The organism is Hyalangium ruber (assembly GCF_034259325.1).
Lineage (GTDB): Bacteria > Myxococcota > Myxococcia > Myxococcales > Myxococcaceae > Hyalangium_A > Hyalangium_A rubrum.
This window is the reverse complement of record NZ_JAXIVS010000009.1, coordinates 170,517-228,187: the sequence shown is the minus strand read 5'-3', so window position 1 is coordinate 228,187 and position 57,671 is coordinate 170,517. Positions and strand designations below refer to the sequence as shown.

41 protein-coding genes and 1 tRNA gene (2 of these 42 cut by a window edge) are annotated in these 57,671 nt (G+C 68.1%); 23 read left to right on the top strand and 19 right to left on the bottom strand.

Going from position 1 to position 57,671, the window contains the following annotated elements:
• The 3 genes in view from SYV04_RS25785 to SYV04_RS25775 are tightly spaced (at most 3 nt apart) and all read left to right on the top strand, a layout consistent with a single transcriptional unit that may run on beyond the window.
• Positions 1 to 1,547, top strand: the 3' portion of a protein-coding gene (locus tag SYV04_RS25785) for an AAA family ATPase (RefSeq protein WP_321548549.1). The gene continues 553 nt to the left of window position 1, outside the view; only the last 1,547 of its 2,100 coding nucleotides appear in the window; its start codon lies beyond the left edge, outside the window; it ends in the stop codon at positions 1,545 to 1,547.
• Between the two features lie 3 nt (positions 1,548 to 1,550).
• The gene (locus SYV04_RS25780) at positions 1,551 to 1,769 is read left to right on the top strand and encodes a helix-turn-helix domain-containing protein (protein WP_321548548.1); all 219 of its coding nucleotides are present in this window, start codon (positions 1,551 to 1,553) and stop codon (positions 1,767 to 1,769) included.
• Between the two features lie 2 nt (positions 1,770 to 1,771).
• The gene (locus SYV04_RS25775) at positions 1,772 to 2,881 is read left to right on the top strand and encodes a tyrosine-type recombinase/integrase (protein ID WP_321548547.1); all 1,110 of its coding nucleotides are present in this window, start codon (positions 1,772 to 1,774) and stop codon (positions 2,879 to 2,881) included.
• A 17-nt stretch (positions 2,882 to 2,898) separates the two neighbouring features.
• Here the strand turns inward: SYV04_RS25775 and SYV04_RS25770 are convergent.
• Positions 2,899 to 2,984, bottom strand: a tRNA-Leu gene (locus SYV04_RS25770).
• An 89-nt stretch (positions 2,985 to 3,073) separates the two neighbouring features.
• Here SYV04_RS25770 and ffh point away from each other — a divergent pair.
• Both ffh and SYV04_RS25760 read left to right on the top strand, forming a co-directional pair.
• Positions 3,074 to 4,708 carry a signal recognition particle protein gene (gene ffh, locus SYV04_RS25765; RefSeq protein WP_321548546.1) on the top strand — a complete coding sequence of 545 codons (1,635 nt, stop codon included), beginning with the start codon at positions 3,074 to 3,076 and terminating at the stop codon, positions 4,706 to 4,708.
• A gap of 172 nt (positions 4,709 to 4,880) precedes the next feature.
• Entirely contained in the window at positions 4,881 to 6,254 is a 1,374-nt protein-coding gene (locus tag SYV04_RS25760; protein ID WP_321548545.1) for an Ig-like domain-containing domain, read from the top strand.
• 15 nt (positions 6,255 to 6,269) lie between these two features.
• Here SYV04_RS25760 and SYV04_RS25755 read toward each other — a convergent pair whose 3' ends face one another.
• From SYV04_RS25755 to SYV04_RS25705, 11 genes are all read right to left on the bottom strand, one after another.
• Positions 6,270 to 7,367 (bottom strand): TIGR04552 family protein, encoded by a 1,098-nt coding sequence (locus tag SYV04_RS25755; RefSeq protein ID WP_321548544.1) that lies wholly within the window; start codon positions 7,365 to 7,367, stop codon positions 6,270 to 6,272.
• Between the two features lie 107 nt (positions 7,368 to 7,474).
• Positions 7,475 to 7,873 (bottom strand): toxin-antitoxin system YwqK family antitoxin, encoded by a 399-nt coding sequence (locus SYV04_RS25750; RefSeq protein WP_321548543.1) that lies wholly within the window; start codon positions 7,871 to 7,873, stop codon positions 7,475 to 7,477.
• A 316-nt stretch (positions 7,874 to 8,189) separates the two neighbouring features.
• Positions 8,190 to 9,152, bottom strand: coding sequence for a hypothetical protein (locus SYV04_RS25745; protein ID WP_321548542.1), 963 nt, complete (start codon positions 9,150 to 9,152; stop codon positions 8,190 to 8,192).
• 221 nt (positions 9,153 to 9,373) lie between these two features.
• Positions 9,374 to 11,443: an adventurous gliding motility protein GltJ gene (gene gltJ / locus SYV04_RS25740; RefSeq protein WP_321548541.1), complete on the bottom strand. Its 2,070-nt coding sequence runs from the start codon at positions 11,441 to 11,443 to the stop codon at positions 9,374 to 9,376.
• Between the two features lie 137 nt (positions 11,444 to 11,580).
• Positions 11,581 to 23,877, bottom strand: a complete 12,297-nt coding sequence (locus SYV04_RS25735) for a tetratricopeptide repeat protein (RefSeq protein WP_321548540.1) — start codon at positions 23,875 to 23,877, stop codon at positions 11,581 to 11,583.
• A gap of 116 nt (positions 23,878 to 23,993) precedes the next feature.
• Entirely contained in the window at positions 23,994 to 25,907 is a 1,914-nt protein-coding gene (locus tag SYV04_RS25730) for a DEAD/DEAH box helicase (RefSeq protein ID WP_321548539.1), read from the bottom strand.
• Positions 25,908 to 25,919: 12 nt separating this feature from the next.
• Complete coding sequence (gene cglE / locus SYV04_RS25725; RefSeq protein ID WP_321548538.1) at positions 25,920 to 26,555, bottom strand: adventurous gliding motility protein CglE; 636 nt, start codon at positions 26,553 to 26,555, stop codon at positions 25,920 to 25,922.
• A 111-nt stretch (positions 26,556 to 26,666) separates the two neighbouring features.
• A complete protein-coding gene (gene gltG, locus SYV04_RS25720; RefSeq protein WP_321548537.1) occupies positions 26,667 to 28,616 on the bottom strand; it encodes an adventurous gliding motility protein GltG in 1,950 nt (649 codons plus the stop codon).
• Between the two features lie 71 nt (positions 28,617 to 28,687).
• Positions 28,688 to 28,951, bottom strand: coding sequence for an adventurous gliding motility protein CglF (gene cglF, locus SYV04_RS25715; protein ID WP_321548536.1), 264 nt, complete (start codon positions 28,949 to 28,951; stop codon positions 28,688 to 28,690).
• A gap of 99 nt (positions 28,952 to 29,050) precedes the next feature.
• The gene (gltE, locus tag SYV04_RS25710; protein WP_321548535.1) at positions 29,051 to 30,490 is read right to left on the bottom strand and encodes an adventurous gliding motility TPR repeat lipoprotein GltE; all 1,440 of its coding nucleotides are present in this window, start codon (positions 30,488 to 30,490) and stop codon (positions 29,051 to 29,053) included.
• A 2-nt stretch (positions 30,491 to 30,492) separates the two neighbouring features.
• Positions 30,493 to 34,068 carry a tetratricopeptide repeat protein gene (locus SYV04_RS25705; protein WP_321548534.1) on the bottom strand — a complete coding sequence of 1,192 codons (3,576 nt, stop codon included), beginning with the start codon at positions 34,066 to 34,068 and terminating at the stop codon, positions 30,493 to 30,495.
• Positions 34,069 to 34,348: 280 nt separating this feature from the next.
• Between SYV04_RS25705 and SYV04_RS25700 the strand changes: the two genes are divergently transcribed.
• The 6 genes from SYV04_RS25700 to SYV04_RS25675 all read left to right on the top strand — a co-directional run bounded on the left by SYV04_RS25700 (position 34,349) and on the right by SYV04_RS25675 (position 39,930).
• On the top strand, positions 34,349 to 34,996 hold the full coding sequence (locus SYV04_RS25700; protein ID WP_321548533.1) for a hypothetical protein: 648 nt from the start codon (positions 34,349 to 34,351) through the stop codon (positions 34,994 to 34,996).
• A 55-nt stretch (positions 34,997 to 35,051) separates the two neighbouring features.
• The gene (locus SYV04_RS25695) at positions 35,052 to 36,005 is read left to right on the top strand and encodes an ATP-binding protein (protein WP_321548532.1); all 954 of its coding nucleotides are present in this window, start codon (positions 35,052 to 35,054) and stop codon (positions 36,003 to 36,005) included.
• 147 nt (positions 36,006 to 36,152) lie between these two features.
• Entirely contained in the window at positions 36,153 to 37,217 is a 1,065-nt protein-coding gene (locus tag SYV04_RS25690; RefSeq protein ID WP_321548531.1) for a protein-glutamate methylesterase/protein-glutamine glutaminase, read from the top strand.
• Positions 37,218 to 37,338: 121 nt separating this feature from the next.
• Positions 37,339 to 38,301: a TerC/Alx family metal homeostasis membrane protein gene (locus SYV04_RS25685; protein ID WP_321548530.1), complete on the top strand. Its 963-nt coding sequence runs from the start codon at positions 37,339 to 37,341 to the stop codon at positions 38,299 to 38,301.
• Positions 38,302 to 38,395: 94 nt separating this feature from the next.
• On the top strand, positions 38,396 to 38,767 hold the full coding sequence (locus SYV04_RS25680) for a hypothetical protein (protein ID WP_321548529.1): 372 nt from the start codon (positions 38,396 to 38,398) through the stop codon (positions 38,765 to 38,767).
• Positions 38,768 to 38,835: 68 nt separating this feature from the next.
• A complete protein-coding gene (locus tag SYV04_RS25675) occupies positions 38,836 to 39,930 on the top strand; it encodes a DUF3616 domain-containing protein (protein WP_321548528.1) in 1,095 nt (364 codons plus the stop codon).
• Here the strand turns inward: SYV04_RS25675 and SYV04_RS25670 are convergent.
• On the bottom strand, positions 39,893 to 41,089 hold the full coding sequence (locus SYV04_RS25670) for an aspartate kinase (protein WP_321548527.1): 1,197 nt from the start codon (positions 41,087 to 41,089) through the stop codon (positions 39,893 to 39,895). The two genes, SYV04_RS25675 and SYV04_RS25670, sit on opposite strands and share 38 nt — an antisense overlap.
• A gap of 167 nt (positions 41,090 to 41,256) precedes the next feature.
• Between SYV04_RS25670 and SYV04_RS25665 the strand changes: the two genes are divergently transcribed.
• Genes SYV04_RS25665 through SYV04_RS25650 form a run of 4 tightly spaced genes read left to right on the top strand, consistent with a single transcriptional unit; the run spans position 41,257 to position 45,915 of the window.
• A complete protein-coding gene (locus SYV04_RS25665; protein WP_321548715.1) occupies positions 41,257 to 41,979 on the top strand; it encodes an ABC transporter ATP-binding protein in 723 nt (240 codons plus the stop codon).
• A gap of 34 nt (positions 41,980 to 42,013) precedes the next feature.
• Positions 42,014 to 42,817, top strand: a complete 804-nt coding sequence (locus SYV04_RS25660) for an ABC transporter permease (protein WP_321548526.1) — start codon at positions 42,014 to 42,016, stop codon at positions 42,815 to 42,817.
• Positions 42,818 to 42,820: 3 nt separating this feature from the next.
• The gene (locus tag SYV04_RS25655; RefSeq protein WP_321548525.1) at positions 42,821 to 44,392 is read left to right on the top strand and encodes a GldG family protein; all 1,572 of its coding nucleotides are present in this window, start codon (positions 42,821 to 42,823) and stop codon (positions 44,390 to 44,392) included.
• A complete protein-coding gene (locus SYV04_RS25650) occupies positions 44,389 to 45,915 on the top strand; it encodes a DUF4340 domain-containing protein (protein ID WP_321548524.1) in 1,527 nt (508 codons plus the stop codon). The genes SYV04_RS25655 and SYV04_RS25650 overlap by 4 nt, the downstream gene beginning before the upstream one ends.
• 22 nt (positions 45,916 to 45,937) lie before the next feature.
• Here SYV04_RS25650 and SYV04_RS25645 read toward each other — a convergent pair whose 3' ends face one another.
• A complete protein-coding gene (locus SYV04_RS25645) occupies positions 45,938 to 46,705 on the bottom strand; it encodes an SDR family NAD(P)-dependent oxidoreductase (protein ID WP_321548714.1) in 768 nt (255 codons plus the stop codon).
• 131 nt (positions 46,706 to 46,836) lie between these two features.
• Here SYV04_RS25645 and SYV04_RS25640 point away from each other — a divergent pair, with 131 nt between their 5' ends.
• Complete coding sequence (locus SYV04_RS25640; RefSeq protein ID WP_321548523.1) at positions 46,837 to 48,666, top strand: hypothetical protein; 1,830 nt, start codon at positions 46,837 to 46,839, stop codon at positions 48,664 to 48,666.
• 64 nt (positions 48,667 to 48,730) lie between these two features.
• Here SYV04_RS25640 and SYV04_RS25635 read toward each other — a convergent pair whose 3' ends face one another.
• On the bottom strand, positions 48,731 to 49,480 hold the full coding sequence (locus SYV04_RS25635) for a metallophosphoesterase family protein (RefSeq protein ID WP_321548522.1): 750 nt from the start codon (positions 49,478 to 49,480) through the stop codon (positions 48,731 to 48,733).
• Positions 49,419 to 50,279, bottom strand: coding sequence for a nucleotidyltransferase (locus tag SYV04_RS25630; RefSeq protein ID WP_321548521.1), 861 nt, complete (start codon positions 50,277 to 50,279; stop codon positions 49,419 to 49,421). The genes SYV04_RS25635 and SYV04_RS25630 overlap by 62 nt, the downstream gene beginning before the upstream one ends.
• Positions 50,280 to 50,486: 207 nt before the next feature.
• Between SYV04_RS25630 and SYV04_RS25625 the strand changes: the two genes are divergently transcribed.
• From SYV04_RS25625 to rpoZ, 7 genes are all read left to right on the top strand, one after another.
• The gene (locus tag SYV04_RS25625) at positions 50,487 to 51,476 is read left to right on the top strand and encodes a hypothetical protein (protein ID WP_321548520.1); all 990 of its coding nucleotides are present in this window, start codon (positions 50,487 to 50,489) and stop codon (positions 51,474 to 51,476) included.
• Between the two features lie 27 nt (positions 51,477 to 51,503).
• Entirely contained in the window at positions 51,504 to 52,043 is a 540-nt protein-coding gene (locus tag SYV04_RS25620; RefSeq protein ID WP_321548519.1) for an RNA polymerase sigma factor, read from the top strand.
• On the top strand, positions 52,040 to 52,825 hold the full coding sequence (locus SYV04_RS25615) for a DUF4384 domain-containing protein (protein ID WP_321548518.1): 786 nt from the start codon (positions 52,040 to 52,042) through the stop codon (positions 52,823 to 52,825). Before SYV04_RS25620 ends, SYV04_RS25615 begins: the two co-directional genes overlap by 4 nt.
• Positions 52,822 to 54,408, top strand: coding sequence for a caspase family protein (locus tag SYV04_RS25610; RefSeq protein ID WP_321548517.1), 1,587 nt, complete (start codon positions 52,822 to 52,824; stop codon positions 54,406 to 54,408). The genes SYV04_RS25615 and SYV04_RS25610 overlap by 4 nt, the downstream gene beginning before the upstream one ends.
• A 10-nt stretch (positions 54,409 to 54,418) precedes the next feature.
• Positions 54,419 to 55,363 (top strand): hypothetical protein, encoded by a 945-nt coding sequence (locus SYV04_RS25605; RefSeq protein WP_321548516.1) that lies wholly within the window; start codon positions 54,419 to 54,421, stop codon positions 55,361 to 55,363.
• Between the two features lie 159 nt (positions 55,364 to 55,522).
• Entirely contained in the window at positions 55,523 to 55,981 is a 459-nt protein-coding gene (locus SYV04_RS25600; protein ID WP_321548515.1) for a CHRD domain-containing protein, read from the top strand.
• Between the two features lie 137 nt (positions 55,982 to 56,118).
• Positions 56,119 to 56,403 carry a DNA-directed RNA polymerase subunit omega gene (rpoZ, locus tag SYV04_RS25595; protein WP_321548514.1) on the top strand — a complete coding sequence of 95 codons (285 nt, stop codon included), beginning with the start codon at positions 56,119 to 56,121 and terminating at the stop codon, positions 56,401 to 56,403.
• Here the strand turns inward: rpoZ and SYV04_RS25590 are convergent.
• The 3 genes in view from SYV04_RS25590 to SYV04_RS25580 are tightly spaced (at most 39 nt apart) and all read right to left on the bottom strand, a layout consistent with a single transcriptional unit that may run on beyond the window.
• The gene (locus SYV04_RS25590; RefSeq protein WP_321548513.1) at positions 56,400 to 56,870 is read right to left on the bottom strand and encodes an NUDIX hydrolase; all 471 of its coding nucleotides are present in this window, start codon (positions 56,868 to 56,870) and stop codon (positions 56,400 to 56,402) included. The genes rpoZ and SYV04_RS25590 overlap by 4 nt on opposite strands.
• 39 nt (positions 56,871 to 56,909) lie before the next feature.
• The gene (locus tag SYV04_RS25585) at positions 56,910 to 57,554 is read right to left on the bottom strand and encodes a hypothetical protein (protein ID WP_321548512.1); all 645 of its coding nucleotides are present in this window, start codon (positions 57,552 to 57,554) and stop codon (positions 56,910 to 56,912) included.
• Positions 57,555 to 57,566: 12 nt separating this feature from the next.
• Positions 57,567 to 57,671: the end of a hypothetical protein gene (locus tag SYV04_RS25580; RefSeq protein ID WP_321548511.1), read on the bottom strand. It continues 492 nt past the right edge of the window; 105 of the gene's 597 nt are visible here — the last part of the coding sequence; the start codon falls outside the window, past its right edge — the gene reads right to left on this strand; it ends in the stop codon at positions 57,567 to 57,569.

The window sequence follows — 57,671 nt, the reverse complement described above, 5'->3', positions numbered from 1 at the left end:
GTCTCTACTCTGCGGAAGCAGAGGCCGAGGCCCGAGCCACCACCGGACGCCGTCCTGACCTGGCCGTGTGCCTGCGGAGCTTCGACGGGACGGTGCAGGACGTGCAGTTCCGCGTCATTGGGGAAGTTGCACATGACCGACGTTTCTATCGGTGCGGCTGCCTCCCCAGAGATGTGGGTCCCCTCATCTTCGGACAAGTCAGGCCCCAGGAGGAACTCGTCGCCACCGAGGGAATGACTGATTTCCTTGCTGCGCTGTCGGCTTTCGCCATTCCACCCGGGTCAGTTATTGGAATTCCCGGCGCTCAATGTGCGCGGGAGGCGGTCGAGGCCCTGGTGGCGCACGCGCCTAAGAACTTGCGCTCGGTGGTTCTCGCCTTTGACGGGGACCCAGCTGGCGAAGCTGCGGTAGCAGAAGTGACACCACTCCTCACCGAAGCAGGTTACACCGTGAAGAGGCTGCGCCCTCCCTCCCCTTATAAGGATCTGGCGGAGTGGGCGGCAGCTCTGCTGCAGGCAGGCGAAGACGCGCCCGCAGCTTGGCGGTCTGCTCTTTCCTCAGCACCGCGGCGGCGTCCCTGGCTGGTGTCTGCTCCGGACTTTGTTGCTGAGGCACCACGAACGGTACGCTTTCTCATTGATCGCGTGCTGCCCGTTGGAGCACTGGCCGTTGTCCAAGGCTCCCCGGGCGTAGGCAAGACATGGCTGACGTTGAACTTCGCGTTCCAAGTCATCTCCCAAAACAAGCGCGTCCTCCTCATCGAACAAGAAGGTAGCCCCTCTGCTCTCGCCAACCGACTCGAACTCGTCGGAGCCGTCAGCCCTCTATTGAGCGTCGCGCACGCGCAACCTATCCGGTTGGACGAGCCGGTTTGGGTCGAGCGCATCGCCCAAAAATGTCAGCAGGACGAGGTGGCGCTTCTCATCCTTGACCCTCTAGCAGATCTCCATTCAGGGGATGAGAACAGCTCGCAGGACATGGCGCGGCTCACAGGCGCACTCAAGGACATCCGCCGCGTGGCTCCAAGTTGCAGCGTCCTGCTCCTGCACCACACGGTCAAAGGCTCCTGGGGTGCAGGTGAGGGCCGGCGAGAGCATAGCCGCGGCAGCAGCGTACTTGTCGGCGCAGCAGACGTGCAGATGTCCCTCACTCAGCGAGGTACCTGCAGCGGCACAGATCGACCAGTGCGCTTCCGGTTTGAACTCGTGAAGGCGAGAGACTTCCAGGCGCCTCCACCCTTGGATTTCATACTCACGGTGCGCGGAGGTCGCTGTGAGATTGAGTGGCGGCCAGTCGACCCTGATGGCGAGGAAGGTAACCAAGCAGAGACTGAGGAGGAACTCGACGAACGCACGCTGGCTAAGATCCCCCTGGACACCAGCGAGACCACTATCACCGTGGAGGAGTTGCGTGGCCGGCTCGGCACCGGCAAAGCAAGGACACAGGAGGCAGTGGCCCGACTGGTGGCCGCAGGCAAGGTGGTGCGCGTGCCAAATAGGGGCCTGCGGCGTGCCAGCCCGCCTCACCCCGTAGAGGAGGGCAGCTAGGCCATGCCACCGCCTTCTACCTCTTCCCCTGAGTCGCTGCCTGCCTGCCTTACCGTGGAGGAAGCAGCGGGCTTGCTCAGAGTGAACCGCAAGACCTTCTATGAGGCCGTCCGCCTGGGGAAGGTGCCAGGTGTCATCCGTGTAGGTCGGACCATCCGCATCAGCCGCGAAGCCCTGCTAGGTTGGATCCGGGGTAACGGCGGTCCTGCGCTCGGAGAGTAGAGATGAGCGTCAGGCTGCGGAAGTGGAAGACGAAGGAGGCAAGAGTGCAGGAGGCGTGGTGGGTGGACGTGAAGTTCCAGCACCCTGACGGGCGCGTGGAGCGCGTGCGCAAGGCGTCTCCGGTGAACACCCGCCGAGGAGCCGAGCAGTACGAGCGGGAGCTCCGCCAAGCCCTCCTCGCAGGCACGTACAACCGAGGAACGACTGAACCCGAAATGCCCACCGTGGGGGGCTTCATTGAGCGCTTCCTCACGTACAGCTCCAACAACAACAAGGCCAGCACCCTGGCCGCCAAGCAGCAGTTGCTCGATAGCCACCTGTTGCCGACCTTCGGGAACCTGAAGCTCGACCGCGTGGGAAAAGCGGACATCGAGACGTTCAAGGCCCAGAAGCGCAAGGAGGGCCTCGCGCCCAAGACGATCAACAACGCCCTCACTGTGCTGCGCACCCTGTTCACGGTCGCTGTCGAGCAGGAGGTCCTGTCCCACGCGCTGCGGGTGAAACTTCTGAAGGTGGAGAAGCCGGACTTCGACTTCCTCACCTTCGAGGAAGCGGAGCGCATAGTCTCCGCCACGGATCCCGAGTGGCGCACCATGGTCCTGGTGGGCCTCCACACGGGCCTGCGACGAGGAGAGCTCATCGCCCTTCAGTGGGATGCGCTGGATCTCGTGGCCGGGAGGCTCCTAGTGAAGCGGAACGTCTGGCGGGGCCACTTCGGCACCCCTAAAGGAGGCCGCTCGCGCGAGGTGCCACTCAACGCGGTGGCCCTCGAGGCCCTCAAGGCGCACCGCCACCTCCGGGGAGCGTTCGTCTTCTGCGATGTCCAGGGGACGTACCTTAAAAACGATGCCTGCCGGAACGCCCTCCTCCGGGCCAGCAAGCGGGCAGGGCTTCGGCCCATCGGCTGGCACACCCTGCGGCACACGTTCGCCAGTCACCTGGTGATGCGCGGGGTGCCTCTGAAGGCCGTCCAGGAGCTGCTGGGGCATGCCTCCATCGAGATGACGATGCGGTACGCCCACCTCAGCCCGGACGTGAAGAAGGACGCTGTCCGAGCGCTCGAGGGTCACACTGGGGGCACACGGTACGGGACGGGGAGAATTTCTCAGTAAAGTCCAGCGGTTAAGAATGCACGAGCCGGGGATCGAACCCGGACGGCCCTTGCGGGCCAGCGGATTTTAAGTCCGCTGCGTCTGCCAGTTCCGCCACTCGTGCCCGAGCGCCACGCACCTTCTCTCAACTGCCGGACGGCCGCAATGCGCTCAACGGTCGATTCCGCTCCGCCCCTGTTATAAAGCGCCGCCATGCTTGAGACCGTCACCAAGGGCTTCCGTGCCGCCAAGAACCGCCTCACCGGCAAGAGCGAGCTCTCGCCAGAGCTGGTGGACGAATCGCTGAGAGACATCCGCGTCTCCCTGCTGGAGGCGGACGTCGCCTTCGATGTCGTGAAGAAGTTCGTCGCCCGCGTGCGTGAGAAGACGGTGGGCGAGGTGGTGCAGACGACCATCACGGACAAGGCGGGGCAGAAGCGCAAGGTGAGCCCTGCCGACTACTTCGTGAAGATCTGCCACGACGAGCTCGAGGCCCTGATGGGCCCGGTGGACACGAGCATCAAGCTCAAGCCCAAGGGGCAGCTGAGCGGCATCATGATGGTGGGTCTGCAGGGCTCGGGTAAGACGACGACCACGGGCAAGCTGGCCCACAAGCTGCTGGCCGAGGGGCGCAAGCCGCTGCTGGTGGCCGCGGACATCTACCGCCCTGCGGCCGTGGACCAGCTCAAGGTGCTGGGCGAGCGGCTGAAGGTACCGGTGTATTTCGAGCCGAACGTGGCGCCGCCGGAGCTGGCGGTGCGTGGGTACGCGGCGGCACGCGAGCAGAAGTGCGACGTGGTGCTCATCGACACGGCGGGCCGGCTCGCCATCGACGAGGCGCTGATGGGCGAGCTGGAGTCCATCAAGGGCAACGTACACCCGGACAACATCCTGCTGGTGTGCGACGCGATGATTGGCCAGGACGCGGTGCGCACGGCGGCGGAGTTCGACCGGCGGCTGACGCTGGACGGCTTCATCCTCACGAAGCTGGACGGTGACGCGCGTGGTGGCGCGGCGCTGTCGATCAAGGAAGTGACGGGCAAGCCCATCAAGTTCCTGGGCATGGGCGAGTCGCTGGACAAGCTCGAGGAGTTCCGTCCGGAGGGCCTTGCGGGTCGCATCCTGGGGTTCGGCGACATCGTCGGCCTGATGAAGGACTTCGAGAAGGTCGTCGACGAGAAGAAGGCCGAGGAGGACGCGCTCAAGCTGCTGTCGGGCAACTTCTCGATGAAGGACTTCGTCGAGCAGATCCGAATGGTGCGGCGGATGGGTCCGCTGAAGGACCTGTTGGAGAAGTTCCCGCTGTTTGGCGACCTGACGGAGCAGCTGAACCCGGACGAGAAGGAGCTGACGAAGATCGAGTCGATGTACGACTCGATGACGGAGAAGGAGCGCCTGCGTCCGGATCAGATCAACGCCAGCCGCATCAACCGCATCGCGAAGGGCAGCGGGCGCAAGGCGGAGGACGTGCGCGACTTGCTGCAGAAATTCGGGATGATGCAGCAGGTGATGGGCACGATCGGCCAGAACCCAGGGTTGCTGGGGCGGATCCCGGGGTTCAAGCAGCTGGGTCAGCTGTCGCAGATGAAGAACATGGACCTGTCGAGCATCATGGGGAAGGACAAGATGATGCAGCAGGCCATGGCGGGCATGGGAGGCATGCCCATGCAGATGCCGCAGATTGCCCCGGGCTACACGCCTCCGATGGGCCAGGCGGCGATGGCGAAGGCGCGACTGATGGGCTACGCGCCGCCGTCGGCCTCCGGCAAGCCTGACGACCGCGACGCCATCAAGGAGCGCCGCAAGCGCGAGAAGGCGAACAAGAAGAAGAACCGGAAGAAGAAGTAGGCTTTGCCCTCCCCAAGTGCCCAGTCCAGCCGCGTGGACTACCGTCCACGTGCGCGGACGGTGCCGCCGCGTGCCTCTAGCGTTTAAGGCGGAAGCGGTCTTTCCTGCCCCTCCGAAAAGCAAGTTGGCATCCCGGACAACCGTGGAATGCATCTTGCTCTAGAGGAGCAGCATGACCCCACTCAAACGCATCCTTCCCTTGCTCCTGACGGCCCTGCTGTCAGCCTGCATCGAACTGCCGGAAGTCGCGGAGCCCGAAGCCCCCGCAGACGCGGGCACACAGCCCGACGGAGGCGGATCGCCCGATGGCGGAAACAAGCCTGACTCTGGCGTCCCTGCCGACACGACGCCACCCACCATCACCGAGACGTCCCCCTCCCATAATTCCAGTCAGGTTCTCACGAGCACCCCGCTCCTCATCACCTTCTCCGAGCCAATGGACGTGAGCACCGTGCAAGTCAGTACGGCTCCGACTGCGGCATTCACCCCTGCGACGTGGGCACTCGGAGACACTCAGGTCACGCTCCAACCATCAACTCTGCTGATTCAAAACACGACCTACACCCTCTTCGTTGAGGGCAAAGACAAGGCCGGCAATCTGCTCTCGGGTCGTAAGGCTTTCTCCTTCAGCACCACAGGCCCAGCCCCCGACACCACGCTTCCCACGGTCCTCAGCACGACTCCAGGCAACTCAGCAATCGGCATTGCTCGGGATGCACTTATCACCGTGGTGTTCTCTGAGCCTATGAACAAGGCGTCTGCTCAGACGGCCTTTGCCATTACGTCACCAACAGGCTTCAACGCGGGAGTGTTCGACTGGAATGCAACTGCGACAGAAATGACCTTCAATCCCGACGCTGAGTTCCCACATGGAACCGAGCTCGCATGGCATGTCTCTACGGCCGCAACAGACACCTCCGGTAATCCCCTCGAAACAACCGCGACAGGTACCTTTCGCGTCATCCGCGCGAACACCGTGACAATCGATTTTGATTTGACCACGAGTGGCTCTGCGGTGAGTCCAGACTACGTGCGTTACAACCACCTATTCAATCTCGAGAGCGTGGGGGATGCCGACAACAACACCGAGCGCCGGCTTTTCTTAGGGTTCAAACTCGATACACTTCCAGACAGCTTGGACCGCATCACCGACAGCAAGCTCAAATGGTTTATCACTGGGCAGCGTGGAGACGCCTTTGGAGGCCTTGGCCATCTCGTCTTGGAACGAGTCTACATTGGCAGTCAGATCGCAACCTCGGATATGAGCTGGACGAACCCTGAATCGAGAGCCCAATACGACTCTCCAGCCCTCAATCCTGCAATCCTTATCCCAAGCAGTGCGGTGACAACGACTGGAGTCTTCGACGTCACTTCCTTCGTGGCACTTGACTGGGCGGACAGAGCCACCCGAAGCGGCAAGCGTTCACAATTCAGGCTTCGGTTCGAAGCCCCGACCGACCAGGACGCCCAACGGGATGATCTCTATTCAGACTCGGAACAAACCCCAAAGCTGGCAGAACTTGAGGTGACGTACGAGTTTCCCTGAAGTTACGCAAGTCAACTACTTGCGTTTAGGGACAACAAGTCCTCGCGCGAGGCGGCGCAGCACGCGCCGCTTCTGCCGCCGCTTATAGAGTTTATGCGCATTCTCCCCGTCCTCGTTGAGGCGGGCAGTCTCCTCATCTACGATTTGAAACTCTACCAACGCGAAGACAATTCGCCCCTTGCGTGGACGCGAATCCTCCTCAGGAGGCGGCAGGTACTCATCCATCCTGATGGGGATATCCGCCACGAAGTTGAGCGCTCGGTATGTCCCCCCCGAGAACTGATTCCCGATGCGGTCTTCTCTGTCCTCGTAGTCACGATCCAGATGAAGCTGCGCTGCGTATTGCTCGAAATGCGGGTACTCCTCCAAGACTGACTTGAACGGTACGAGCGAGTTCTCCGTCTGTCCAGGCACTACGAAGTTGAACGGGAACAGCCGCTGAATGAGAAAGTGGAGAATTGGGAGGATGTCCGCTCGAACTTTCGTGATGATGCGAAATCGCGTGCGGTCATAGACTTGGGCGGCCACCGTCTCCTTTTTCGCGATCAACTTGGTAATGAGCGAGTCGCGCGTCTTGATGGAGTGCGCAAACTCCACCACGGGCAGCCCTCGGTCCTGAATCTCTTTGGCCACCCCCAATACCTTGGCCGTCACCAGCTCCGACAGGTCAGCCTCCGAGGCGGCAAGCCGGAAGAGCAGGTCCCGCCCCTCGATGTGCTGGAGAACGTGCATCACCTTCAGCACGATGCAGGCGATGCGCCGGTACTTAGGGGGACCTTTGACGCCGGATGCGAACAGGAAGAGGTCATGGACCTCCTCTGGGTGAGCCACAGCGTCAGCAACCCGGTAGTTGAAGGTCTTCCGGAGGTACTCCACGGCATCCGCAAGGATCGTACGCGCCCAAGCTTCATCGTAAGGCCGCGAGGTATCGAGCTGGCAAAGCCGCAGGAAGTGGTCCACCTCATCTCGAGACTGGAAGTGCATCCGCCTCCAGTCAATGACCGAGCCCCCCCTGAGAATGAGCCGGAGGCGCTCCAGCTCACGGAGACCCATCTCCGCCACTGTGCGGAGCGGCAGTTCGGGTAACTTGGGAACGAGGGTTTCTACCTTCACAGGGGGCTTCTAGCCGAGCCTGCACAAGTAGGGCAATGCGCCAGAAAAGCAAAAGGCCCTCCCCTGCTTGGGGAAGGGCCCTCCATGCTCAGAGCACGTATGAGGAGCTACTTGTTGGCCACGGGCTTGCCGTTCTCGAACCTCTGCTCCTTCACAAGGTGCCCGCCCCGGTACTCGGACTCGGCCTGCTTCTGGCCATCCTCCGTGTAGGCCGTGGTCATCCCTTCGCGCTGGCCGTTGGCCCACCGCTCCTCGAGCTTGACCTTCCCGGTCGAGAAGAACTGCACGCGGCGCCCGTGGTAGTGGTGCGCCGAGTACTCGATCTCTTCGGTCTTCCGCCCGTTCTCATCAAAGAACGTCCAGAGGCCGGTCTGCATGCCATCGACATGCTGCCCCGTTGCCTTCTTCTGTCCGTTCGGATGGAAGCTCACGTACGGGCCGTGGGCGTTCCGGTCCGGATCCTTGGCGTTCGTCTTCACGCAGTACCAAGCGGTCTTCTCGGGCATGCGGCGCTGCTTCGTCCCGGCAGGGCACGACAGATTGACCTCATCACTCGCTCCAGCTGCGAGCACGACCGGAGCACTGAGTGCAAGCGTGAGGGCAACGATGCGAGAAGAAGTCTTCTTGAACATGGCTCTTCCTTTTCTGAAACCGTGAGGCGTTTCGTACGCCGCCATGAAGGACGGCGGCCGCGAAAGCAAATTCACCGCACATCCAGCGGCTGGCCCCGCAAGCCAGGTCGCTCTCGTTTCATCTGTAAAAAAGCCCTGCTCCCCAACAAGGGAGCAGGGCCTTTGATGGCATCTCAGCTTTGACTACATCCTACCGGTTGAAGGTAGTGCAGTAACCGTTGCCATTCGTGAAGTAGAAACCCAGAACCAGGGAGTTCTGGTCCGGGATGCACAAGAACGCGCTGATGGAACCGCTCTTGCCATCCGCGGAGCGCGTGTAGTTGAACAGGTTGCCCGCATTCAGGGCCACATCCTGCTTGTCGGTCCGCACGTAGAAGAAGCCGCTGAGGCCCTCCTCGGTCGCCGGCACGGTGCCCTCCTTCGCATAGAAGGAGATGCGCGGAACCACCTTCACAGGGTTCGTGGAGCCGGGGCAGCCCGTCGGGTCGGCAGCGAAGGACACCTTCGCCACATTGTAGATGATGTTGCCCGTGCCCGAGGACGGGGTGAAGTTCACCGCAGCCTTGCCCTCGAGGTTGCCGCACGTAGGCTTCGCCACATCCGCGCAACGGCCCGTGCTGCAGAACTGGCCGTAGGTGCAGGTGCTCTGGGCCTCGCCCGTGCAGGTCGCAGCCTGCTCACACTTGCCCGAGGTGATGCCGCAAACCTCACCAGAAGCGCAGGAGCCGTAGGTGCAGGTAGGACCGGTGCTGCCAGCCTTGCACTGGCCCGTCGCGGTGTCGCAGGTACGGCCGGCGCCGCAGGCGGCGTCCGAGGTGCACTTCTCGGTGCACACCTTGTCCAGCGTCGAGCAGACCAGGTCCGCCGTCTCACGGCCCGTGTTGCACAGCGTGTCAGTCGCGCACTGGCACACCTTCGTGCTGTCCGTCGTGCTCACCTCTTTACAGGTCTTCGCCGTGTCCGGACAGTCCGAACCGGAATCGCACGTCTGCACACAGACCTTCGCGGTCGGGTGGCAGATCTCGGACTCAAGGCAGTCCGCCGCACTCGTGCATGTCAGGCTGTCCCCGCCACCATCCTCGGGGCAACCAGTCATCACCAGGCTCATCGCGCTCAGCGCAGTGAGCATCCACAACGTCTTCCGAAGCTGCATGCTGGACTTCCTCCTGTGGGTGCCTCGCACACGGGGCTTCCGGCCTCACAAGCCCCCTCCGTCCTGCGAGCGGGGTCGCTTTAGTCCCCCCCTCCGGACGTGTCAACGAATGTTGACCGCACCCCGACGGACTCGTCCCCACGGGTATTCAATGCATGCAGCAGCAGACAGTGACACGGTTCAACTCGCGCTCGTGTCACCGTCTGCCTTCAGTCTCACACTCAGAAGGTAAACGGGAAATCGATGGGATCTCCCTGCTTCCGGTGCTTCGGGAAAGACCAACCCTTGATGAGCCCCGTGATGCAGGTCGCCATATAGGTCTTCTTGAACTCGTCCGTGCGGACCGACACCGCTGTCGTCTTGCCGCTCGGCTGGATGGTCCACCGCATCACCAGCTTGCCGCTGATGCCCGGATCACGCTTCTTCTGCTCGTTCACGCACTTCACGATGGCCGGCTTGTTGGCCAGCACCACCGACATGATGTCCGACTGAGCGAGCTGCTCCTGCACCTTGCCGCCGCCACCACCACCCGGCTCGGGCGGGATGTACGGAGTCGGCGTGTTGGACTGCGTGTCCGGCTTCGTCTTCGCAGGCTTCTTCCCGAACAGCTCATCGAAGTCGTCATCCAAGCCATCGTTGGCCGGCTTCGACGGAGACTTCGAGGAGGCGATGGTCGTGCCTTCATCCCTGTTCGTGCGCGGCTTGCTGGAGGAGCTGGAGCGCACCGGCTCCCGCTCCGCCACGCGCGTGGGCGGGTCCTGACGCGCGGGCTCCGGCGGCTTCGTCTCCGCCGCGGGAGGCGGAGGCGTGTTGGCAGGAGGCGTCACCACGGCCACGGCGGGCTGCGTGCCCGGCGTCGCCGCGGGAGGCGTTCCCGGCACCGTGCCCGCCACGGGCTGCGTCGTCGGGGTCGCGACCGCTCCCTGCGGGTTGGCCGCGGCCTGGGTCGGCGGCGTGCTCGGAGGCGGGGCCACGGGCGTCTCAGGCGGCTTCGCGGCCGGCACCACGGGCGGCGTCGTTGCCGCCACCTGCGGCGGGGACTCCACGGGCTGCTGAGGCGTGGACGAGCCCCTGGTCAGGAAGAACACCACGGCCCCCACCACCAACAGCCCCACCACGCCAAGGCCCGCGAACATGGCCGTCTTGTTGCCACCCGACTGAGGCACCGGCGCAGCAGGCGGCGGGTAGCCCGGATACGCGGGCTGCGGATAGCCCGCCGCGTATGCAGGCTGCGGGTAGGCCGGCGCGGGCTGCGCATAGGCCGGCGCGGGCGCGGGCTGCGCATACGCCATGGGCGCGGCCTGCGGCATCGCGGGCTCCGCGGCCATCGCCATCACAGACGCTCGCGCGGCGGGAGCAGCGGGCTCCGGAGGCGGCAGGTCGAGCAATCCTCCCGTGGCAGGCTTCTCCGCCGGCGCCGGCTTGGGCGGAGGCTTCGACAGCGCGTCGTTCTCCTCCTTCACCAGCGAGGCGAGCACGCTCGCCGCCGAAGGCTTCCAGCCCGAAGAGGTCGGCTCCGCGCCCAATGCCGGGGCGGCGGGAATCTCGGGGCGCGTGTTCTTCGCGCTCGCTCCCGCGCTGAAGGCGGACTCCACCGGGCCCGACACCGTGGGCGTCGACCCCGTTACCGGCGCGGGCGCGACGATGACCGGCTTGGCCGGACGCGGCGCGAGCACCGAGGCCAGCTCCGTCACCTCGGAGAGCGGAATCCAGTCGCTGAAGCCCGCGCGCCAGCAGAGGCTGTCAGGCCCCACCTCACCGCGGTCCCAGTGGTCCTTGATCTTCTCCACGGTGAGCGGGCCCGTCTGCTTCTCGTCGATGGCGACGAACCAGTCGTGCGAGGCGGTCGCCGCCTTGGGCTCATCCGGCTCGGACTCGGCCTCGGCCAGCTTGCGCACGGCGGCCGGCGTGGCCGACTTGCTCTCGAGGGCCTCGCCCTGCGGCTCTCCCGCGGGGATCTTCTGCGAGCCCGAGTTGAGCACCTGGTCGAAGACCGCGCCAATCTCGTCCTCTTCCATGCCCGAGAAGAAGCCACCCTCGGGTGGAGTTCCGATCGACGAAGGCATCACCGCGGCGTTGGAGCTCGCCGCTCCATTGCTCGTGGAGGCCGTGGCACCCGACTCCGAAGCCGTGCTCTCGGATGCCCCGTTGTCCTTGGACGCCGCGGCGCCCGTGGGACGGATCTGGATCATGTGCCCGCACTTCTTGCACTTGATCTTGGCACCCTTGGCGCCGACCTTGTCGTCGCTAATCATGTACTGCGCGCGGCAGCTGTCGCAGACGAAGCGCATCGTTCCCCGCAAATCTCAGAAAAGACGGAAGAAAACCTTCCAAAATCGTAGAGGTGGCACACAGGGGGGTCAAGGATGCCGCCCATGACCGCCCGGTCGCCTTTCAACGTTTGAACCCTCGCCGGAGTTCTACCCTCTTACTTTCGCACCTGCACCTCCACGTGCGTCCCTACGGCGACACGCAGATCATGCAGGTCCTCAGAGGTAGCGAATACCAGGAGATCCCGTAGTTTGTTGGGAGGGGTGATCCGGAAGGACGAGCCTGTCTCCCCGGTAACCATGCGCTTGACCGGCTCCAGCTCGCCCGCCGCGAAGAGGCCGGCGCGGGCCGCGGTGAGCTCCACGCCCTCCAGCCAGGTGCGCACATCCGTGGGTGTCGCCGTGGGCAGGTAAGCTCGCGCCACCTTGGCCAACGCCGCGCGGGCCGGCTCGCTGAGGCTCTTCTCCAGCGTCCTGCGCGCCTCGTCGAAGTGGCGCGGATCCGCCGTCGGCCGGATCTGCCCCACCACCAGGCTGAGCGCCGCCTGCAGCAACGCCTCGAGCCGATCCGGCGCCAGCCGCTGGCTGAAGGCGAGTTCCGGACGCGCCAGCGCGAGCGTGCGGCCCAGCAGGTAGTACACCTCTTTCTGCCCCTGCTCGGCGAAGAACTTGCCGCCCACGCGCACGCATGCCGGGTGCGTCTGCAGCAGCTCCGCGTTGATCATCGGCTCGGGCGCCGGCTCGTTCGTACGCCGGCTCAGCCGCTCGCGCGTGGCCATCAGGAAGGGCGAGTAGAGCTCCACTGCCTCCATGCCGAACAGGCGCGCCACATAGCGGTAGTGGTGGACGTGGTACTCCTGCGCGGAGCCCGCGTCGATGCGGTGCTTCTTCGGCACGATCTGGTACTGCTGGAAAGGCACCGCGTACAGGTGCCCCACCTGCTCGAAGAGGATGCCCATCAGCTCCGAGAGCGGGCCGCGCACCTTCGGGTGGAAGAGGTGCGAGTGCCAGAGCCTGTCCGTCAGCGGGCGCTGCGCCACTTCCTTGCGCTTGGCGTAGGGCCCCAGCTTGGTGAGGATCTCCTTCTCGTCGTCTCCCGGCGAGCCGATGAGCCCGGCCACCGACTGCGCGGATAGCCACGCTCCGTCGTAGTCCTTGCGCACCGCGAACAGGCGCACGAGCTGTCCCACCAGCTTGCGCGGATCCTTGTCGCTCTTCTTGTCCGCCAGCGCCTGAAGCGCCCGGCGGAGCGCCGCGATGGCCTCCTCCTCCTTGCCCGGCGACTGCCCGGCCACCTCGGCGAAGACCTCCTGCGCCTCCACGTCGTCCGGCAAGCCCTTGGCCACCACGCCATAGGCCGCCACGGCGCCTTCCGTGTTCTTCAGCACCTGGAGGTAGAGGTTGCCCAGCGCACGCCACAGCGCCATGCGCGCCACGTGCGTGTCCGGCGTCTTCGGGATGCGCGAGAGCATCCGCGCGTAGTTGTCCTCCAGCGCCTTCCACTGGCTGGCGTTGCCCAGCATCGCCTCCAGCGCGCCAAAGGCCTCGACGAAGCGGTGGTCCAGGTCCAGCGCCGCGTTGAACGCCTCGGCGGCCCCCTCGACGTCCTTCAGCTCGCCGCGGCGGATCTCTCCGAGCGCGAACCACACCCGCTTGGCCTTGTGCGGCTCGGCCGTCAACGCCGGCAGCTTGAGCATCCGCTGCAGCACGTCCGCGGCCTTTTGGCCCTGCCGCGTCTCGCGCAGCAGCACGTACAGCGAGTCCATCACGTCGAGCGCGTCCGGCTGCTCCTTGAGAGCGCCGCTGAACGCGTCGATGGCCATGTACGGATCCTTGAGCTTGTCCCGAGCAATCTGCCCGAGCTCCAGGTAGACGCGCGCCTTGGCCTCACCGTCCAGCACGCTGACGAGTTGCTGGCGCAGCTCGGCGGACTTCTCGTACTGGCCCGCCTTGTCCATCAGCGTCACCATCGCGCGCAGCGACGGCTCGTGGCCCGGATCGGTGGCCAGCGCCTTCTCGAAGTGGTTCTGCGCACGGTCCGCGTGGCCGAGCGCGGCCAGCACGTCGCCGAGCTGCCAGTAGACCTCCACCACCTCCAGGTCTGTGAGGCTCTCACGGTGGTGGATGAGGATGGCCTGCAGGACCTTGAAGGCGTCATCGTAGCGCTTGGCCTGCACGAGCAGGTTGCCGTAGCTCTCGAGGTTCGCCAGGTACCGGGCATCGAGGCCGTACGACTTCTCGTACGCATCGAGCGCCTTGTCGCGCTTGCCCAGCTTCTCCGACACGTAGCCGAGCCGATAGAGCTGCCGCGACAGCTCCACGGTGAGCGCGCCGTCCTTCTCCGCGATGGCCTTCTCCGCCATCTTCCGCACGACGATGTCGAGCATCCGCTCGCTCGCCATCCAGTCCTCGCGTGCGATGTAGACGTCCGCCAGAGGGCGCGCCGCCTCGAGCAGATCCGACACGTGCTTGAGGGCTTCCTCGAAGTACTGCGTCGCCGTCTCGCGGTCCTCGCGCGTGTCCGCGTGGTACTTCGCCACGTCCAACAGCGCCTGCGCCTTGGCCTGCGGATCCTCGGTCTGCTGCGCCTCCTGGAGCAGCGTCTGCTCGTAGCCGCTCCAGTCCTTGGCCTGCTCCTGAATGCCCTTGAGGGCGCGGATGCTGGGCAGGTACCCGGCATCGATCGCGAGCGCCTGCTGGTAGCAGGACTTCGCGCTGCCCGGGTCCATCAACATGTCCTCGTTGATCTTGCCCATGCGGTGGAGCAGCTCCACCGCATCCTGCGTCTGCCCGGCCAGCTGCGCCTCGCGCTGGAGCATCTCGAGCGCGAAGGGCCAGTTGCCGCTGCGCTCGTAGAGGTTACCGAGGGCGTGCAGCGCGGGCCGCGCGGACGAATCCGCGTTCAGCGCGTAGTGGAAGCTGTCCACCGCACGGTCCACCGCCTTGAGCTGCTGGTGGTAGACATGGCCGATCTCCACGTACAGCTCGGCCTGCTCCTGCGGGCTCGTCGCCAGCCCCAGCTGCCGCTCGTAGGCCACGATGAGGTCTTCCCACCGCTCCTGCGCGCGCCGCAAGCGGATGAGCGTCTTGATGGCCTGCAGGTTCGTCGCATCAATGGCCAGGATGGCCTCGATGCAGGCATCCGCGTTGGCCGGGTTCTGGTACTTGTCCTCCCAGATGCCAGCGCTGCGGAAGAGCACGCGCACGCGCTCCCGGTAGTCCGTGCTCAGCTCCAGCATCCGCTCGTACACCGCCAGCAGCTCCGCCGGCTGGTCGAGCTTCGTGTGGAGCCGCTCCAGTGACTCGAGCGACTGGCTGTTGGCCGGGTCGAACTCCAGCGCCTGCCGGTAGGCCACCACCGCGGCCTCTTCGTCCCCGATGTCCCGCTCGTAGACGCCCGCCACCTCTACCTGGATGCGCGCCCGCTCCTCGGGCGTCGCCATCAGGTCGCGCTTGCGAAGCAGCGTGGCCGCCACCTCCGCGTGCGCGTTCTGGCGGCGGTAGAGCCTCGTGAGGACGTCCAGCGTCTCCACGTCCGGCTCCAGCTCCAACGCCCTCAGCAGGGCCGAGGCGGCCTCCTGCGGATCCCCGACGCGCTCGTCGTAGATCCGGGAGATCTCCTTGAGGATGCCCTTGCGCGACTCGATGGAAGCCGCAGCCTCCAGCTGCTGCTCCAGCGCCACCACGTACTCGCGGTCGCGTCCCCGCCGCTGGAACATCCCGGCCAGGCCCTCCAGCGCCGTGGCGTTGGTCGGGTCGAACTCGAGGATCTTACGGAACGAGGCCTCGGCCGCGGGCGCGTCGTCCAACCGAATGTCGTGTACGCGCGCCAGCGTGGCGTAGAGCCGCTCAGCCAGCGGGCCCCGTGGCAGCGAGTCCGCCACCTCCTCGTACACCGCGGCCAGCTCCTCGTGCGAGCCCGTCTCGTCCGCCAGCCGCTCCACTTCTTCCCGCAGGTTGTCGTCGGCGGCGTCGATCTGCAGCGCGCGGCACATCGCCAGGAATGCCACGTCCTTCTGGCCGAGCCGCTCCTCCTGCACCCGCGCCAGCTCGCGCAGCCAGGAGAGCTTCTCCTCGTCCGTGACGAGGTGAGGCATATAGCGGTCCACCACCCCGGCGTAGGCGCGCCAGTCGTTGTGGCTCCGGTACAGCTTCGACACCCGCTCGAAGGCCGTGCGGTTCGCCGGATCCAGCTCCAGCACCTTCTCCAGCGCGCCCGCGGACTGCTCCGCCTTGGCGCCCGGGCCTTCCCACAGATCGGCCACGGCGAAGTACGTCGCCACCGCCTGCTCGCGCTCCTCGGCCGCCAGATGCACCTGCACCTTCAGCTCCAGCGCGCGCACCGCGTCGTTGTAGGCACGCAGGTTGAGGAAGAGCGCATGCACCCGGTCCAGGTCCGGCACCGTGTGCGGCTCCACTTCCAGGGCACGGCGGGCGGCGTCCAGCGCCTCCTCGCGACGGCTCATGTCCGCGAGCACCTCGGCGAGGCGCACGCGCAGCGCCTTCACTCCCTCCGAGGACTCCTGCAGCGGCACCAGCCGGCGCAGCACGCTCACCAAGTCGTCGCGCTGCCCCGTCTCCTCGTACAGCTCTCGCAGCGTGTCCAGCACGCCCCGGTGGCGCGCGTCGCGGTCCAGCGCGGCCTTCAGGTACGGCACGGCCGCCTCGGGCTGCTTCAACAGCCGGTACACCACCCGGCCCAGCCGCTCGTTGAGGCGCACCACTTCGCGCGGATCCAGCGTCTGTGCCAAGCGGTCCGCCAGCAGCGTCCGCAGCTCTTCCGGGCGGCCGGCGCGCTCGAGCAGGCCCTCCAACGCGGTGAACGCCTGCTCGTTGCGCGGGTTCTTCGCCAGGAGCTCGCGGTACAGCTCGATGGACCGGTCCAGGTCATCCAGCCCCTCGGCGGACACCTGCGCCATCTTCCCAAGCACGCGCTCGCGCTCGGCACCCGTTACACGCTCAGACTCGTGCTGGAGGATGGCGTACAGCTTGTCGGACGCACCCGCGGCCTCGTACAGCCCCTCCAGGAGCCTCGCGGACGCGAGGTGCCCGGCATCGAGCTTGAGGATCTCCTCGTAGGCCCGCGCCGCCCGGTCCATGCTGTCCAGGCGGTCCTGGCAGAGCTGACCCAGGCGGAAGAGGAAGCCCACCTTGTCCGCCGGAGCCTCTGCCCCGGTGGCCAGCGCTTCCAGAACACCGGCGAGCTCCGGCCACGCCTCCATCTCTCCATAGAGCCGGTCCAGCGCGACGAGCGCCCGCTCCTGCACCGAGGCGTGCAAGCCACGCGCACGCTCGTAGTAGGTGATGGCGCGCTCTGGCTCACGCAGGCGCGTCTCCAGCATCTGACCCAGCTTGAGGCAGACCTCCGCCGCGTCCGCCGCCTCGGCCACGCGCGGCAGCGCCTCCTCGTAGGCCACCGTCAGCTCGTCGTACGTGCTGGAGGCGTCCGTGGCGTTCTCCAGCCGGCGGCGCAGCTCGCCGTCGTTCGGGTCCTCCTTGAAGGCCCGGAAGAGCGCCAGGAAGGCCAGCTCCGCCTCTTCCTGCGTCTCGCGCAGCGTGGCCAGCTCTCCGAGGAGCGCCTTCTTCTCGAAGGCGTCCGTCGACACGCCCACGCGCGTCTCGATGAGCTGCGCCAGCTTGGCGATGTCTCCGCTCGCCCGGAAGGCGCGCAGCAACGTCTCCACCGCGAGCAGGTTCTGCGGCTCGCGCGCCACCCACGCCTCCATGCGCGCCACCGCGCCCGCATGGTTGGGCTGCAGCCCGAGCACCTCGCCAAAGAGCGTCAGCGCGCCCGGCTTGTCGAGCAGCTTCGACTCGCGCACCGTGGCCAGCCGGAACTTCAGCTCCAGCGACTCCTCCGGCGGCATCAGCGCGATGCGACGGGCCAGCACGTCCGCCAGCTCCGGCCACCGCTCCTGCTTCTGGCAGAGGCCTTCCAGGCGCGACAGCGCCGCCGTGTCATCCGGCCGCAACTCCAGCAGCCGCCGGAAGGTGGCCAGCGCCCCGAGGTTGTCCTTGAGCTGATCCTCCTGCAGCACGCCGATCTGGAAGAGCACCGCCCCGCGCCGGGCCGGCTCCTCGGCCATCGCGAGCTGGCGACGCAGCACCTCCAACAGCTCCGCGGGCTTGCCCTCGGAGGTCAGCAGCCGGCCCACGCTCTCCAGCGCCTCTTCGTCCGTGGGGCGCAACTCCAACACCTTGCGCCACCCGGCGAGGGCCTCGGTGTCCTCGCCCATCCGGGCCTGGATCCGCGCCAGCGCCCGGTACAGCTCCGCGCGCGCCGTGTCTCCCGCCTTCGGAGCGATGCCCTCCAGAACCTCCACCAGCTCCTCGGGCGTCCCCGCCGGCTCCATCAGCGAGAGGCACAGCTCGAGCGAGCGTGGGTCGTCCGGCAGATCCTGCAGCGCGCGCACCGCGTACACGAACGCCAGCTCCGCGTTCTCCATCGGGCCCGCGTAGGTCTCCGCGATGCGCCGCAGCAGCGCCACGCGCTCCTGAGGCACTGGCTCCACGGAGGCGCGCGCCTCCAACATCTGCACCTGCTTGAGGTGGTCCCCTACCCCGGCGAACACCGGCTCCAGGGCGCTGGCCGCCGCGCCACGCAACGGGCTGTCCGAGCGCGCCATCTCCTCTAGCGCGCCCACCGCTCCGGCGTGCCCCGCCCGCCGCGCCAGCACCGCCTGGTACAGCTCCAGCGCGCCGCGCGGATCATCCAGGCGGGTGAACTTCAGCCGGCCCAGGCGCACGCGCAGATCCGACGCCTCTTCCAGGGCGTTGCGCGAGTCGGCCAGCTGGATCTCCCGCTCGATGTGCTGCGCCAGCTCCGGCCAGCGCTCCGTCTCCGTGAGCACCTTGCCCAGCAGCTTCAGCGCGTTGGCGTTGTCCGGGCGCCGATCGAGCACCTCGCGGTAGGACTGCGCCGCGAGCGCCTTGTCCGACAGCGTCTCCTCGGCCAGGTGCCCCAGCTCGAAGAGCAGGTTCACCTGGGAGCTGACGTTGTTCTCGGCCGCCACCTGCCGGCGCATGATCAGCGCCAGCTCGCGGTGCGCACCCGTGCGCCGATGCACGCGGGCGATCGTCTCCAGCACTTCCTTGTTGTACGGGTCGCGCCGGCTGACCTCCTCCAACGCGCGCACCGCCAAGTCGTAGCGCTTGAGGCGACCGTCGTAGATGGCCGCCAGCCGCCGCCAGAGATCACCCGCCAGGGGCTCACGCACCTCGCGCTCGAGCTGATCCTCGTAGGAGGCCGCCACCTCCTCGAAGGAGCCGGAGTCGGCGGCGAGCCGCTCCAGCTCATCACGCACGCTGTCTTCCTGCGGGAACTCATTGAAGGCCCGCAGGCGCGCGGCGAAGGCCAGCGACGTCTGTCCCAGCGCCTCGCGCAGGACGGCGATCTCCTGGATGCGCTCCAGCCGCTGCTCCGGCACCGCGGAGGACAGCAGCACCTCCAACACCTCCACCAGCTTCCGGGTGTCGTTGATGCTCCGGTAGACGGGCTCCAGCAGGCGGGCCGCATCCAGCCGCTGCCCCTCCTCCTGCGCGAACAGACGCTCCAGGCCCGCGATGGCCTGCGGGTCTCCCGCCACCAGCTCCAGAAGCGCGCGATACGCCATCAGCGCCTCGGCCAGACTGCCTTCCTTCTCCAGGAGCTGGGCCCGACGCACCATGAAGCCACGACGCGACTCGGCATCCGGCGCCTGCTCCGCGAGCTGCGCCAGCACCTCCGCCTGCTCCTGGACGCGGCGCGCCTTGGCGAACAGCCGATCCAACGCCAGCAGGCCCTCGGACACCTTCCGGATGGCGAGCGCCGAACGGTAGGCCTCGATCGCCTTCGCGTCATCACCCGCGCTGGCGAAGGCATCACCCGCCTTGAGCAGCAGGCCGAGCCGTGCTTCTGGATCCGTCGCGAGCCGCGCCTGGGTGGCGTACACCTCCGAGAGGTTCTTGGCGTTCTGCCCCTTCTCGTACAGGCGCGACAGGGCGTCGAGCGCCTGGCGATCCTGCGGCGCCGCCTCCAGCAGGCTCTTCCAGAGGCGCGTGGCCTCCTCGGGCTGGTTGAGCTGCTCGCGCAGCTCCGCGGACCTGCGCAGCAGCGCCAGCGCGGTCGCATCGCCCTCGGGCAGCTCCGTGGCCGTCGTCTCGTAGATCTCCGCCAGCACCTCGTGCGAGCCCGTCTCGCGCGCCAGCCGCTCCAGCTCCGGCCGCAGCCCCTCCCGGTCGAGCCCCGCCGCGAAGAACTTCACCGCCGACATGAAAGCCAGCGACGGCTGCTGCATCTCCTGCTCGTACAGGCGGCGGACCTCCCCGGCGAGCACCACCTTCTCGACGGTGAGCGCGGACTCCATGCGCGCCTCGCGCAGGGCCACGCGGCGGGCATGGTCTCCCACCTGCTTGAGCACCGGATCCAGCACCTCCAGGGCCGCCCCGCTCGTCGGCAGGGCCGCCTTCACCCACTCCTCCAGTGCGGCGAGCGCGCCCGGGTGCCCCGGGTCCTCGGCCAGGATGCGCTGGTAGAGCTTGAGCGCGGCGTTCGGATCGTTCAGCTCCGTGCGCAGCAGCTCCGCCAGGCGGAAGGAGACCTCGCGCCCCTGCGGGCTCTGGCCTTCCTGGTTGCGCCGCAGCGAGAGCGCCCACGCCAGATCCGTGGTGCGCGCCAGCTCCGTGTAGAGCCGATCCAGGGTGGTGGCCGCCTCGCGCTGGAGCGGATCCTTCTCGGCGATCGTCCGCCATGCGGCGGCCGCCCGATCCTTGTTCGTCAGCCGCGTCTCGTGCAGCAGCGCCGCCTCGCGCAGGTAGGACACCTGCTCGGCGGGCTCCGTGGAGATGGAGGCCAGCCGCTCCAGCACCTCGGCCAGCTCCGCCCACTGCTCGCCCGAGCGGTGCAACCGCTGCAGCGACTTGAGGCAGTCGACGTTGGTGGGCTCCAGCGCCAGCAGCGCGCTCAGCGCCTTGATCGCGCCGGCCTTGTCATCGAGCTTCTTCTCCTGCACCTCGGCCAGATCGCGCAGCAGCGCGGCGCGGGCCGTGCCGACGTCGCCCTCCTCCGTGAGCTCCAGGAGGATCTCCGCGTAGCTGTCGAGCGCATCCGCGTCCTCGGCCGCCTGGCGCGCGGTGGCCCGCAGCGCGGCGTCCCCTGGCTGCAGGCGCAGGGCCCGGGCCAGCGAGGCGAACGCCAGCTCCGGCTGGCGCAGGTGCGCCAAGTGGACCTGGGCGGCGTGGCGAAGCGCCTGCGCCCGGGCCGCGTCGTCACGCGCTACCTCGGCGAGCACGTCCAGCGCCGAGACCAGCTTGCGGTGGTCCTTGGTGAGTTCGTACGCCGGCAGCAGCGCCCGCGCGGCCTCCTCGCGCGTGGAGCCCGAGGCGAGCATCCCCTCCAGCGCGGCGAGCGCGTCCGGATCGGACGGGCGCTGGCGCAGGATGTCCGCGTAGCTGCGCACCGCCTCCGCCTGATCTCCGCCCGGGGACTCCTTGAGCAGCTGCGCGCGCTTGAGCTTCAGGCGCGCCACCTTGTCCGCGTCCCCCGCCGTCTCCGCCAGCGCCACCATCCGCGCCAGCGTCTCGTTCAGCTCACTGGGGCGGCTGGCCTTCTCGTACAGCTCGGCGAGCCGTGGCAGGTACTTGCCCTCTTCCGCGCCGTTCGAGATCGCGGACTGGAGCGCTTCGGCGGCCTCCGCCGGGCGCCCCGTCTGGGAGTTGAGCTCCACCAGTTGGAGCAGCAGCTTCAGGCGCTCGGCGCCCTTGGCGCCCTGGATGCGCTTGCGCAGGAGCGTCTCCGCGTCCGCGACACGCCCCGCCTTCCAATAGGCCCGCAGCAGCCGCTGGAGCAGCTCGGGCGACTCCGGTGAGCGCCCGAGCGCCGCCTGCAGCGCCTCCATGGCGTCCTCGACCGCGCCCGTCTCCTCGGCCAGGGCCGCCGCGTCCGAGAAGAGCTGCACGGCAACCGCCAGCTCCTCGGTCTCCGTGCCCAACCGACGCAGCACGCGCACCAGCTCCGCCTGCGCGGAGAGGTCCCTCGCCAGCCGCAGCGCCTCGGCGCGGCTGATGTCGTCCTTCGCGTCCTCACGCAGCGCACGCACGCGGCAGTCGAACGCCGCCCGGCTGTCGGCCAGCTGCTTCTCGTGGATGCCCGCCAGCATCGAGATGAGGCGGCGCCGCGCCGCCTGGTCCGTCGTGGCATCGAGCTGCTGCTGCAGCGCGGCCACCTGGCGCTGGTGGTCTCCCGTGCGGCCATAGTGGGCCGCGAGCGCCTCGGCGATCTCCGCCGTCCGGATGCCCGCCGCCGCGAGCCGCTCGAGCCCGCCCATCACCAGGCCCGTGGAGACGTTCTCCGAGAGCAGGGTGAGGAACAGCTGCGCCGCGTCCTGCGGCCGGTTCAGCCGCTCCGCGTAGAGCTTCGCCTGCCGTGCCGTCCAGTCGCTGCGCTCCAGCTGCGTGTCCGCGAGCTTCGCCAGCTGGGCCGCCAGCGTCGCGGCCTCCTCGAATTTCGACAGCGCCACGCACAACGCCTGGAGCCGCTGCAGCGGCCCCGGCTCATCCGCCGCTAGCGTGATGAGTTGCCGGACCAGGGGCTCCACCTCTTCCGGAGGCGCGCCCGCGGCCTCCTTCCGGGTGATCTCCGCCTCCAGCCGCGCCCGCGGATCATCCGCCAGCGCCGCCGCGGCCTTGAGCGACTTCATGGCCTCCTCGGCCGCCGCATCGCCCGGCACGCGCGCCAGCACCTCCTGCCACGCCACCTCCGCGCTCACGGGATCCGCCAACGGCCCCTGGAGCAGCTGCGCGAGCTGCCGCCAGATCGCCACCGCCACCTGCTCGGGAGCCACCAGCGCCGCGCGCTTGAGCGCCATGGCCAGCGCGGGCTGCGCCTGGGCCTTCTCCGCGTGCTCCACCACCGTGCCCAGCAGCAGCGGCCGGGCCGGATCCAGCACCAGCGCTCGCGCCAGCACCTCGAAGGCCCGGCGCGGCTCCTCCAGCTCCTCGTACGTCAGGGCCAGGGCCTCGCAGAAGGCGATGCGCTCGGCGCGCGGACGCGGCGCCAACATGGCCAGGTCCAGCAGCGGATCCACCGCCTCGTACTGCTCGGCGTCCACCAGCAGCTTGGCGAGGTTGAAGGCCGCCAGCGCGTTGGCCGGATCGCTCTTGAGCGCCGCCTCCAGGTGGGTGCGCGCCGCGGTGGTGTCATTCACCTGGGCCAGGCACAGGTCCGCCAGCCGCATGCGGAGGGAGGACTGCGCCTGCCGGTCCTTCACCGTGGCCAGGTGGCGCTCCAGCACCGCGACGGCGTCCGCCGCCCTGCCCTGCTCCAACAGCATCTCCGAGGCGAGGTTCACCGCCTCCGCACGCGAGGGGTCCGCCGCGGCGGCCTTCTCGAAGGCCGCGAGCGCACCCGCCGCATCATTGAGGTGCGTCAGCCGGCCCGTGCCCACGCGCAGCCACAGGTCCACCTGCGCGTTGCGATCCTTGGCCTCACCCGCCATCGCCTCGAACTGGGTGAGCACCGGGGCGAAGTCCCCAGCGCGCTCGGCCACCCGCTCCATGAGGCTGAGGGCCTCGGGCATCCCGGGCCACAGCAGGAAGCAGCGATCCAGCGCCTCCTTCACCTTGCTCGCGGAGGTCGGGTCGTACCAGGCGAAGAGCTTGGCCACCAGGAGCGACAGCCGCGCCGCGCTCTTCCGGTCCCGCTCCTCCAAGGACATGCTGCGCAGCATCCGCACGCGGTCGCGCCACGTCTGCTCGAAGCGCTGCAGCGCCTTCTGCGCCTTCTCCACCTTGGCGCTCTGCGCGTCCAGGGTGCGCGCCACATCCAGCACCTGCTGGGCCAGCGCGTGCTCGGTGGGGTCATCCACCAGCCGCTCGGCGAAAGCCGCGTACTCGTCGGCCATCCCCTCGGGCCCCAGCGCCTCGCGCTCGCGCTCCAGCGCGTCGAAGACTGGCTGGAAGCGATCCTCGGAGAGCAGCAACTGCCGCATGCGCCGGTAGGTGGCGCGATCCGCCACGCCCTTGGCGGACTGCTGGAGGCAGAACACCGCCCTGTCCCGGCGGAACAGCTTGGTCTCGTAGAGGTCCGCCGCCTTCAGGAAGAAGGCCGCGCTCTCCTTGCCGGTGGTGGCCCCACCCAGCCGCTCCAGCACGTCGGCCAGCGCCGAGGCGTCCTGCCGGGACTCGTAGAGCGTCTTCAGCCCGCGCAGCACCGGCAGCGGCTCGGGCGCCAGGAGCAGCGCGCGACGCAGCAGCTCCTCGGCACGCGCCGGGTTGCGCAGGCGCTCATTGGCCAGTTCCGCGGCCCGGCTGAGCAACCGCGCGGCCTCGGGGGCCGCCACATCGCGTCCCCGGCTCTCGTAGAGCCGGATGAGATCCTCGACGCGGCCGGCCTTCTCCAAGGTGGCCTCGGATTCGAGGAAGGACCGTTCATCGGTCGCACGCGCGGAGGGACGCGAAGAGGAGGGATTCTGTTCCATGGAGAGCGGGCCTCGCGGGAAAGGAAGCGCAACCGCACGGAGGCGCTAGAGGGGCCGAACTCTAGCGACCGCGAGCGCCTCCGAGCAATCGCGCAAAGCTCGCCAACCGGCGAGATTTATTGACTTTCCTGCTCCCCATCCGAGGGGGCAGGCGGTGCGGCCTCGTCGGCCGCTTCCGAGTCCTTGGTTGCAGCGGGAGCCGGCGTGGGAGGAGCCTCGGGCAGGGCCTTCGCGCGCTCCAACCCCGCGGCATCGTTGAGCCGGGTGTAGAGGTCGACGGCCTTGTCCCGCTGCTGCAGCTCTTCGGCGAGCTGAGCGGCACGCGCCAGGTTGCCCTGCTGCTCATGGAGCGGGAGGGCCTTTTCCTTGCGGCCCGCCTGCTCCCAGGCCTCCGCGGCGGCGGCGGTCTCTCCGAGCAGCTCCAGCCAGCGGGCACGCCCGGCGGGCTTCTTCTCCTCGTCGGCGCGGGCCAGCTCCTTCTGCGCGAGCGCCTTGGCCTCGTCATCGAGCTTCAGCCGCTGCATGAAGTGGAAGGCCTTGGGCGGAGGCAGCGTACCGAGCACCTCCACCGCCTCGCGGCGCTGGCCCGCGGCCGCCAGGAGCGTCGCCGCGCCCAGCCGGTCTCCACGCTCCACCAGCGACTTCACCTCGAGGCCCCGAATGCGGTTGGCGCTGGCCATGTCCCGCGCGCGCTCATACGCCTTGCGCGCCAGGGTCAGCTTGTTGGCCCGCTCGTACGCCAGCGCCGCCTGGTCATACTGGCGCGCGCGCTCGTACAGCCGGGCCACGTTCTCGAAGTCGCTCTTGGAGACGTAGTGCTCCATGAGCAGCTCGTACGCGCCGGCCTTCTCCCGCGTCGGAGCGACCTGGTCCGCGGGCAGCCCCGAAAGCAGACGGCGGGCGGCGTCGTTGTCCTTGGCCTGGACAGCGGTCCGCAGCGCGCTCTTGCTGTCTCCCCCCGCCTCGAAGAGGCGCGTGGCCTCGGCGAAGGAGTTGTTGCGCTCGTGCAGCCGGGCCGCGTCACGGGTGCGCCCCATGGTCTCGAGCTGCTTGGCCTGCTCGGACCAGTCGCCGGTCAGCTCCGGCATCGGCTTGCGCTCGGGACGCTCGCCGCGCTCCGGACGCTCACCGCGCGCGGGACGCTCACCACGCTCACCGCGCTCCGGACGGTCGCGGCGCTCGCCACGCTCCGGGCGCTCGCGACGTTCACCGCGCTCGCGGCGCTCGCCACGCTCCGGACGGTCGCCGCGCTCGGGACGCTCCCTGCGCTCGCCGCCTTCCGCGCGCACGGGCTCCTCCTGCTCGGGCCCCGGCTGGCGGCCACTGGCGGTGAAGGCCACCTCGGCCCGCTCGCGGTCTCCCGCGGCGCGCCAGGCCCGTCCCACCAGGAACATCACGTCCGCATAGGCGACGAACTTCTCACGCACCGGGTCCCCAGCCGGAGCCGCGGGAGCAGCACCCTCGGCGGCCGGAGCGGCACCCTCGGCAGGAGCGGCCCCTTCGGCAGCAGCAGCGCCCTCCGCCGGAGCAGCACCCTCGGCGGCCGGAGCAGCCTCCGCCGGAGCGGCACCCTCAGCGGCCGGAGCAGCCCCCTCCTCGGCGGCCGCCGGAGCGGCAGCAGCCTCGGGCGCGGGCGGCTTCGGCTGACGCTGCACGCGCAGGAGCGTGGTGATGAGGCGGCCACGCGTATTGAGGTCCAGGTCCTCCAGCGACTTGAGGCGCATGGAGCGCAGCGAGCGCACGATGCCCTCGAGCGGCCCCTTCTCCGCCGCGAAGTCATTCTTGGAGAGCGCCTTCTCCAGGACGCTCAGCTCGGAGATGACGCGCTGGCCCGGTCCGACCGGCCCCGCATCATCCCGCCCGCGACCGCCACGGCCGCGCGGCCCATCACCGCGGCCACGTCCGCCGTCTCGGCCACCGAAGCCGCCGTCTCGGCCTCCAAAACCACCCGGTCCCTCTCGGCGAGGGCCCTGGCCGGGCCCCCCGCGCCCACCACCGCGCGGCCCACCGCTTCCATTCTCCTGAGGCACGTGTGTCTCCCGCTAGAACGCGTAACGAAGGTTCGGCGCGATCGCGAAGCCGAACGTCCCCGAGGAGACCAGGTAGCTGCCCGTCACCTCGAGGCCCACTGAGAAGTGTCGCAGCCGCGTGTAGTACTCCACTCCAGGCCCGGCGAACACCAGAATGTCAGAGTCAGGCAGGAGCAGCTTGGGAGAGAACATCGCGAAGCCGGCTCCCGCGCGGGCATAGATGAAGGTGCGCTGCACCTCCTGGTTGTCGGCGAACCCCTTCAGATTCGCGCGCAGCGTGGCCCCAGGCACCAGCGAGGAGAAGTCTCCCGAGGCCGCCCCGCCCGAGTTGCCGATGTAATCGGACCCGGCGCGGTTGACGGCCCCCATCACGAATAGACCCAGCGAGAGGCGCTCGCCCAGGTCGACGCCCACCTCCACCATCGCCATCTGCCCGGTCGAGAACGGCCGGGGGCCCTCATCCGCGGGCGGGTTGACGAGGAAGGACGGGCCGCCCTGCACGCTGAAGTACAGGCCGCGTTCGATCTCATCGAACGACTCAGCCGGTCGATCCTTCACCGGGTTGGCGGCAGGGGAGGACTCCTGGGCACGAGACAGTGCCGGCACGACGAGCACGCAGGACAGAGCAAAGGTGGCAAGAGCTTTCATGCAGACCCGGACGTTAGCGCGCCAGCGGCCACTCGCGCTCGAAAAGCGACGCGGGCGGCCCCGCTTCCGGAGCCGCCCGCCCACTACTGCAATTTTCCATTCAACCCAGAGCTACTCGCCCGACGCCTTGAAGATGAAGGGGTAGGTGACGACCACCACCCCGCCGCCCTTGGGCTTGGGGAACTGCCAGGTGCGCACGCGGCCGGCCACGCACTGCTCCAGCTCCGCGTTGCTGGCGGTGGACTGAGCCACCGACGAGGAGACGACCGCACCCTCCGCGTTGATGACGAACTTGATGGCCACCTTGCCGGACAGCTTCGGGTACTTGGTCAGCTGGCTCTCGTAGCAGAAGCGGATCTGCCCGCGGTTGCGCTGGATGACCTGGCGGATGAGCTCCTTGTCCAGCGAGCCCATGACCAGGGGCTCCGAGGAGGTGATGCCCACGTCCACGCTCTGCTTGCCGCCGAGCACGCCGGCGCCCGTGCCGTAGCTGGCGGTGCCGCCGCCACGCCCCTTGGTGCCGATGCCGCCGATGCCGATGGTGTCACCGGTGCCGCCGCCGCCGCCGCCGCTGCCCTTGATGCCCAGGCCGCCGAAGCCGCCCGAGTCACCCGCCTTGGCGCCGAACATGTTGCCCATGGCGCTCTTGAGCTCGCCGCCCAGGCCCGCGCTGCCGAAGATGGTGGAGACGCCGCCCTTGCCACCGCCGAAGATCTTCGCGGTGAGCGCGCGTGCCTCGTCCTTCTTGTCCTTCTGGCCCTGGGGCGCGGTGCGGTTGTTGGTCTTGGGCGCCTCCTTCTTGCCCATCTGACCTTCGTCGTTCTTCTGCTTGGCGGCCATCTCGCCGCTCTTCTTCTTCTCCTTCTCGGCCTTCTGCTGCTGCAGCTTCTCGAGGAACTTGTTCTTCTGCGCCTCGGGCGGCTTGACGATGAGCTTGGCCAGGCGAGCGTTGTTGGCGTTGAGCTCGTCGGCGAACTCGTCGCCTTCGCCACCGTGGTTCATCGCGCTGATGATGAACATGGTGCCCGCGAAGAACATGAGCAGGAAGATGTTGAGCGCCCGGTAGTCCACCGCGTCACCCAGCGGCACATGCACCCGCTTGGGCACCGGCTGCAGGCACGCCTCCAGGGTGATTCCACCCAGGTCCACCCAGATGAAGTCCTCGGCCTCGAGGGTGACCGAATAGCCGTCCCCATCGTTGGAGGCCTTGCCCGCCTCGATGACGGCCTCGAGATCCAGCGTCTCGCCCTTGCGGGTGAGCTCGCCCTTCATCTTCCGGGAGAAGGAGATGCTGAAGGTCTGCCCGTCGCTGCGCGCGACCTCCATGCTCTCGCGACCCAGCTTGGCGTCGCCCATGACGAAGTTCACGCCCGGAGCGCTGCCCACCTTGAACGAGCGCTTGTGGCCCGGGGCCATGAAGTGCTCGCCCACGCGCTGGTCGCCCCACATGAAGCGGAGGGAGGCCCCCAGCGGCCCGCTCGCCTTGCTGCGGCGAACGGTGCGAACGCGAGGCGCGGGCTCGGCCGCGGGCTCCTCGGCCACCGGCTCCACCAGCGCGTGCTTCTGCGTGGCGGCGAAGGAGGAGTCGATGGCCTGGGCGGGAGCAGCCACCACGGGCGCCGCGACCACCACCGGAGCAGGCTCCGGCACGACGGCCGCCTGCGCGAGCCCCGCGGCCAGCGGCGCCTCGGCGACCACCGGGGCCTTCGTCGTCACCTCCGTGCTGGACACGGCGGCGGCGAGGTTCACCGCGGCCACCGCCGCCGGGTTCTCCAGGCGAATGGTGGTGGCGCCCACGCGGATCTCGTCACCGAAGGTGACCTTGCCCTTGTTGACGCGCTTGCCGTTGACGTAGGTGCCCTCGACGCTGCCCATGTCGATGATGGACAGGGAGCCGTCGGCGCCTACCTCGATGACCGAGTGGATGCGGCTGACCTTCTCGTCGTCCAGGCACAAGTGCGCGGACGAGAGACGGCCAATCTTGATGATGTCACGCTCGAAATCCTTCGAGGTGACGAGGCTTTCGCCCTTGAAGACCTTGAGTGTCAGAGGAACGGCCATGACGGCTCCGGGTAGACTTTCTCGCGGTACAGACACCGCGTTCGGCAGAAGGTTCCCGCGAATTTTCGCGGTTACAGCTCTCCCACCGACTGCATCACCTTGTCCTCGAAATCCTCGCGGATACGGATGAGGTTCGAGTGCTTCACCTTCTTGCGCGCCTCGACGTACTCACCGTCCGGCTTGGTGAGATCGCCCTCGATGGTGTCGTCCTCGAAGTCGATGGTCGTGGTCTTCGAGTAGCGCACGTTGCCCTCGCCGCCGCCCTTGCCGCCCTCGTCCTGAGCAAAGGCCGGGGCCACCGCCAACACCATGCACACCGTCAGAAGCTTCCGCATCACTGCCTCCGCGCTTCCAGTTAATCAGGATTCGTAGGTTCGCATCATTCGAGGCGGCCCCGCCACACCCAGGCCGCCCCAGCGCTCACAGACGTACAGCTAGAAGTCGTCCTCGGGCTCGCCCGGATCCGCCGCGACTGGATTCTTCTGTCCCGAGCCGCTCTTGGCCGGCTCCGGAGACTTGGGCGCGACGTCCGCGGTGGGATCCTCGAGAGGCTCGGAGGCGTTGGCGGCCGGGTTGGGCGCGGCACCCTGCCCGCCCTGAGCCTTCTGCTGATCCTCGGCCTTCTTCATCTCGGCCTGCTGCTTGGCCTGGAGCGCCTCCATCTGCTTGGCCTGCTCCTCGGCGGACTTGGCCTCGGCCTTGGCCTGGATGACGGCCTCCGCCTCGCGCAGCAGGTTGAAGACCGGCGCATCGGCGCTCAGGGCCACCTCGTCGCCAGCCATGGAGATGTACTTCTTGTAGAGCTCCACGGCGCGCTCGGGGGCGTCCTTCGCGCGGTGCAGGATGATGGCGCGGTTGAGGTAGATGGCGGCCAGCTTCGGATCGAGCTTCTCCGCCTCGTCATACTCCTGCATGGCCTTGTCGAACTGACCCTGGCCCTTGAAGGCGACGCCGAGGTTGAGGTGCGCCGCGGCGCTCTTGCCACCGGCCTGGAGGATCTTCCGCAGGTGCTCCTCGGCGCCCGGGTAGTCCTCGGACTCGAGCGCCATCTGCGCCAGGACGATGTGCGAGGGGACGTAGTCGCCACGCGCCTCCAGGGCGGCCTTGAACTCGAGGCGCGCCCCGTCCGCGTCGCCCTCCTGCTGGAGGATGAGGCCCACGGTGTGGTGCAGCTCGGGATCATTCGCGTCGATCTTCACCGCGCGCAGGGCCACCAGCTTCGCCAGGGCGAGCTGCTTGCGGTCCAGGTAGCTGCGCATCATCACCTTGAGCGCGGTGGTGGACTGGGGCTCGCGCATGAGCGCGGCGCGGGAGAACTCCATCGCGCGGTCATGGTCGCCCGTCTGCCGGTAGATCTCCGCCAGGCGCGCGCGGCTGGCCGCGTCGTCCGGGAAGCGCTTGAGCACGTCCTGGTACAGCGTCACCGCGCCGGCGATGTCGCCCTCGTTCTGCGCCATGACGGCCAGGTTCTCGGAGGCCTGGCGCAGCGAGGGCTTCTTCTTCAGCGCGGACTTGTACCAGTTCTTGGCCTCGTCCTTCTTGCTCTGGCGCTCGGCGATGACGCCCAGGTTGTAGTCGGCCTCGGCGAGGTTCGGGTCCGCATCCATGGCGGCCTTGAACTTGCGCTCCAGCGAGGGGTAGTCGACGGCCTTGCCCTTCTTCTGGGCATCCATCGCCTTCACCGCGTCATCGAACAGCACCTTGGCGCGGTTGGAGATGGAGACCGGCTCGGGATCCTTGGCCGGCCCCTGCGCATTGGTGACGTTCGTCTTCGGCCCCGTCGGGCCAGTGGCCGTGGACGAGGTACACCCGGTGGCCACCAGGGCCACGGTCGCCATGAACAGCGCGGAATGGAGGATACGCTTACGGTTCATCATTAGAGGAAGTCCTCCGGCTCTTCGTCCTCGGCGGACGCCTTCTTGGGCCCCGTGCCTCCCTGGGTGGCAGGGCTCGAGCTCACATCGGTCGCGGTCTGCTCACGCAGCTTGCGGGTCAGGTCCGTGAGATCCTCCTGGATCGCCTCGGTCTTGGCCTGCTGCGCGGCTTCGTCCTGCACCACGGGCGCCGGCACATCCTGGATGGCGGCCAGCAGATCGCCGCCGAGGGCCAGGTCCGCGCCCTTCTTCAGGGCCACCTTCTCCTCATGCACCTCGGGGAACTGCTCCGGGGCGTACGTGGAGCGCAGCATCTTCAGGCTCTCGCGGGTGCAGTCGCTGAAGAAGTCCAGCTCCTGGCTCTTGGCGACCGCGCTGGCGAAGGCCTCGGTGGCCTTCGCCTTGAGGGGCTGGGCCTGGTTGGCGAACTCGTCGCGGATGGCCTGCTCCGTCTCGGGGTCGATACCCGGCGGCATGGGCGCGTTGGTCACCTTGTCGGCGAACTCGTGGTAGGCCAAGCCGATGCGGTGCAGCGCGCAGATGGCGGGCTCGGGCGCGCCGAAGGCCACCGTCTGGATGTACTTCTTCTGCACCACGTCCAGCGCGCGGCTCTTGTCGGCGATGGAGGCCTTGAACTTGTCGGGGCTGGCGGGCTTGCCCCACGACAGGCGCAGGCGCAGGTACTCACGCCAGTCCAGCTCGTTGTTCAGGTAGTGGGCGCGCGCCACCGGGGCCACGGCCGTCTTCTCCAGGCTCTTCTGAACGCGGCTGGGCAGCTCGTCGTAGTACTTGAAGATGCGGCCGTAGAGGCGCGCGGTGTCCTTGGGCTTGCGCAGCTTGTTCTCGAAGAGGTTGGCGATGCGGCCCTCGGCCGTCAGCACCTTGCTGGGCGAGCGGATGTTGTCGCGCTCGTAGTCCTCGAGCATCTTCATGGCCTTGCCGAAGGCGCCGCTCTTCTCGTGCAGCGTCACGATGGACAGGTAGATCTGCTCGGCGTCCTTGGTCTTCGGCCACAGCTCCAGGTAGCGCTCGCGGTTGCGCAGCGCCTGCTTGTACTGGCCCAGACCCTCGCGGTAGGTGGCCGCGTTGAAGAGGGCCACCTGCGCCTTGGCCTCCTCCCACTTCTGCGCCACGACCTTCTCCTCGGGGCCGTTGTCCTTCTTGCCCTTCTTGCTGGGCTTGGCCTTGGCCTTGGGCGCGCCCTTCTCGTTCACGCTGCGCTCGTAGCCCTTCACGTACAGCTCGTACGTGTTGGAGGCCTGCTCGAAGTCGCCGATGGCCTCCAGCGCCTCGGCGTTGGCGTAGATGGAGTCGGGCACGAAGCGGCTGCGCGGGTACTGGGAGATGAGCGCCTGACGCACCTCGATGGCCTTATCCAGCATCTTCGCTTTGAAGTAGTCCACCGAGGCGTTGTAGAGCGCCTGGTCGGCGATGGTCGTCGACGGGAAGTCCTTCACGAAGGTCAGGTAGGCCTCGGCCGCCTTGGCGAACTGCTTCTTCTCCTCGAGCTGGGCCACCAGCGCGAACGAGGACTGCTCGATGAGCTTGGAGAGGTCCTCGCGGAACTTGCCCACCGCCAGCTTGTCGTTGGCGTAGAACTTGCGGGCCCACTCGTTCACCTTCGCGTAGTCCTTCTGCAGGTTGTACGAGTCGAGCACCAGGTTGGCGGCCACCTCGCCCGCACGGTCCCCGTTGTCGAACTTGTGGTCCGGGTGGTTGAGCGCGATGTCGCTGAAGCGCGCCACCGCGTCCTCGAAGTGGTTGTAGCGGTAGTAGATGTTGGCGGCCTTGAAGGAGATCTCCACCCGCTTGTCGCCCTTGGGCAGGTACTTCAGGTAGCGCTCGCACGCATCCAGCAGGCCCTTGCGCGGCTCGGGGATGGCCAGCTTCTGCTTGGCGTCGCCGATGGCGGGCGGCTTGAGGGTGCCCTTCTCCTCGGCGGTCTTCACCACCTCGTCATAGGCGAGCACCGCGTTGTAGGCGGCGTTGGGCAGCCACTTGCCGGGCTTGCCGGGCTTGGGGTTGCCCTTCTCGTCCTTGGCATCCAGGATCTTCGCGTCCTGGAGCACCACGAGGGTGTAGTTGACCGAGGACTTCTCGTAGTTGTTCAGGTTGTCGTTGAGCAACTCCGCCCAGAAGAACCGCATGTCGTACGCCTTGGGGTTCTCGGGGAAGAGCGTGAGGTAGTCGCTGTAGATGGCGTCCGCGTAGCGGAACGTCTCCTCGTCACGCGTCTTCTTGGCCTCGTTGTGCCAGGTGACGGCGAGGTTGGACAGGGTGCGCTCGGCTAGCTCGTTGGCCTCATCCAGCAGCTTCTTGTCCTTGTCCTCCTTGATGATGCCCGAGGACTCCACTTCCTTGGTGATCTTCACCAGGCGGCGCACCTGCGACACCGTGCGCTCCTTGTTGCCCATGCGCAGCACGCAGTCGACGATCTTCGCCTGGAAGCCCGGAGACTCGGGCGACAGCGGCTTCTCCTTGATGAGGGCGTTGAAGGTGATGGCCGCCTCGCGGTCCTTACCGTCGCCGTAATAGAGGTTCGCGAGCTGCTTCATCATCGCGAAGCGGTCCTCGGGCTTGGTGGCGACCTTGCTGAAGTCGTCGCGGGCCTGCATCACGTCGCCCTCGCGGGCGTAGGTGCGCACGTAGTCGGCGCGCGCCTCGCGAACCAGGCTGTTCTTGCCGCTCTTGCCGCCGTCCTTCTCCACCGCGTTGGCGCCGGCCAGCTCGCCGTAGAGCACCACCGTCTTGAACTTGTCCTTCGCCTGGGCGTAATCGCCCATGTTGAAGTAGCACCAGCCCTGCTTGTAGAGGGCGAAGGCGTAGTTCTGGCTCTCGGTGAACTCGGCCGCCTTGGTGTAGGCCTGCAGGGCGCGCTCCAGCTCGGGGCGCTTCCCCTTCGAGTTGTTGAAGTAGTACTCGCCGAAGGCCAGGTACGCGTCCGGCACGTACTTGCTCTTGGGGTGCTTCTCCAGCAGGCGCTTGTAGGCCACCAGGGCCTTCTTGTCCTGGCCGTCCTCCATCAGGAAGTTGCCCAGGAAGAAGAGCACCTCGTCGCTGCGCTCGAACTTCGGGTACTCCTGGATGATCTTCGTGTACTGCTCGACCGCGTAGCGTCCGTACTCCTTGGACTTGGCGGTCAGCTCCGCCTTCTCCGCCTTGGCGCGCTGCTGGGCCGCGGAGTCATTGCGGTTCATCGCCTTGATGAGGTCGTCGTCCTTCCGGTTCGCCTCGAACTCGAAGAACTTCGACTCCTCCCAGTAGAGCTCGCCCAGGCGGAACAGCAGGCTGGGCTGCTCGGCCTGGTCGGCCGACAGGGCGATGATCTTCCGAAGCGACTCGATCTGCTCGCGTCGCTTGGATGCCACCTGCACCTCCACTCCCAGTCGGAACTGGTCGTACTGGAGGGCCGGGGCATCGGCTTCCTTGTCCTTCTTGCGGGAGATGTCGCCCGCGAGGGACTTGTCAATGGTGGTGGCCGACTTCTTGCCGAGGTCAGCCTCACGAGGCGTTTTCTTGCCCTGGGCGGCAGCCGTGGAGGCCACCACCAAGAGACCGATGAGGAGCGAGCGACGCATGGCTCTCCTATGCAGAAGCATCCGGTCTTGAACGCTTGCCTGTCGGGCAAGTAGCCGGGACTCTTTAGGAATTTCCATTCGAGGGGCGCCACTATGCGCAGGCTCTTTGGGGTCGGTCAACTGAACCTGCTCGGCCGCTTCTGATCCGGAGCGCCCCCCGAAAAACTTCCAGAACGGCTGTGCGGAATGCGTTGGGTAGGCTGCCATGTCGGTCCCCCAGGGTATGGGAGGGGTAGCGCTTGTCTGCCTGGCTGCTCTACCCTTCAATGCGTTCCGACTCATGAGCCTCCTGCCCGAAGGCGCCAGCTTCGAAGAGCTGGTGCAGGACTATTTTCTCGCGGTGCGCGGCGGGGGGCTGATGCTCTCCGCCCTGGACACCGAGCTTCTGACGTCTTGGGCCCGCCAAGGCGTTCCCTATGAGGTGGTGGCCCGAGGCATCACCCGCTCCGCGGAGAAGGCCCTGTGGGACGCGCGGCCCGGAGAGCCGGTGCTGCGCAGCCTGCGCGCCTGCAAGCGCCAGGTGGAGGCGGAGATCAAGAAGTACCTGGATCGGAGCGCGGGCGCGGGAGAGGCCCCCGCTGAGCGCCGCCGGAGCCGCACCTGGGAGGAGACGCGGCACGCTCGCTTGAGGGCCACACTGGAGCAGCTGGCCGAGCGACGTCCCGAGCTGTCCCCACGGGTAGGGCAACTGCTGGAGACAGTGCTCGCCTCGGTGCCTGCTGAGCCAGCGCGGTTGGACCTGCAGGAGGCCCTGACGTTCCTGGGACTGCTGCGTGCCCTGCCCTTCGCCGAGCGCTCGCGGCTGTGGCGGGAGTCTCGGGCCGAAGGCGCGGAGGGAGGGGGCATGTCCTCGCGCTCGCGGCGGCTGTCCCGGCGCTTCCGGCTGATGGCGCTCGTACGGCGCGCGCTGGAGATGAAAGAGGTCTAGGGAGATGGGAACACCTGAACGTTTGCCCAGCGGGCTGGCTGGCGGTGGGGCTGCTATGGATCGCGGCGACATGGGGATCAAGGGCAGCGGCGGTGCGTGCGGGGTGTGCGGGGGGCGGACTTACGTCATCGAGCGGCAGGGAGACCGGGCGCATGCGCGCATCTGCGCGTGCTCCGCCGAGTGCAGCGTGTGCGGTGGGCGGGGGCACCTGCTCGTCCAACGCGAGGAGACCTTCAGCAAGAAGGTCGGGACTCGGAAGTACGAGGTGCTGGCGCCCTGCGCCTGTACCCTGCGCACCAAGCGCGTGGCCCGCTACAACGAGGTGGGCATGCCCGGTGTGGTGGCCCACGCGGGCTTCGACAACTTCCGCCCCGCCAAGCCGGAGCAGGATCGAGCCCGGAGCGTGGCGATGCACTTCGCCCACCACTTCGACAAGGCGGGCCCCAACAAGGGCTTCGTCCTGAGCGGGCCGGTGGGCACGGGCAAGACGCACCTGCTGGGCGCCACGCTGGCGCACCTGGTGCTCGAGGTGGGCGTGCAGGCCCGCTACGTGGAGATCTCCCTGCTCTACGCCACCATCCGTCGCGGCTTCCAGGAGGGCCGCAGCGGTGGGGAGATCATCGGTCCCCTGTCCGAGGTGGAGGTGCTGGCCATCGACGAGCTGGGAAAGGGCCGCGGCAGCCCCTTCGAGATGGAGACGCTCGATGAGCTGATCGCCCGGCGCTACAACGCCCACCGCACCACCCTGTTCGCGACGAACTACTCGCTCGCCTACGAGCGCAAGAACGTGCGCACGGTGTCCGGCTACCACGCCACCGAGGACACCAAGCACGCGGTGCGCGAGGCGGAGCTGCTGCGCGAGCGCGTGGGCGAGCGCATCTACAGCCGGCTGTGCGAGATGTGTACCTTCGTGGAGCTGCCCAAGGACACGCCGGATCGGCGGCACGCGCGCCAGGAGATGGAGTCGCGCACCCAGCCCCCTCCGGCGGGGATGCGAGCGAGCCGCTGAGGCGCCTGACTCCCCTCGCGAGGGGAGTCATCCCTGACTCTGGGGGCCCGGAAAGCCCTGAGCAGGCTTGGTGGACAGGCTTACCGTATTACCCGGGTTTTCGGAGCCCCCCGGCTCGCGCTACGCTGGGAACCTAGACCTTAGGCCATGGCTCCCATCCGTATCCTGGTGGCGGACAATTCAGCGGTCGCCCGGAGGGAGATCTCCCAGATGCTCGGGGCAGACCCCGATCTGGACGTGGTGGCGACCGCCTCCACGGGCCGGATCACGCTCGAGCGCGTGGGGCAGCTCCATCCGGACGTGCTGGTGCTGGAGCTGGCGATCCCGGACCTGAGTGGGATGGATGTGCTCAAGGCGCTGCGCAAGCAGGCCCCTTCCCTGCCGGTGCTGGTGTTCAGCGCCCTGACGGAGAGCGCCGGCAACCTCACGCTGGACGCGCTGGCGCTGGGTGCCAGCGACTACATCACCAAGCCTTCGTCCGGGGGCACTCCTGTCCTGGAGCGGGCCCGCGAGCAGCTCATCGCGAAGATCAAGGCGCTGCACGCGCGCAGCCGGCAGGAGCCGCAGCCCGCCATCGCCCCACGTGGGATTCCCGAGCCTCCGAAGGTGCAGCCCCGGCTGCCCCGCGTGGCGGTGGTGGCGATCGGCGCTTCGACGGGCGGCCCCAACATGCTGACGGAGGTGCTCTCTGAGTTCCCGGCCGACTTCCCGGTACCCGTGCTCATCACCCAGCACATGCCGCCAGTCTTCACGAAGCTGTTCGCCGAGCGCCTGAACACGGTCTGCCGGCTCCAGGTGCGCGAGGCCACGCCCGGGGAGATGGTGCGCGCCGGGCAGATCTGGATCGCTCCCGGGGACTACCACCTGACGGTCGTCCGGGACGGGCCCATGGTGCGGCTGGCCACGCATCAGGGGCCGCCGGAGAACTCCTGCCGCCCGGCGGTGGACGTGCTCTTCCGTTCGGCCGCCACGGTCTACGGCTCGGGCGTGCTGGCCGTGGTGATGACGGGCATGGGCCAGGACGGGCTGAAGGGCTGTCAGGCCGTGAACCAGGTCAGTGGGCAGCTCATGGTCCAGGATCCAAATACCTGCATCATCGGGAGCATGCCTCGGGCGGTCATCCAGGCCGGGCTGTCTCCGCAGGTGGTCCCCCTGCACGACCTGGGCGCGGAGATCGTCCGGCGCGCCACGCGCATCCCTCCTCCCATCTAGTAAGCCCGGCCCCTCGGAGAGCAGGCAGGGAGGGCAGCGCGAGCCCACCCATGCATACCTTCCTCGCATCGCCCCCCAGCAAGGGGCTGCACGGTGGGAGATGGAGATCCAGGTTCCAACCTTGGCGTGGGTCGGGTTCGGCGCCCTCGTCCTGGTCCTGCTCGTCGTTGACCTGCTCGCCCACCGCAAGAAGCATGGTGAGTCGAAGCGCAGCGCCATCGCCTGGAGCGTCGGCTGGATCGCGCTCGGGTTGGGCTTCAGCTTCTTCGTCTGGCGTGCGTACGGCAGCCAGGCCGCGCATGAGTACCTGGGCGCCTGGCTCATCGAGAAGAGCCTGAGCCTCGACAACCTCTTCGTCTTCCTCGTCATCTTCCGCAGCCTCTCGGTCCCCGAGGACGAACAGCGGCGGGTGCTCTTCTGGGGCATCTTCGGAGCGCTGGTGTTCCGGGCCCTCTTCATCTTCGCCGGCGTGGAGGCGCTGCAGCGCTGGCATGCTGTCGTCTACGTCTTCGGCTTCATCCTGCTCTTCACCGCCTTCCGCGTCGCGCGCGAGGATCCCGCGGAGAAGCGCGACAGCAAGCTGGTGCATTGGCTCGCGCGACGGCTGCCCGTGACAACCGTGGTCGAAGGCGCGCGGTTCATCGTGCGGCGCGATGGACGCCGCGTAGCGACTCCCCTCCTGGTGGCGCTGATCGCCATCGAGCTCACCGACATCGCGTTCGCCGTGGACTCGGTGCCCGCCGCGCTCGCGGTGAGCCATGAGCCCTTCATCGTCTACACCTCGAACGTGTTCGCCATCCTCGGCCTGCGGGCCCTGTACATCGCGCTGGCGCACGTGATTACGGAGCTGCGCTATCTGCACTACGGCCTCGCCGCCGTGCTGGCGTTCGCGGGATTGAAGATGATCGTTCCCGATCATTGGATCCACGTGCCGCCGCTCGTCTCGGTGGCGGTCATCGTCGGATGTATCGGCACCGCGGTCATCGCGAGCCTCCAGGCGCGGGCCCGGCAACGCCGCCGACAGCCCGCTCCGCCCAAAGGCCCCGGCTCTTCCACCGTGGACCCGCGCGAGGCCCACGTCTGAGCGTCGCCGCCCGCCGAGGCTCCCGGTGATGGCTCGGTCGCCTTCCGTTGCGCCCGGCCCCGGCAAGGTGAAGGTTTGGGGTATGAATGCGCGCATGACGCACGGTTTCCGAGGTGGTGCGGTGCTGGCCCTGGGCCTGCTGGGGGCCTGCGCCACCGGACAGCGCGAGGTGCGCGACGAGGGCCTCGCCCGCATCGAGGAGTCCATGCGGCCAGAGGCCCACCCCGATGTCATTCCCGAGGGCATCTCTTTGGGGCTCGACGCTCCCCCGCTCGCTCTCCCGGAGCCCGAGGTGGCGCAACGGGCGTGGGTGGACTCCTCGGAGACGGCGTTCCCGGCGCCGGGCTCGGGGTACTGGGTGGCGCCCTGGGTCTTCCCCGCGCCCGTCTTCGGGCCGAACCCCGGCACGGTTCGCTTCCACATCGAGGCCCGGCCTGGCGGCACCATTCCCGGCCTGCTGCCTTGAAGCGGTAGTCCCTCTCCTGCCGCTGTGCTAGCGGGGACGCTCGCACCCGCTTCCGGAGGTGAAGAGTCGTGCCGAGGTCCGCGTATCGCATCCAGGGGTTCCCCGCGCTGCTCGCAGGTCTGTTCCTCCTGAGCCTCGGTTGCGGAACGCGTAGCGCGCATGCGCCGGGTCCCAGCGCTCCTGGCTCAGAGGCCTCGGGGCTCGCGACGCTCGTCTTCGAGGGAGGCTGTGACGCCTCGGGCGCCGTGGCCCTGGAAGGGGGCCGGTTCATCGTGGGCGATGACGAGGACAACATCCTCCGGGTCTACGACGGCCGCCGTGGAGGCAAGCCCCTCTACAGCGTGGACCTGTCTCCCCATCTCGAGCTGCCCGCCAAGAAGCGGCCTCCCGAGGTCGACATCGAGGCGGCCACCGAGCTGGGCGCTCTCGACTTCTGGCTCTCGTCCCACGGCCGCAACAGCTCCGGCAAGGAGCAGCCGAGCCGCTTCCGGCTCTTCGCCACCACGCCTCCGAAGGAAGGAACGCCCCTGCAGTTCGCGGGACGGCCCTACACGCAGTTGCTGGAGGACCTGCTCGCGGACCCGCGGCTGGGCTCGCTGGGGCTCGCCGAGGCCTCGAAGCTCGCTCCCAAGGAACAAGGCGGGCTCAACATCGAAGGCATGACGGCGATGCCGGATGGCAACTCCCTGCTCATCGGCTTCCGCAACCCCAGGCCCCAGGGCAAGGCGCTCGCCATCCCCGTGCTCAACCCCAAGGAGATCATCGAGCAGGGCCAGGCGGCCCGCTTCGGCCCGCCGACGCTGCTGGACCTCCAGGGGCTGGGCATCCGCTCGCTCTCGTGGTGGCGCGGGCGCTACCTCATCATCGCGGGAGCCGTCGCCAGCGAGGCCTCCTCCCGGCTGTTCACGTGGCGCGGCGGTGACGACGCCCCTGTGCCCGTCTCTGCGGCGGACTTCACCGGCCTCAACCCCGAGGCCTTCGTCTCCCCCGAGGACCAGGAGGAGATCCTCGTGCTGAGCGACGACGGGACGGCCCTGCTCGACGGCGTCGAGTGCAAGCGCCTGAAGGACCCGTCCCTCAAGCGCTTCCGTGGGGTGTGGATGCGGCTTCCGGAGGACTCCGGTGTCACGTCCCCAGAAACTCGCGGTGCAAACGGGCCGTGAGCGGCTTGAGGTGGTTCTTGTCCACTAGCAACGAGAGCTGCAGCGGCGAGGTGTGGACCGCGTGGACCTTCGCGCCCAGCTGCTCCGCGGCCAGCACCGCCCGGTGCAGGTAGGACCAGTCCGCGTTGATGCCGGCGCCCACGCAGGTGACGGTGCCCACCTGCTCCTGCAGGGACACCGCATCCCCGAAGCGCACGCTCAGGTCCTTGCGCAGGACGTCCAGCCCATGCACGTCCTGCAGCGGCACCGCGATGTAGACCCTTGGCTCCCGGCCCAGCAGTCCATCGCAGCTCAGCGCCCGCCCGCGCACGCCCCGCGCGTCGAGGAACTCGAGCAGCTCCGGCAGCCGCACCCGCTCCGAGGCCGCCGACAGCACCGCCATCTCCTGCTCCGCCGTCACGCCTTTGACGCGGGTGTCGGAGCCCACCGACAGCTCCTGGATGGCCGTGCCCGTGCCCTGTGCGTGGGCCGTGCGGGCCATGATGACGATGCCCTTGGCCTTGGCGAACTCCACCGCCTGGGCGTTGAGCACCTTGGCGCCCGCGCTGGCCAGCTCCTGCATCTCGTCATACGAGAGCGACTCCAGCTTGCGCGCGTCCGGCACCACCCGAGGGTCCGCGCTGAAGATGCCGTCCACGTCGGAGTAAATCTCACACGCCTCCGCCTCGAGCGCCGCCGCCAGCGCCACCGCCGTGGTGTCCGAGCCGCCACGCCCCAGCGTCGTCACCTCCTTCTTATAGGAGACGCCCTGGTAGCCGGCGACGATGACCACCTTGCCCCGCTCCAGCTCCTCGAAGAGGCGGTAGGGGCGCACCTCGACGATGCGCGCCTGCGAGTGCGTGTCGTTGGTGATGATGCCGCTCTGGCTGCCGGTGAAGCTGATGGCCGACACCCCCTGCTCCTGCAGCGCCATGGACAAGAGCGCCATGGAGATGCGCTCGCCACAGGTGAGCAGCATGTCCAGCTCGCGCCGGGGCGGGTCCGGCGACACCTGCTTGGCCAGCGCCAGCAGCTCGTCCGTGGTGTCTCCCATGGCGGAGACCACCACCACCACCTGGTAGCCCGACTCGCGCTTCGCCTTCACGCGCTGGGCCACCTTGCGAATCTTCTCCACATCGGCGACCGAGGAGCCGCCGTACTTCTGCACCACGATTGGCATAACCGCCTCGCTACCCTGTTGGGCGTGGCCGGAGAACCACACCGAGAAGCTCTCATGCAGGACGCTGGCCAACCCCGGGAACACGCCTGCCGCCCGAGCGGCCGACTTCTTGACACGGCCTGTAGCCTTTGGTCGAAGACTTCCGCGAAGGAGCCTTCCCCATGCCGATGATTGAGGTCCAGAACCTCACGAAGCGCTACCGAGACCGGGTTGCCATCGATGGCCTCTCCTTCACCGTGAATGAAGGGGAGATCCTCGGCTTCCTGGGGCCCAACGGAGCAGGCAAGTCCACGACGATGAAGATCCTCACCGGGTTCCTGCCGCCGTCGGCGGGCATGGCCCGGGTGGCGGGCTTCGACGTCTTCGAGCAGCCCCTGGAGGTGAAGCGGCGCATCGGCTACCTGCCGGAGACTCCGCCGCTCTACCCGGAGATGACCGTCCACGGGTACCTGAAGTTCGTGGCCTCGCTGAAGCGGCTGCCGGGCCACGCGGTGAAGGCCGAGGTGGAGCGGGTGGCGGGCCTCACCGGGGTGACGGATGTGCTGGGGCGCATCATCCAGAACCTCTCCAAGGGCTACAAGCAGCGCGTCGGCATCGCCCAGGCGCTCCTGGGCTCGCCGCCGGTGCTCATCCTGGACGAGCCCACCGAGGGCCTCGACCCCGCCCAGCGCGCCGAGGTCCGCGCCCTCATCAAGGGCCTGGCCGGCAAGCACACCCTCATCCTCTCCACGCACATCCTGCCGGAGGTGACGATGACGTGTGAGAAGGTGCTCATCATCAACCAGGGGAAGATGGTCGCCTACGACGAGATCCGGAAGCTGGCCTCGGTACACGGCCAGGCCGAGAACGTCTCGCTCGAGGAGATCTTCATCAAGCTGACCGCCGCCTGAGCGGCGCCCCCGCGACTGTCGAGAGGATTTCCCCATGCGTACCGCCTTGGCGATTGCTCGCAAGGAGCTGTCCATCTACTTCACCACCCCGTGGGCCTACGCGGTGTTCACGGCGATCGTGGCCATCACCTCGTTCTTCTTCATGGGCCTGCTGCAGAGCTTCCAGCAAGCCCAGGAGTGGGCGCAGTCGGTCGGCTGGAACCAGCTCCCCCCGGAGTTGAGCGCCTACCGCAACCTCACCGACGGCGTCGTCGTCCAGCTCTGGGGCAGCATCCTCATCATCACCCTCTTCGTGGCGCCCTTCCTCTCCATGCGGCTGTTCGCCGAGGAGAAGCGCAACAAGACGTTCGAGCTGCTGATGACCACGCCGGTGCGCCCCATCGAGCTGGTGCTGGGCAAGTACCTGGGCGGGCTGGGCATCATCTCCACGGCGCTGGGGCTGACCATCGTCTTCCCGCTCACCCTGTCGGCCTTCGGGGCGAGCGAGTCGGGCGTGGTGCTGGAGTGGCCCACCGTGCTGCTGGGCTACGGCGGGGTGCTGCTGTGGGGCGCCACCTGCATGGCGGTGGGCATGTTCATCTCCTCGCTCACCGAGAGCCAGATGGTGGCCGCGCTGCTCACCTTCGTGGTGCTGCTGCCGTGGATGCTGCTGCGCACCCTGGCCCAGGGCACCGAGGAGCCGATGCGCTCCTTCATCGGCTACCTGGCCTTCGACTCCCAGCTCCAGAACCTGCTCCAGGGCGTGCTGGACCTGAAGGCGCTGGTGTTCTTCCTCTCCGTCATCTTCTTCTCGCTGCTGCTCACCCACCGCACCGTGGAAGCGCAGCGCTGGGCGTAAGGCATGAAGACCTCCCATCTCGGCAAGATCCTCGGTGCGTTCGGACTGCTGCTGCTGCTGTCGAGCCCTGCCACGCTCTTCTTCACCTCGGGCTCGCTGGTGCTCACCGCCACCAAGGCCGTCCTGGGCCTGGCGCTGCTGGCCGCGTACTTCGCCACCAACTTCAAGCAGTTCGGACAGTTCGCCTCGCGCCGCTCCAGCTTCTTCTTCGGTACCACGGTGCTGCTGGCGGTGGTGACGCTGTGCGGGCTGCTGACCGTCAACTACATCGCCTTCAAGAAGAACAAGAGCTGGGACCTGACGAAGCAGAAGATCTTCACGCTGGCGCCCCAGACGAGCGCCACGCTCACCGGGCTCAAGGACAAGGTCCGCGCCATTGGCTTCCTGCCCGCCAGCCACCCCGGCTACGACACGCTGGAGCAGCTCTTCCAGCGCTACGCCGCCGAGGCGCCCGAGAAGTTCGAGTACAGCTTCAAGGATCCGCGCCGCAACCCGGACCTCGCGGCGAAGTACCAGCTCAAGGAGGGACAGGCGACGGTAGTGCTGGTGCGCGGCGAGGGCGCCAACGAGGCGCACACCACCCTGGGCATCATCTCCGAGCAGGAGCTGACCAACGCCCTCATCAAGCTCAGCTCGGTGGGCTCGCAGAAGGTGTACTTCCTCTCTGGCCACGGGGAGTGGCCGCTGGAGCAGGAGGCCGGCACGCCGAAAGACCCGGGCGCCAGCCTCTCCGAGTTCCGCAAGCAGCTGCTCCAGGAGGGCTACACCTCCGAGGAGCTCAACCTCGCCGGAAAGAAGGAGGTCCCACGGGACGCCGCGCTGCTCATCCTCGCCGGCGCGAAGACGCCCTACACGGCGCCGGAGGCCGAGGCCCTGGGCACGTACCTCGCGTCGGGAGGACGAATGCTCTACTTCGCGGAGGCGGGCGTGGAGGCCGGCCTGGACGCGCTGCTGTCCGAGCACGGCGTGGAGGTGGACAAGGGCATCGTCGCCGATCCGCAGTTCAACAGCGGCAACCCCTTCGTCATCGTCTCCCTGTTCTACGGCAAGCACGAGCTGACGGCGCCGCTGCAGCAGCGCAAGCTCAACATCGAGTTCCCCGTCGCGCGCAGCCTCACGGTGCTGCGCCAGGGCATGGCTCCCGGAGTCCGCGCCGAGGCCGTGGTGCTCACCTCCCCCTATGCCTGGGTGGAGACTACTCCAGAGGCGGACGCCTCCTTCACCGACGGCGAGAAGTCCGGCCAGCTCACCCTGGTGGCCGCCGTCACCCGGGACACCCGGGACGCACAGGACAAGCGCTTCGATGAGGCGCGCATGGTGGTGGTGGGTGACTCGGAGATCCTCCTGGACCCGAACTGGGGCCACGAGGCCAACCGCAACCTGGTGATGAACGCCCTGGCCTGGGCGACGAAGCAGGTGGAGAAGATCACCATCCGCCCGCCGGACCGTGAGGTGTCCACGCTGCAGATGGACCGCGTCATGCTGGAGCGCATCCGCTTCGTGTCCACCGACCTGCTGCCCCTGTCCCTGATGGGCCTGGGGCTGGCCATCTGGCTGACGAGGCGCAACAAGTGAAACAGACCGAGAAGAACCTGGTCATCCTGCTCGCCCTCACCGTCATCAGCGGGGGACTCGCCCTCTATGCGTACTTCGGCGTGATGAAGCCGGAGACCGCCGAGCTCGAGCGCATGGAGCAGCACGAGAAGATCTTCGCCACGCCCGAGCCTGACGAGGCCACGAAGGATGGCGGCACCGCGGCGCTCGTCTTCACGCAGCTCAGCGTGCAGGCCAAGGGCGTCACCGCGACGCTGGAGCGGCAGGGGGAGACCTGGCGCCTCACCTCTCCGGTGTCGGCCAAGGCGGAGAAGTGGGTGGTGGACGCCATCACCAGCCAGCTCCAGTCCGCGAAGTTCAAGACCACCGTGGATGAGGCCCCCACCGACGCGGACCTGGAGAAGTACGGCCTGAAACCGCCCGTCTTCATGGTGACGGCGAAGGCCTACGCCCCGGATGCCTCCGGCGGTGGGAAGGAGGATCCCGCGCGCCAGCGCACGGTGACGCTGTACGGCGGCATCGAGAACACCTTCGACGGCTCGGTGTACGTGCGCCGCGAGGGGGACGCGCGCGTGTACGCCGCGGAAGGCTCGGTGCGCTACGCGCTGGAGAAGGACATCTATGCCCTGCGCGACAAGGAGTTCCTGGGGCTGGACCCAACCCACGTGCAGGCCCTCGACGTGACGGCGAAGACAGGCGCCTATGCGCTGGAGCGAGAGGCGACTGGTTCCTGGCGGCTGACGAAGCCCTCGGCCCAGCGCGCGGATGCGGACCGGGTCAAGCGGCTGATCCAGTCGCTGAAGGACCAGCGGGCCCTCGCCTTTCCCACGGACTCGGCCGAGGAGCGGACGAAGCTGGGGCTGGACACCCCCCTGGTGGATGCTCGTTTCACCCTGACCTCGGGAGAGCCGGTGCGCGTGCGCTTCTCCCTGAAGCAGGACGCGACGGGCACGAAGGTGTACGCGTTGCGCGAGCAGGGCTCGAATGTGTTGCTCGCGGAGATGCCGGAAGCCGTGCTCCACCTGCTGGATGTCAACCTGGCGGAGCTGCGCGACAAGACGGTGCTCGCCTTCCGCATCGAGGACGTGAAGCGCCTCGTCATCCACCCGGGCGGCAGTGCGGCGCCCATCGTCCTGGCTCACATGAACCCCGATGCCGGGACGCTGGATGGCTGGCGGGTGCAGGCGCCCCAGGCCGGCATGGCCCAGGTGTTGAAAGTGGCCTCGCTGCTCAAGACCCTGCACACGCTCAAGGCGTCCGCCTACGGCGAGGCCAAGCCGAAGAAGTGGGAGACCTACGGCATCACCGAGTCCTCACGCGGGGTCTCGCTGCTGGATGCGAGCGGCAAGGAGCTGGCGCGGCTGTGGATCGGCAGCGAGGTGCTGGACAAGATGGGGACGGTCTATGTCCGTGGCGCCGGCACCGAGGTCATGGAGGTCGATTCGGCCCGGCTGTCCGAGCTGCCCTCCCGTCCCGAGGATGTGATGGAGGCCGCACCGGCCGCTTCCGCAACGGATGCGGGCTCACCGGTCGCCCAGCCCTGAGCCAGGCACACAGGGCGCGGCTTCAGAACGCGCGCCCCTGTCCACCATCCACGGGGAGCGTGGCTCCCGTCACCCAGCGTGCTCTCTCCGAGCAGAGGAAGGCGACCACGTCCGCCACCTCCTCGGGAGCGCCGAAGCGGCCCCAGGGAATCTCCTCGCGCAGCATCTTCTCCACCTTCTCGGGCTGGGCCTTCTGGCGCCGGTCCCAGCTCCCGCCAGGAAAGAAGATGGAGCCGGGGGCAACACCATTGACGCGGATGCGGTAGCGGGCCAGGTCGACGGCCATCTCCTTGGTGAGCGCCGTGAGCCCGGACTTCGCGGCGGTGTAGGGAGCGCTGGAGGCATACTCGCGGCCGTAGATGGAGTTGATGTGGACGATGCAGCCGCCCCGCTCGCGCATCCGCGCCACGGCGTGCTGGCTGCACCAGACGGCCGCCATGAGGTTGCGGTCCAGCACGTCCTTCCACTGGACGGCGGTGGCCTGCTCGAACGAGCCCGCCCCCCCGCTCCCCCCGACGTTGTTCACGAGGATGTCCAGCGCGCCAAAAGCCCGCGCCGCCGCCTCCACCGCGGCCGCCGCGCCCTCGGGGGTGGCGACATCTCCCACCACCGTGGCCACCTCGGCGCCCGCCGCGCGCAGCTCCTCGGCCGCCTGATCCAGCGCCTCAACGCCCCGGGCGCTCAGACATACCCGCGCACCCTCGCGCACCAACGCCGCGGCGATGGCGCGCCCGATGCCACGACTGCTGCCCGTGATCAGCGCCGCCTTGCCCTTGAGTTCCAGGTCCATGCCGCGCGTTCTACCCTGGACGACCCGCGTCATGCGCTTGCCCGCTTGCCCTCCTGGCCCCCACGCCCCTGGCTCCGAATACGCGAAAAGTCCGGGAGTCGACTACACTGCCGCGGCACTTCGGAGGTGGGATGAGGAAGCAATTCGTAGGAGCCTGGATCGTCGCGCTGCTGCTCACAGCGTGTGTCGCGCACGAGAAGGCAGGCGATAAGGCCGCGGCCCTGGGAGACTGGCGGGCGGCTTATCAGCAGTACAGCGCGGCGCTCGCCAACGAGCCGGACTCCGCGGTCCTGAAGGAGAAGTTCAACAACGCCAAGCGGCAGGCCATCGACGACGCCTACCGGAAGGCCCAGGCCTGCGCGGCCTCCAACAACTGGAGCTGCGCGGTGGGCGAGTCCGACTTCGCGCTCCAGTTGGACGGCGGGAACATGGAGATCTCCTCCTTCCGCGCCAACGCCGCCAAGAACCTCGCCCTGGCGCATGTCTCCCAGGCGCGGGACGAGGCCGAGCGGGGCAAGTTCCGCTTCTCTCTCGAGCTCATCGAGCGCGCCCGGGGCCTCTCCAATGATCCCAGTGTGACGCAGGCCGTGGAGCAGGCCCGCCCGGGCCTCGCCACGATGGCGGACGCCGAGGCGGAGCGCCTGCGCCAGCGCAAGGCCTACCCGGAGGCCGTGGAGGCCCTCTCCGTGGCCGCGTCGATCGACTCCTCCAAGCAGGGCAAGCTCGACGCCCTGAATCGCGAGTACGAGGCCTGGCGCGCCGCCGAGTACGAGCGGCTCGCCCTCGAGGGCGACCAGGCCCTGGCCCAGCGCAACTGGGGCGGCGCCGAGGAGCGCTACGTGGCCGCGCTGAAGATGCGCCCCGGTGGACGGGCCGAACCGCTGGCGCGCTACGCGAGCGGCATGGGGCTGGCCGAGTCGGGAATGTCCCGGCGTGACTTCGCCGCCGCGGCCGCGGGCTACCGCCAGGCTGTCGACTCGGGGCAGGACACCAGCGGGCACGCCGCCCAGCAGCTCGCGCTCGTGGAGGTGCGGCCCTACACCGTGCGGATCCACTCGGTCCTCGCGCGGCCGGTCCGTCCGGATGGCCAGCCCTGGGTCGGCCGCATGAACCCGGCCCTGTCCCGCATGCTCTCGATGCTGGAGCACGCGGGCCCCCGCCGTGGCAGCACCAGCCGGCGGGCCATCGACGCGGCGCTGAGCCTTCCCCCGGAGAACCGCCCCTCGCTCTCCGTCCGGGTCACCCTGCCGGATGGGACGCGGCTGGCGACTCCCGTCCAGAACGGCCTCTACGTGGTCTACGACTCGGAGTTCGTCGTGATGACCAACGCCTTCGACGAGCGCCGGCTGCGCCTGAACGTCACGCACGGCAACGGCCAGTTCTACGACGACGTCGGCATGGTGGAGTTCCCCCTGGGAGAGATCGTCCAGCGCCGGGAGGCCAACCTCAGCGCGCAGTCCATCGCGGGGCTGGATCTCGCCATCACCCCCGCCATGGGCAAGACCGACGGCATGTTCGCCAACATGTTCCCGCTGTACGACGGGACCAACGTGGCGCAGGACTACTCGGTGCCCACCCCCAACTCCATCGGCTACCGGCTGAGGTCCATCCGGGTGGCGATCCCCGCCCAGGCGCTGGCGATGGAGCCGGACGAGGGCGCCGGCGAGCTGGTGGTGGAGATCCACCAGGCCGGGCGCGTGGTCTACCGCAGCCCCCAGCTGGACAACCTCTATGAGGGCCACTGGAACGCCTCGAACATCAACCTCTTCGTGCATCCCGGCGAGCAGCTGCGCGTCATCGTCTGGGACATGGACCCGCACGACGCGGACATCCTGGTGGACTCCATCGTCACCGCGGAGGCGCTGTCCCAGGGCACCGTGGGGTTGAGCTCTCCGAACGGCAGCTCCGCCAGCATCCAGGTCGAGCCCCGGCACGTGTGGGCCGGCGGCATCACCCCGTAGCGCCCCGCAACGGCACGGGGAGGTCGCCGCCGAAGCGACGGCCTCCCCTGCCCTCTCCCGCCTCTCAGAGCTCCAGGATCGCGAAGCGCTGATCCGGGGTGTGCTTGGCCATCAGCGGCATCGCCACGTTGTAGACGGGGATTCCGCCCCGCGTCTTGCCCTCGCGCGTGCCGTGGTGCGCGTGCCCGTGGAACACCGCCTCCGCCTTGTAGTGGTCGATGGGCATGGCCAGGCGGCTGGTGCCCAGGAAGGGGCGGATCTCGATGTTCTCCCCCTCCAGCGTCTCCGGAATGGGCGAGTAGTGCATGATGACCACCCGCTTGGGCGTGTCGAGGTGGCTCAGGGCCGCCTCCAGCTTGAGCGATTCGGTCACCGCCTCCTGCACGAAGGACTTGGTCTGTCCCTCGCCGAACGCCTGCAACGTGGCGTTGCCGAAGCCGCCGCCGAAGCCCTTCACCCCGGCGATGCCGAGCACCTTCTCGAAGATGAAGTGATCTCCGTCCAGGATGTGGATGCCCACCTTGGACAGCTCACCGCAGATCTCCTTCACCTGCCCATGCTCGTAGTCGTGATTGCCCAGCACCGCGGCACACGGCACTCGCAGGGCCGACAGCTCCTCGGCCAGCACCTTGCCCTCTTCGGCCATCCCCCGGTCCGTCAGGTCTCCGCACAGCACCAGCACATCGGCTGAGGCGTTGACCTGTTTGACGAGCTGCCGGAACCGGCCGTGCTGGTCGTCTCGACAGTGAAGATCACCGACCGCTGCTAGCCGTATCTTCGAGCTCGGGTCGCGCGCCACGCTCGCCTCCTCCATTCTTTCGATCGTTCTCGTCCCAGGCCCGGCCATCGCGGAAACCCCAGTGGTGGATGTCCACGTGGTAGTTCACCCGCGAGATCAGATTGCCGCGGCAGAAGTTCTCCTCCCAGTTGCCCTCGCGCACCGAGTCCAGCGTGCGCGACATCATCTCCGCCATCACCCAGTCGGGGATGATGTCGCGCTCGGACGGGTAGGCGAACCGGAACATCATCAGGTGGCTGAAGAGCACCTCCCAGTACCGGTCGAAGCGACGCATCAGCCGCTCCCAGTCCATCTGCCGACCGGCCTTGAGGATCAGGTGGTTCACGTCCGCCCCATCATAGCGCTCGCGCTCGTTGACGAAGGACTTGGACCAGATGATCTCCTCGGCGGGCGCCACCAGGCACCGATGGCCGAACACGGTGGCCGTCTTCGCGTGCTCGAACCACTCGTCGTCCACCACCGCCACGCCGTTGCCGGACGAGAAGATGAAGTCGACGAAGTACTCCCCCTTGAAGGCCTTGTAGAGCCACACCTCATCGGTGCGCTCGGTGCGCCACCCATCCAGCTCCAGCACCTCGAGCGCCCGACCCGCGTCCCGTTTTCGGGGGAACAGGTCCAGGTCCTTCGTGTCGCGGTAGATGCCCGTATAGGTGGCATAGGCATAGGCGCCGCCGACGACGAAGGGCACTCCGGCGTCGAGCAGCAGCCCCACGGCACGGGCCCGCGCGTTGATCTCATCAGGAGCCCGGTCGCGCTCGGCCAGCGAGGCGTCGACTCCCAGCTCCCCGGGATGGTTCGGGTGTCGCTTTTCCATGGGGTGAAGCTAGGGACGGGGGAAATTCCATGTCGTACCCCGGGACAAGATCGCCCGCTGAGCAGCCAGGCGAGCGACAACCCCGCGTCTTTGCTGGCCTTTTCTGACTTGGAAAAGAGGCTTTTCTCTTTTTCGGGGCGGCTGTGTCCATGGAGGCGAACACACGCGACGCGGCCCCGTGAGGGCCGCCCCTGAAAGGAAGAACCCATGTTCCGCAAGAGCTTGCTGTGCGCCTCCCTGCTGTTCGTCGGCTGTGGCCAGGTCGAGGACACCGCGTTCCGCGACGGCCTGCCCTCGAAGGAGACGGTGGAGTTGAAGTCACCGGGTGGCACCCGAGGCCAGGGGCTGAAGAGCGGCGAGGTGAGCGCCTTCGGCCAGGGCGACACGAGCGAGTATTACGCCCTGACGCGCGGAGCCACGGAGGTGGTCAACGGCGGCACGGCGGCGGTGCTCACCCTCATCGAGGAGATCACCGAGTACCCGCCCACCTCGATCACCGGGGAGGTCGCCGTGTGGGGCCCGTACTCGGATGCGCTGAAGCGCAACGCCTGGAAGCTCACCGTCACGCAGAAGGCCGAGCATGAGTACACCTACGAGCTGGCGGGCAAGGCCAAGGAGGCGGACGACTCGGCCTTCAAGGTCATCCTCTCCGGCACGCACGCGATCGCCCTGGACGCGCAGGGCAACCGGCTGCGCAACTACGGCTCCGGCTCCTTGAAGATCGACTGGGACGCGGAGCAGACGCTGCCCGAGCATGGCAAGGACCTTGGCGTGGCGACCATCCGCTACACGCGGGAGAGCGCCGCGACGGTGGCGACAGTCGAGGCCGACTTCCGAAACGTGAAGGATGACGAGCGGCCGGGCACTCGCGTGAACGCCGACTACCGCTACAAGGAGACGCCGGGCGCCGGTGGTGAGTTCGACTTCGCCCTGGACAAGAACCTGGACAAGCCGGGGACCAACCGCCCAGGCATCGAGCACATCACCGTCAAGAGCCGCTGGACGCAGAACGGCATGGGCCGCTCGGACGTGAAGGTGACCGGCGGAGACATGGGCTCCAACGCGGGCACCGTCAGCGACTGCTGGGACTCGAACTTCAACAGCCAGTACCTGACGCTGCACCTCGGCATCACCCTGGGCTACGGCACCGTGGACGCGTGCGGCAGCTTCTCCACCCCCGTCTATTCCTTGCTGTAGTCCGCGCACTAGACTGCCGCGCGCACCATGGGAACCAGCCAGCCGGTCCTGCGGGTCATCCAGGGCGGTCCGACCGAGGACCGGCGGGCGGTGCTGCGCGAGCTGTATACGAAGTACGGCGGCAGCGTGCTGGGGCGCTGCCGCTACCTGTTGAAGGATCCGGCAAAGGCCGAGGATGCAATGCAGGATGTGTTCGCCCGGGCGTTCACCCACATGAGCGACTTCCGGGCCGACGCCTCGCCGCTGACGTGGCTGATGAAGATCGCCACGCACCACTGCCTCAACCAACTGCGCGCGGAGCGGGCCGGCTGGCGCTCCTGGTTCGAGCGGGACGAGGCGGCGCGCTCCGAGGGCCACGGCGGCCCGCAGGTGATGGAGACGCGAGACCTGGTGCGCAAGCTGTTGTCCAAGGTGGACGTGGAGACGCAGGCCGCGGTCATCCACTACCACGTGGACGGAATGACGCTGGAGGAGGTGGCCGCGGTGCTGGGGCGCTCGGTGCCCACGGTGCGCAAGCGGCTGGATCAGTTCGCCGAGTTGGGTGGAGAAGAGTTGAGGGTCCGATGAGCACGCAGCAGCCAGAACACCCCTCGGAGTGGACACTGCGCCGCCTGCACGCGGGCGAGCTCTCCACCGCCGAGGCGACCCGAGCCCGGACCCACGCGGCCGAATGCGAGCAGTGCGGCGCGGTGCTCCGCGACGCGGAAGGAGCCCAGCGCCAGTTCGAGGCGGACATTCCCTTCGAACGCTTCGAGGCGGGGGTGAACCGGGCGGTGGAGAAGGCCGAAAAGCAGCAGAAATCATCTCGCGCGGCCGTAGTGCGCTGGGCGGGGCCGGTGGTCGCTATCGCGGCCGCGGTGCTGGTGGTGGTGGCGGCGCGTCCGCTGCTCGACTCGGGGACGGTGCCTGGAGTGCGGACGAAGGGCGGCGCGACGGCGGAGCTGCGCATCGGAGGTGGCGAGGGCCCTCAGCGGGTGGCCCAGGTCGATGCTCCCGAGACTCTGAATCGCGGAGAGCGCGTACGGCTGGGCTACACGCCCGCTGAGCGCAAGTACGTGCTGGCCCTGTCGGTGGACGCGTCCGGCGAGGTGACCCCGCTCTACCCCGAGACCGGACAGAGCCTCCCGGTGGAACCCGGTGCGGGACCGCACTGGCTACCGGGCAGCCTCGAGTTCACCGGTTTGGGCGCTGAGCGCGTGGTGGTGCTGTTGAGCGACACGCCGGTGACGGTGGCGCAAGCCAGCGAGGCCGCACGCTGGTCGTTCGCGGCGAGTGGGAATTCCGTGGCGACGATGGACCCGCTGGAGGTGGACGGAGACCAGACCCACTGGGTGCTGCTCAAGCTATGAGGGGGCTGGGACGACAGACCGGCCTGCTCACCCTGGCGCTGCTGCTGACCACGGGAGCCCAGGCCGAGCCCCTGCGCCGCTTCGCCCTGGCGATCGGCAACGATGAGGGAGGCGCGGACACACGGCCGCTGCGCTACGCCCGTGAGGACGCGAGCAAGATGCACGGCCTGCTCACGCGGCTGGGCGGGGTGGCGCCCTCCGACGCGCGGCTGCTGCTCAACGAGGAGGCGCAGGACGTCCTCTCTGCGCTGGCCAGCATGGAGGCCCAGGTGAAGGCGGCCCGGGCCCGGGGCGAGCGCACCGCGCTCTTCATCTACTACTCGGGCCACGCGAAGGATGGCGCGCTGCGGCTGGGGGACACGCGCCTGCCCTTCGAGGCGCTCAAGCAGCGGCTCGCCAATGCGCCCGCGGACATCCGCATCGCCATCCTGGACTCGTGCCGCTCCGGCGCGCTCACGCGAACGAAGGGCGCCCGGCGCGCCCCCGCCTTCGCCATCGACTCGGGGGCCGCCCGGGACGCGCGCGGCATGGTCATCCTCACCTCCAGCTCGGCGGACGAGGACTCGCAGGAGTCGGACGCGATCGGCGGCAGCTACTTCTCCCACCACCTGACCAGCGGGTTGCTGGGAGACGCGGACCGCTCCGGAGACGGCCGGGTGACGCTCTTCGAGGCGTATTCGCACGCGTACGCCCGCACGGTGGCGGACACGGCGGCCAGCAGCGCGGGGCCCCAGCACCCCACGTTCAGCTATGACCTCGCGGGCAACGGCGACCTGGTGCTCACGGACCTGAGCGCCTCGGAGGGGCTGGTGGTGCCGCGCGCCGCGCCCGCCGGCGCCTACTACTTCGTGGATCCGGCGGGGCTGGTGGTGGCGGAGCTGGACAAGGTGCAGGACACGGAGCGGCGGGTGGCGCTCGCGCCCGGCACCTACCGGGTGAAGCGTCGCATGGAAGACCGGCTGCGCATCGGCGAGGTGGTGGTGCGGCGCGGCCAGGAGACGGTGCTGGAGGAGGCACGGCTGCGGGACGCGCCCTTCTCGGACGACCCGGTGAAGGGCGCTCGCGGGAGTGGCTCGTACTGGACGGTGGGGCTGACGGGCGGCATGCAGTCCTTCTTCGATCCGTCCATCCGCCGCTCGCTGTTCCTCTCGGTGCCGCTGGTGGGCGCGGAGGCGAACCTCCACGACTACTTCCGCGAGGACTGGGTGTGGAGCTTCGACGTGACGCTGGGCGGGCGCGCCGCGAGGCTGGACCTGGACACCGTGGAGGGCGCTGGCTACCGCTACTCGGTGCTGAACCTGGGCACCACCCTGGCCACCGAGTGGCGCCTGGGCGAGCTGCGCCCCTTCGCGGGCGCGCGGCTCACATACCTTTATATGGGCCGCAAGTTCGACGGCGGCACCTTCCCGGATCAGTACTACGCGTCGTTCTCTCCCGGACTGGTGGCCGGGCTGCGCTATCGCCTTCTGCGCAGCCTGCACCTCACCGGGAGAGGCCGCGTCCACTACCTCATCTACAACGTCGATGCGCAGAGCTCCCTCGGCTACTGGGAGCTGGCGGCGCTGGTGACGTATGAACTCTAAGGAGCGCGCGATGCGACACCTCGGGCCCGCCCTGCTCTGCCTCCTGGCCGCGTGCGGCGGCAACTTCTCCAACGATGACCTCGAGTACCTCAACGCGCTGCCGACGCGCGAGGAGCTGGCCAGCAAGCTTCCCGGCAGCGGCAAGAGCTCGGGCCAGGGGCTGGCGCGGCGTCGGGATGGGCTGGCCCTGGGAGACCCCTCCGATATCTACAAGAGCACCCAGGAGGCCTCGGGGACCTTCAACGCGGGGCTGGACGGGCTTTTGAGCCTGCTCGAAGCCATCCGCACCACGCCGCCCACCACGCGCGAGCCGACCCGCCGGACCTGGGGCCCCTTCGCGGACTCGAAGCGGCCGGGCCACGACGCACGCTTCGTGATGGAGCGCGACGGGGACTCCTTCGACTACCGCCTCCAATACAAGCGCTCGAAGGCCGGCGATGAGACGTGGTGGTCCTTCCTGGAGGGCTCCTTCAAGGCGGACGCTGGCATCCGCAAGGGCGAGGGCGAGCTGCACCTCTTCATCGAGGAAGCCGTGGCCAAGGGGCTCGAGGTGGGCGAGGGGCTGCGCGGACTGCGGCGGCTCGACATCGGCTACCAGACCCGGCAACAGCCCATCCGGGTGGAGATGATCTTCGCCGCGCCCTCCACCACCTCCTCCGAGATCCGCTACACCTACCGGGAGCAGACGGGCGGCTTCGGCGAGATGCGATTCCTGCTGAAGAACACCGACGCGGTGCCAGGCAACGCCAAGGAGGATGTGGAGATCACCAGTCGGTGGACTCCGAGCAGTGGCGGCGTGGGGATGTACACCATCCTCGTGGGAGACCTGCTGGGCGCCAGCTTCCAGGAGTGCTGGGATGCGCAGGGCCGCATCCTCTACGCCAAAGGCAGTTGGCAACTGTTCGGTATTGGAAGGCTTAGCGACTGCATCCAAGTGCCAGACTTTGGTCCATGACGCGACGCTTCCCCCGCCAAAAGCTGGCTGTTGTCAGGGCCGCTTGTTAGGCAGGCAACCCCACTCGGCCAGTACCTCACTTCCAGCCCCCGGCACGGCCTCGAGCCCTGCCGTTCGGACTCTCCAGCGCCGCGTGGGTCACTCAAGGAGGATTACACAATGAAGGCGAATCGTCTTTTCATCGCATGTGTGTCGACGTTGGCGCTGGTGGCGTGTGGTGGCGGCACGGAGCTGACCGGCACGCTGAGCGGCGCCGCGCAGAAGCCCACGGCGGTCACGACCAGCGCCAGCGGCAGCGTCACCGTCAAGGTCGACGGCGAGAGCCTGGATGTCGATGGTGACTTCACGGGCCTGAGCGGCAACGCCGCCAGCGCCCACATCCACGGCCCCGTGGGTTCGGACGGCACCGGGCCGATCTTCTGCCACCTGAAGGTCCCCGCGGCCACCAGCGGCAGCATCGGCGCCGAGGCCGAGGGCTCGGTCACCCCGAAGTGCAGCGACGTGAAGCTGACCGACACGGACGTGACGAACTTCGAGGGCGGCAAGATGTACGTCAACATCCACACCAACATGAACCCGAACGGCGAGATCCGCGCCGACCTGACCAAGAAGGACTAGTCGGTCAGGTTTCGGGAGCACCCTGGGGCAGGTCGGGCCGCCGTTCGCTCGCCTGCCCCTCTTCGTTGTCCTTCCTTGACTCGGCCCGGCCTGCTCTTTAGGTTCCGACGTTCTTCAAGAGTCGCCAAAGGGATTCCATGGCCCGCATTACCGTCGAAGACTGCCTCCCCCTCGTGGACAACCGGTTCGCCCTGGTGCTGCTCGGCGCCAAGCGCGCCCGCCAGCTGATGGCCGGCGCCCGCCCCATCATCGAGATCTCCAAGAACAAGCCGCCCGTGCTCTCCCTGCGTGAGATCGCCACCGGCCGCGTGAAGTTCGACCGCGACGTGCGCGAGGCGCTGTCGGGCAAGTACGCCAGCGACGAGGCCAAGGCCGCCGCCGCCGCCGGTGCCGCCCCCGCTCCGACGCCTCCGGCCGTCTAGCTGCCCGCTCCCTGAGGGAGCACCCCGGGGGGAGTCGAGTCCCCCGCGCGAAGCAGGCGTGTGGCGCGCGCGGCGATGGACTTCTCCCCCTTGTACCCCAGCAACGAGACGAGCTGTGCCAGCGGCACCCAGCGCACCTCGTCCACCTCCACGCGAGGGCCGGGTGGGAGCACTCCCAGCTCTCCTGCCTCGTAGCGCAAGAGGAAGAAGTGGACGCGCTTGAAGATGCGCTGCCCCCGGAACTGGTAGACGTAGCGGATCTCCCCCAGCGAGGCCATGAGCGAGGCCGTCACCCCCGTCTCCTCGCGCACCTCTCGCGTGGCGGTCTGCTCGGGAGTCTCGCCGGGATCCACGTGCCCCTTGGGCAGCGCCCATAGGTTGCGCCCGTGGGGGCGGATCACCGCCACCTCCCAGCTCCCCGCGTTCTCGCGGATGACCACACCTCCGGCGGACGCCTCACGCGGCATACGGGCCCACCCTACCCTGAAAAGCGGGCCCGGAGGGGCTTACGTCGTCGCGTAGGCGAAGTGGGCCAGTTTGGCCTCCGCCCCCAGCCGGTAGGCGTAGCGCAGCTCCGACAGCAGCCGGTCCAGCCGCCGCTCCGCCACGTGGACCATCAGCCGCGAGCAGAAGTTACGCGACAGCCGGTTGGCCTGCTCGTACCGCCAGCGCTCCTGGGGGGACAGTCGGGCATGGTAGGAGACCCGGTCGAAGAGCCGGCGCAGCAGCTCCTGGGCCCAGGCCTTCACCCCTTCCCCCCAGCGGTGCAGCAGGCAGACGGCGAACTTGTCCACCTCGGCCTGGGCCTCCAGCTCCAGCAGGGAGAGGGCCCGCCCGTGCGCCGCGGTGTGCGCCACATAGAGGAAGTGCGAGACGCCCTCGGCCAGCTGGCAGTACCCGTCCAGGTCCCCGTCCAGCAGGTGGCCCACCGGCCCCGCCTCGTACGGCTTGAGCCGGCTGAGCAGCGAGGGCGCCAGGTAGAGGGCCATTTCCAGCTCCCCCTCCGCCTCGCTTACCAGCAGCTCCTCCTCCGTCCGGCCAGTACCGCCCAGCTGGACCGCGGCCTCCGTGTCCACCACGAAGGTCTCGGCCCGCGCCTCACAGGTGATGCCATAGATGGCCTCCAGGTGATCCTGGACTCGACCGATCATGCAGCCTCCCGGCTAGTTGGGCATGTGCCCCTTGGGCGTGAGCATCCCCGCGTCCACCAGCACCCGCTCCAGCTTGTTGCTGCCGGTGCGCGCCCAGCTCTCGTACACCTTCAGCGT

Coding starts and splice junctions, on each gene's coding strand:
- SYV04_RS25780 (WP_321548548.1), top strand. CDS start 1,551: ATGCCACCGCCTTCTACCTCTTCCCCTGAGTCGCTGCCTGCCTGCCTT.
- SYV04_RS25775 (WP_321548547.1), top strand. CDS start 1,772: ATGAGCGTCAGGCTGCGGAAGTGGAAGACGAAGGAGGCAAGAGTGCAG.
- ffh (WP_321548546.1), top strand. CDS start 3,074: ATGCTTGAGACCGTCACCAAGGGCTTCCGTGCCGCCAAGAACCGCCTC.
- SYV04_RS25760 (WP_321548545.1), top strand. CDS start 4,881: ATGACCCCACTCAAACGCATCCTTCCCTTGCTCCTGACGGCCCTGCTG.
- SYV04_RS25750 (WP_321548543.1), bottom strand. CDS start 7,873: ATGCCCGAGAAGACCGCTTGGTACTGCGTGAAGACGAACGCCAAGGAT.
- SYV04_RS25745 (WP_321548542.1), bottom strand. CDS start 9,152: ATGCAGCTTCGGAAGACGTTGTGGATGCTCACTGCGCTGAGCGCGATG.
- gltJ (WP_321548541.1), bottom strand. CDS start 11,443: ATGCGCTTCGTCTGCGACAGCTGCCGCGCGCAGTACATGATTAGCGAC.
- SYV04_RS25735 (WP_321548540.1), bottom strand. CDS start 23,877: ATGGAACAGAATCCCTCCTCTTCGCGTCCCTCCGCGCGTGCGACCGAT.
- cglE (WP_321548538.1), bottom strand. CDS start 26,555: ATGAAAGCTCTTGCCACCTTTGCTCTGTCCTGCGTGCTCGTCGTGCCG.
- gltG (WP_321548537.1), bottom strand. CDS start 28,616: ATGGCCGTTCCTCTGACACTCAAGGTCTTCAAGGGCGAAAGCCTCGTC.
- cglF (WP_321548536.1), bottom strand. CDS start 28,951: ATGCGGAAGCTTCTGACGGTGTGCATGGTGTTGGCGGTGGCCCCGGCC.
- gltE (WP_321548535.1), bottom strand. CDS start 30,490: ATGAACCGTAAGCGTATCCTCCATTCCGCGCTGTTCATGGCGACCGTG.
- SYV04_RS25705 (WP_321548534.1), bottom strand. CDS start 34,068: ATGCGTCGCTCGCTCCTCATCGGTCTCTTGGTGGTGGCCTCCACGGCT.
- SYV04_RS25700 (WP_321548533.1), top strand. CDS start 34,349: ATGAGCCTCCTGCCCGAAGGCGCCAGCTTCGAAGAGCTGGTGCAGGAC.
- SYV04_RS25695 (WP_321548532.1), top strand. CDS start 35,052: ATGGATCGCGGCGACATGGGGATCAAGGGCAGCGGCGGTGCGTGCGGG.
- SYV04_RS25690 (WP_321548531.1), top strand. CDS start 36,153: ATGGCTCCCATCCGTATCCTGGTGGCGGACAATTCAGCGGTCGCCCGG.
- SYV04_RS25680 (WP_321548529.1), top strand. CDS start 38,396: ATGACGCACGGTTTCCGAGGTGGTGCGGTGCTGGCCCTGGGCCTGCTG.
- SYV04_RS25670 (WP_321548527.1), bottom strand. CDS start 41,089: ATGCCAATCGTGGTGCAGAAGTACGGCGGCTCCTCGGTCGCCGATGTG.
- SYV04_RS25665 (WP_321548715.1), top strand. CDS start 41,257: ATGATTGAGGTCCAGAACCTCACGAAGCGCTACCGAGACCGGGTTGCC.
- SYV04_RS25660 (WP_321548526.1), top strand. CDS start 42,014: ATGCGTACCGCCTTGGCGATTGCTCGCAAGGAGCTGTCCATCTACTTC.
- SYV04_RS25655 (WP_321548525.1), top strand. CDS start 42,821: ATGAAGACCTCCCATCTCGGCAAGATCCTCGGTGCGTTCGGACTGCTG.
- SYV04_RS25645 (WP_321548714.1), bottom strand. CDS start 46,705: ATGGACCTGGAACTCAAGGGCAAGGCGGCGCTGATCACGGGCAGCAGT.
- SYV04_RS25640 (WP_321548523.1), top strand. CDS start 46,837: ATGAGGAAGCAATTCGTAGGAGCCTGGATCGTCGCGCTGCTGCTCACA.
- SYV04_RS25635 (WP_321548522.1), bottom strand. CDS start 49,480: ATGGAGGAGGCGAGCGTGGCGCGCGACCCGAGCTCGAAGATACGGCTA.
- SYV04_RS25630 (WP_321548521.1), bottom strand. CDS start 50,279: ATGGAAAAGCGACACCCGAACCATCCCGGGGAGCTGGGAGTCGACGCC.
- SYV04_RS25625 (WP_321548520.1), top strand. CDS start 50,487: ATGTTCCGCAAGAGCTTGCTGTGCGCCTCCCTGCTGTTCGTCGGCTGT.
- SYV04_RS25620 (WP_321548519.1), top strand. CDS start 51,504: ATGGGAACCAGCCAGCCGGTCCTGCGGGTCATCCAGGGCGGTCCGACC.
- SYV04_RS25615 (WP_321548518.1), top strand. CDS start 52,040: ATGAGCACGCAGCAGCCAGAACACCCCTCGGAGTGGACACTGCGCCGC.
- SYV04_RS25610 (WP_321548517.1), top strand. CDS start 52,822: ATGAGGGGGCTGGGACGACAGACCGGCCTGCTCACCCTGGCGCTGCTG.
- SYV04_RS25605 (WP_321548516.1), top strand. CDS start 54,419: ATGCGACACCTCGGGCCCGCCCTGCTCTGCCTCCTGGCCGCGTGCGGC.
- SYV04_RS25600 (WP_321548515.1), top strand. CDS start 55,523: ATGAAGGCGAATCGTCTTTTCATCGCATGTGTGTCGACGTTGGCGCTG.
- rpoZ (WP_321548514.1), top strand. CDS start 56,119: ATGGCCCGCATTACCGTCGAAGACTGCCTCCCCCTCGTGGACAACCGG.
- SYV04_RS25590 (WP_321548513.1), bottom strand. CDS start 56,870: ATGCCGCGTGAGGCGTCCGCCGGAGGTGTGGTCATCCGCGAGAACGCG.
- SYV04_RS25585 (WP_321548512.1), bottom strand. CDS start 57,554: ATGATCGGTCGAGTCCAGGATCACCTGGAGGCCATCTATGGCATCACC.